This is a genomic window from Pseudomonas sp. B16(2017) (genome assembly GCF_002113205.1).
Taxonomy (GTDB): Bacteria; Pseudomonadota; Gammaproteobacteria; order Pseudomonadales; family Pseudomonadaceae; genus Aquipseudomonas; species Aquipseudomonas pharyngis.
The window spans coordinates 1-57,236 of record NZ_NEKA01000009.1 but is presented as its reverse complement, the minus strand read 5'-3'; the positions used below and the strand labels follow the sequence as shown (position 1 = coordinate 57,236).

At 61.4% G+C, this 57,236-nt stretch carries 51 protein-coding genes and 1 pseudogene (1 of these 52 running past the window's edge); 23 read left to right on the top strand and 29 right to left on the bottom strand.

Annotated elements, in window-relative coordinates:
- Positions 1-60: the start of a 30S ribosomal protein S2 gene (gene rpsB / locus CAG25_RS16955; protein WP_008052780.1), read on the bottom strand. 678 nt of this gene lie to the left of the window's left edge; only the first 60 of its 738 coding nucleotides appear in the window; the start codon lies at positions 58-60; its stop codon lies beyond the left edge, outside the window.
- 374 nt (positions 61-434) lie between these two features.
- On the opposite strand from rpsB, the gene map reads away from it, so the two are divergent.
- The 5 genes from map to CAG25_RS16930 all read left to right on the top strand — a co-directional run bounded on the left by map (position 435) and on the right by CAG25_RS16930 (position 6,953).
- Positions 435-1,217, top strand: coding sequence for a type I methionyl aminopeptidase (gene map, locus CAG25_RS16950; protein WP_039769663.1), 783 nt, complete (start codon positions 435-437; stop codon positions 1,215-1,217).
- Positions 1,218-1,257: 40 nt separating this feature from the next.
- A complete protein-coding gene (locus CAG25_RS16945) occupies positions 1,258-3,960 on the top strand; it encodes a [protein-PII] uridylyltransferase (protein ID WP_064593782.1) in 2,703 nt (900 codons plus the stop codon).
- 43 nt (positions 3,961-4,003) lie between these two features.
- A complete protein-coding gene (dapC, locus tag CAG25_RS16940; protein ID WP_085612289.1) occupies positions 4,004-5,203 on the top strand; it encodes a succinyldiaminopimelate transaminase in 1,200 nt (399 codons plus the stop codon).
- Between the two features lie 167 nt (positions 5,204-5,370).
- Positions 5,371-6,105 carry a peptidase M12 gene (locus tag CAG25_RS16935; protein ID WP_085612288.1) on the top strand — a complete coding sequence of 245 codons (735 nt, stop codon included), beginning with the start codon at positions 5,371-5,373 and terminating at the stop codon, positions 6,103-6,105.
- A 173-nt stretch (positions 6,106-6,278) separates the two neighbouring features.
- The gene (locus CAG25_RS16930; RefSeq protein ID WP_085612287.1) at positions 6,279-6,953 is read left to right on the top strand and encodes a hypothetical protein; all 675 of its coding nucleotides are present in this window, start codon (positions 6,279-6,281) and stop codon (positions 6,951-6,953) included.
- A gap of 23 nt (positions 6,954-6,976) precedes the next feature.
- Here CAG25_RS16930 and CAG25_RS16925 read toward each other — a convergent pair whose 3' ends face one another.
- Complete coding sequence (locus CAG25_RS16925; protein WP_085612286.1) at positions 6,977-8,608, bottom strand: Na+/H+ antiporter; 1,632 nt, start codon at positions 8,606-8,608, stop codon at positions 6,977-6,979.
- A gap of 181 nt (positions 8,609-8,789) precedes the next feature.
- Between CAG25_RS16925 and CAG25_RS16920 the strand changes: the two genes are divergently transcribed.
- The 4 genes from CAG25_RS16920 to CAG25_RS16905 all read left to right on the top strand — a co-directional run bounded on the left by CAG25_RS16920 (position 8,790) and on the right by CAG25_RS16905 (position 11,975).
- A complete protein-coding gene (locus tag CAG25_RS16920; protein ID WP_003222107.1) occupies positions 8,790-9,152 on the top strand; it encodes an ArsC family reductase in 363 nt (120 codons plus the stop codon).
- Between the two features lie 31 nt (positions 9,153-9,183).
- Positions 9,184-10,218, top strand: a complete 1,035-nt coding sequence (gene dapD, locus CAG25_RS16915; RefSeq protein ID WP_085612285.1) for a 2,3,4,5-tetrahydropyridine-2,6-dicarboxylate N-succinyltransferase — start codon at positions 9,184-9,186, stop codon at positions 10,216-10,218.
- 150 nt (positions 10,219-10,368) lie between these two features.
- The gene (locus tag CAG25_RS16910) at positions 10,369-11,574 is read left to right on the top strand and encodes an aminotransferase class V-fold PLP-dependent enzyme (protein ID WP_085612284.1); all 1,206 of its coding nucleotides are present in this window, start codon (positions 10,369-10,371) and stop codon (positions 11,572-11,574) included.
- Positions 11,571-11,975 carry a SufE family protein gene (locus CAG25_RS16905; RefSeq protein WP_085612283.1) on the top strand — a complete coding sequence of 135 codons (405 nt, stop codon included), beginning with the start codon at positions 11,571-11,573 and terminating at the stop codon, positions 11,973-11,975. Before CAG25_RS16910 ends, CAG25_RS16905 begins: the two co-directional genes overlap by 4 nt.
- Positions 11,976-12,000: 25 nt before the next feature.
- Here CAG25_RS16905 and tcdA read toward each other — a convergent pair whose 3' ends face one another.
- On the bottom strand, positions 12,001-12,819 hold the full coding sequence (gene tcdA / locus CAG25_RS16900; RefSeq protein WP_039769652.1) for a tRNA cyclic N6-threonylcarbamoyladenosine(37) synthase TcdA: 819 nt from the start codon (positions 12,817-12,819) through the stop codon (positions 12,001-12,003).
- Positions 12,820-13,033: 214 nt separating this feature from the next.
- Here tcdA and CAG25_RS16895 point away from each other — a divergent pair, with 214 nt between their 5' ends.
- From CAG25_RS16895 to CAG25_RS16880, 4 genes are all read left to right on the top strand, one after another.
- A complete protein-coding gene (locus CAG25_RS16895; protein WP_085612282.1) occupies positions 13,034-15,625 on the top strand; it encodes a glycosyltransferase in 2,592 nt (863 codons plus the stop codon).
- 98 nt (positions 15,626-15,723) lie between these two features.
- Positions 15,724-16,875: a succinyl-diaminopimelate desuccinylase gene (gene dapE / locus CAG25_RS16890; RefSeq protein WP_064593754.1), complete on the top strand. Its 1,152-nt coding sequence runs from the start codon at positions 15,724-15,726 to the stop codon at positions 16,873-16,875.
- The gene (locus CAG25_RS16885) at positions 16,875-17,684 is read left to right on the top strand and encodes a putative RNA methyltransferase (protein WP_064593749.1); all 810 of its coding nucleotides are present in this window, start codon (positions 16,875-16,877) and stop codon (positions 17,682-17,684) included. Before dapE ends, CAG25_RS16885 begins: the two co-directional genes overlap by 1 nt.
- Before the next feature lie 75 nt (positions 17,685-17,759).
- Entirely contained in the window at positions 17,760-18,137 is a 378-nt protein-coding gene (locus tag CAG25_RS16880; protein WP_039769649.1) for a hypothetical protein, read from the top strand.
- A 153-nt stretch (positions 18,138-18,290) separates the two neighbouring features.
- Here CAG25_RS16880 and CAG25_RS16875 read toward each other — a convergent pair whose 3' ends face one another.
- Positions 18,291-18,500 (bottom strand): cold shock domain-containing protein, encoded by a 210-nt coding sequence (locus tag CAG25_RS16875; protein ID WP_007954750.1) that lies wholly within the window; start codon positions 18,498-18,500, stop codon positions 18,291-18,293.
- A 237-nt stretch (positions 18,501-18,737) separates the two neighbouring features.
- Here CAG25_RS16875 and plsB point away from each other — a divergent pair, with 237 nt between their 5' ends.
- The 4 genes from plsB (at position 18,738) to CAG25_RS16855 (ending at position 23,175) form a co-directional block, all read left to right on the top strand.
- On the top strand, positions 18,738-21,236 hold the full coding sequence (plsB, locus tag CAG25_RS16870; RefSeq protein ID WP_085612281.1) for a glycerol-3-phosphate 1-O-acyltransferase PlsB: 2,499 nt from the start codon (positions 18,738-18,740) through the stop codon (positions 21,234-21,236).
- A 92-nt stretch (positions 21,237-21,328) separates the two neighbouring features.
- Positions 21,329-22,015: a hypothetical protein gene (locus CAG25_RS16865; RefSeq protein ID WP_085612280.1), complete on the top strand. Its 687-nt coding sequence runs from the start codon at positions 21,329-21,331 to the stop codon at positions 22,013-22,015.
- A gap of 45 nt (positions 22,016-22,060) precedes the next feature.
- A complete protein-coding gene (locus CAG25_RS16860) occupies positions 22,061-22,459 on the top strand; it encodes a YbaY family lipoprotein (RefSeq protein WP_085612279.1) in 399 nt (132 codons plus the stop codon).
- Positions 22,460-22,485: 26 nt separating this feature from the next.
- Entirely contained in the window at positions 22,486-23,175 is a 690-nt protein-coding gene (locus tag CAG25_RS16855) for a DUF4197 domain-containing protein (protein ID WP_011332665.1), read from the top strand.
- On the opposite strand, the gene CAG25_RS16850 is transcribed toward CAG25_RS16855, so the two are convergent.
- From CAG25_RS16850 to CAG25_RS16840, 3 genes are all read right to left on the bottom strand, one after another.
- Entirely contained in the window at positions 23,172-24,566 is a 1,395-nt protein-coding gene (locus CAG25_RS16850) for a Fic family protein (RefSeq protein WP_085612278.1), read from the bottom strand. The genes CAG25_RS16855 and CAG25_RS16850 overlap by 4 nt on opposite strands.
- Before the next feature lie 481 nt (positions 24,567-25,047).
- A complete protein-coding gene (locus tag CAG25_RS16845; RefSeq protein WP_085612277.1) occupies positions 25,048-28,116 on the bottom strand; it encodes an efflux RND transporter permease subunit in 3,069 nt (1,022 codons plus the stop codon).
- A 6-nt stretch (positions 28,117-28,122) separates the two neighbouring features.
- Complete coding sequence (locus CAG25_RS16840; RefSeq protein WP_085612276.1) at positions 28,123-29,223, bottom strand: efflux RND transporter periplasmic adaptor subunit; 1,101 nt, start codon at positions 29,221-29,223, stop codon at positions 28,123-28,125.
- A gap of 94 nt (positions 29,224-29,317) precedes the next feature.
- Between CAG25_RS16840 and CAG25_RS16835 the strand changes: the two genes are divergently transcribed.
- Positions 29,318-29,953 (top strand): TetR/AcrR family transcriptional regulator, encoded by a 636-nt coding sequence (locus CAG25_RS16835; RefSeq protein WP_085612275.1) that lies wholly within the window; start codon positions 29,318-29,320, stop codon positions 29,951-29,953.
- A 45-nt stretch (positions 29,954-29,998) separates the two neighbouring features.
- Here CAG25_RS16835 and CAG25_RS16830 read toward each other — a convergent pair whose 3' ends face one another.
- On the bottom strand, positions 29,999-30,781 hold the full coding sequence (locus tag CAG25_RS16830) for a class I SAM-dependent methyltransferase (protein ID WP_064593732.1): 783 nt from the start codon (positions 30,779-30,781) through the stop codon (positions 29,999-30,001).
- Positions 30,782-30,874: 93 nt separating this feature from the next.
- On the opposite strand from CAG25_RS16830, the gene CAG25_RS16825 reads away from it, so the two are divergent.
- Complete coding sequence (locus CAG25_RS16825) at positions 30,875-31,489, top strand: energy transducer TonB (protein ID WP_085612274.1); 615 nt, start codon at positions 30,875-30,877, stop codon at positions 31,487-31,489.
- 4 nt (positions 31,490-31,493) lie between these two features.
- Here CAG25_RS16825 and CAG25_RS16820 read toward each other — a convergent pair whose 3' ends face one another.
- The 7 genes from CAG25_RS16820 to ppc all read right to left on the bottom strand — a co-directional run bounded on the left by CAG25_RS16820 (position 31,494) and on the right by ppc (position 38,796).
- Positions 31,494-32,186 (bottom strand): extensin family protein, encoded by a 693-nt coding sequence (locus CAG25_RS16820; protein ID WP_085612273.1) that lies wholly within the window; start codon positions 32,184-32,186, stop codon positions 31,494-31,496.
- 2 nt (positions 32,187-32,188) lie between these two features.
- Positions 32,189-33,025 carry an oxaloacetate decarboxylase gene (locus tag CAG25_RS16815; protein ID WP_085612272.1) on the bottom strand — a complete coding sequence of 279 codons (837 nt, stop codon included), beginning with the start codon at positions 33,023-33,025 and terminating at the stop codon, positions 32,189-32,191.
- A gap of 32 nt (positions 33,026-33,057) precedes the next feature.
- On the bottom strand, positions 33,058-33,918 hold the full coding sequence (locus CAG25_RS16810; RefSeq protein WP_085612271.1) for a DUF72 domain-containing protein: 861 nt from the start codon (positions 33,916-33,918) through the stop codon (positions 33,058-33,060).
- Positions 33,918-34,226 carry a hypothetical protein gene (locus CAG25_RS16805; protein WP_007954720.1) on the bottom strand — a complete coding sequence of 103 codons (309 nt, stop codon included), beginning with the start codon at positions 34,224-34,226 and terminating at the stop codon, positions 33,918-33,920. The genes CAG25_RS16810 and CAG25_RS16805 overlap by 1 nt, the downstream gene beginning before the upstream one ends.
- Before the next feature lie 230 nt (positions 34,227-34,456).
- Positions 34,457-35,131, bottom strand: coding sequence for a tRNA (adenosine(37)-N6)-threonylcarbamoyltransferase complex dimerization subunit type 1 TsaB (tsaB, locus tag CAG25_RS16800; protein WP_085612270.1), 675 nt, complete (start codon positions 35,129-35,131; stop codon positions 34,457-34,459).
- Positions 35,132-35,226: 95 nt separating this feature from the next.
- Positions 35,227-35,877 carry an adenylate kinase gene (adk, locus tag CAG25_RS16795; protein ID WP_064593717.1) on the bottom strand — a complete coding sequence of 217 codons (651 nt, stop codon included), beginning with the start codon at positions 35,875-35,877 and terminating at the stop codon, positions 35,227-35,229.
- A gap of 288 nt (positions 35,878-36,165) precedes the next feature.
- Positions 36,166-38,796, bottom strand: a complete 2,631-nt coding sequence (ppc, locus tag CAG25_RS16790; RefSeq protein WP_085612398.1) for a phosphoenolpyruvate carboxylase — start codon at positions 38,794-38,796, stop codon at positions 36,166-36,168.
- A 214-nt stretch (positions 38,797-39,010) separates the two neighbouring features.
- Between ppc and CAG25_RS16785 the strand changes: the two genes are divergently transcribed.
- The 3 genes from CAG25_RS16785 (at position 39,011) to CAG25_RS16775 (ending at position 40,974) form a co-directional block, all read left to right on the top strand.
- Positions 39,011-39,355 carry a hypothetical protein gene (locus tag CAG25_RS16785; RefSeq protein ID WP_011332654.1) on the top strand — a complete coding sequence of 115 codons (345 nt, stop codon included), beginning with the start codon at positions 39,011-39,013 and terminating at the stop codon, positions 39,353-39,355.
- 364 nt (positions 39,356-39,719) lie between these two features.
- Entirely contained in the window at positions 39,720-40,124 is a 405-nt protein-coding gene (locus tag CAG25_RS16780) for a DUF4398 domain-containing protein (protein WP_011332653.1), read from the top strand.
- Positions 40,125-40,179: 55 nt separating this feature from the next.
- Positions 40,180-40,974, top strand: coding sequence for an OmpA family protein (locus CAG25_RS16775; RefSeq protein ID WP_039769619.1), 795 nt, complete (start codon positions 40,180-40,182; stop codon positions 40,972-40,974).
- 68 nt (positions 40,975-41,042) lie between these two features.
- Here CAG25_RS16775 and CAG25_RS16770 read toward each other — a convergent pair whose 3' ends face one another.
- The 14 genes from CAG25_RS16770 to CAG25_RS16705 form a co-directional block, all read right to left on the bottom strand.
- A complete protein-coding gene (locus tag CAG25_RS16770; RefSeq protein ID WP_011332651.1) occupies positions 41,043-41,372 on the bottom strand; it encodes a hypothetical protein in 330 nt (109 codons plus the stop codon).
- Positions 41,369-42,283, bottom strand: a complete 915-nt coding sequence (locus CAG25_RS16765; protein WP_085612269.1) for an alpha/beta hydrolase — start codon at positions 42,281-42,283, stop codon at positions 41,369-41,371. The genes CAG25_RS16770 and CAG25_RS16765 overlap by 4 nt, the downstream gene beginning before the upstream one ends.
- 149 nt (positions 42,284-42,432) lie before the next feature.
- On the bottom strand, positions 42,433-43,710 hold the full coding sequence (locus tag CAG25_RS16760; RefSeq protein ID WP_064593712.1) for a flavohemoglobin expression-modulating QEGLA motif protein: 1,278 nt from the start codon (positions 43,708-43,710) through the stop codon (positions 42,433-42,435).
- Between the two features lie 33 nt (positions 43,711-43,743).
- A complete protein-coding gene (locus tag CAG25_RS16755; protein ID WP_085612268.1) occupies positions 43,744-44,298 on the bottom strand; it encodes a hypothetical protein in 555 nt (184 codons plus the stop codon).
- A 141-nt stretch (positions 44,299-44,439) separates the two neighbouring features.
- Positions 44,440-45,144, bottom strand: a complete 705-nt coding sequence (locus CAG25_RS16750) for a TetR/AcrR family transcriptional regulator (RefSeq protein ID WP_011332647.1) — start codon at positions 45,142-45,144, stop codon at positions 44,440-44,442.
- 118 nt (positions 45,145-45,262) lie between these two features.
- Complete coding sequence (lysS, locus tag CAG25_RS16745; RefSeq protein WP_007954693.1) at positions 45,263-46,765, bottom strand: lysine--tRNA ligase; 1,503 nt, start codon at positions 46,763-46,765, stop codon at positions 45,263-45,265.
- 69 nt (positions 46,766-46,834) lie between these two features.
- Positions 46,835-47,930 (bottom strand): peptide chain release factor 2 gene (prfB, locus tag CAG25_RS16740; protein ID WP_102621447.1). Its coding sequence is split into 2 segments (ribosomal slippage): positions 46,835-47,857 and positions 47,859-47,930, totalling 1,095 coding nucleotides; the frame shifts between segments, so codons are not numbered across the junction.
- Positions 47,931-48,155: 225 nt separating this feature from the next.
- Positions 48,156-49,157 (bottom strand): PleD family two-component system response regulator, encoded by a 1,002-nt coding sequence (locus CAG25_RS16735; protein ID WP_011332645.1) that lies wholly within the window; start codon positions 49,155-49,157, stop codon positions 48,156-48,158.
- A gap of 48 nt (positions 49,158-49,205) precedes the next feature.
- A complete protein-coding gene (locus CAG25_RS16730) occupies positions 49,206-50,216 on the bottom strand; it encodes a chemotaxis response regulator protein-glutamate methylesterase (protein ID WP_085612267.1) in 1,011 nt (336 codons plus the stop codon).
- Positions 50,213-52,507, bottom strand: coding sequence for a hybrid sensor histidine kinase/response regulator (locus CAG25_RS16725; RefSeq protein WP_085612266.1), 2,295 nt, complete (start codon positions 52,505-52,507; stop codon positions 50,213-50,215). Before CAG25_RS16725 ends, CAG25_RS16730 begins: the two co-directional genes overlap by 4 nt.
- Positions 52,504-53,187, bottom strand: a complete 684-nt coding sequence (locus tag CAG25_RS16720; RefSeq protein WP_007954679.1) for a chemotaxis protein CheW — start codon at positions 53,185-53,187, stop codon at positions 52,504-52,506. Before CAG25_RS16720 ends, CAG25_RS16725 begins: the two co-directional genes overlap by 4 nt.
- Positions 53,184-54,461: a protein-glutamate O-methyltransferase CheR gene (locus tag CAG25_RS16715; RefSeq protein WP_085612265.1), complete on the bottom strand. Its 1,278-nt coding sequence runs from the start codon at positions 54,459-54,461 to the stop codon at positions 53,184-53,186. Before CAG25_RS16715 ends, CAG25_RS16720 begins: the two co-directional genes overlap by 4 nt.
- Positions 54,458-54,994: a chemotaxis protein CheW gene (locus CAG25_RS16710; protein WP_085612264.1), complete on the bottom strand. Its 537-nt coding sequence runs from the start codon at positions 54,992-54,994 to the stop codon at positions 54,458-54,460. Before CAG25_RS16710 ends, CAG25_RS16715 begins: the two co-directional genes overlap by 4 nt.
- Positions 54,994-56,616, bottom strand: a complete 1,623-nt coding sequence (locus CAG25_RS16705; RefSeq protein ID WP_085612263.1) for a methyl-accepting chemotaxis protein — start codon at positions 56,614-56,616, stop codon at positions 54,994-54,996. The genes CAG25_RS16710 and CAG25_RS16705 overlap by 1 nt, the downstream gene beginning before the upstream one ends.
- 525 nt (positions 56,617-57,141) lie before the next feature.
- Between CAG25_RS16705 and CAG25_RS16700 the strand changes: the two are divergent.
- Positions 57,142-57,236, top strand: a pseudogene (locus tag CAG25_RS16700) (type VI secretion system tube protein Hcp); the annotation flags it as partial.

Here is a 57,236-nt window from a genome sequence, read left to right as displayed (position 1 = left end):
GGTTTGGTGACCGAAGTGCACACCGGCCTTCAGCATATCGCGCATGTTGACTTGGGACATGATAGTTCCTTGATAAGTCGGGTTGGGCCTCCACGTATCCCAATGACCAACCATTGATCCGAGGATCAAAGGCACCCAGGCCATCGTGTCGACACGTGTGTGGGTTAATGCTCCCGGAGCTATCCCCGGAAAGCGGCGCATTTTATACCACAGGGGCGACGCAAACGGAACCCGGAATCTGCAATCGCGTCAGGGACATGCGCGCCAGCCCCTTGGAATCGGGACAATGCGCCGCATTGTATAGAGAGAAGCGATGCACGCAGGCGCGGATTTGCGCCTTTGGTCTGTTAGAATCGCGTTTTTCGGGGCCGCCAAATCAACAGCCGCGCCCCTGTTCGTATCAGCAAGCGCCGTCGAGCGCAGAGAGAGCCTGTATGACCGTCACCCTCAAAACCCCCGAGGACATCGCTGGCATGCGTGTCGCCGGCAAACTGGCCGCCGATGTGCTGGAAATGATTGCCGAGCACGTCAAGCCTGGCGTGACCACCGATGAGCTGAACCAGATCTGCCACGACTACATCGTCAACGTCCAGCAGGCCATCCCTGCCCCGCTCAACTACAAGGGCTACCCGAAGTCGATCTGCACCTCGATCAACCACGTGGTCTGCCACGGCATCCCGAACGACAAGCCGCTGAAAAACGGCGACACCCTGAACATCGACGTCACCGTGATCAAGGACGGCTACCACGGCGACACCAGCCGCATGTTCCACGTCGGCACCGTGCCGGTCTGGGCCGAGCGCCTGTCGCAGGTCACCCAGGAATGCATGTACAAGGCGATCGAAATCGTCAAACCCGGCTGCCGCCTCGGCGACATCGGCGAAATCATCCAGAAACACGCGGAAAAGAACGGTTTCTCGGTGGTTCGCGAATTCTGCGGCCATGGCATCGGCAAGGTGTTCCACGAAGAGCCGCAGATCCTGCACTACGGCCGTGCCGGCACCGGCATGGAACTGAAGGCCGGCATGACCTTCACCATCGAGCCGATGATCAACCAGGGCAAGGCCGACACCAAAGTACTGGGCGACGGCTGGACCGCTATCACCAAGGATCGCAAGCTGTCGGCACAGTGGGAACACACTTTGCTTGTCACCGACACCGGCTACGAGATCTTCACCCTGCGCAGCGACGACACCATCCCGCGCATCTCGGCCTGACCCAGACACCGTTCCCAGCCTATAGAAGGAAAGTCAATCGATGCCGCAGGTGGATCCCGAACTCTTCGACCGCGGCCAGTTCCAGGCTGAACTGGCCCTGAAAGCGAGTCCCATCGCGGCGTTCAAGAAGGCGATCCGCCAGGCCCGCGAGGTGCTCGATGCACGCTTCCGGGCCGGTCGCGACATCCGGCGATTGATCGAAGATCGGGCGTGGTTCGTCGATAACATCCTGCAAAAGGCCTGGGACCAGTTCGACTGGAGCGAAGACGCCGACATCGCGCTGGTCGCGGTCGGCGGCTACGGTCGCGGCGAACTGCACCCTTACTCCGACATCGACCTGCTGATCCTGCTGGACAGCGCCGACCACGAAATCTTCCGCGATTCCATCGAGCGTTTTCTCACCCTGCTGTGGGACATCGGCCTGGAAGTCGGTCAGAGCGTTCGTTCGGTCGACGAATGCGCCGAAGAGGCCCGCGCCGACCTGACAGTGGTCACCAACCTGATGGAAAGCCGCACCATCTGCGGCCCCGAGCGCCTGCGCCAGCGCATGCTCGACGTCACCAGCACCGCACACATGTGGCCGAGCAAGGAGTTCTTCCTGGCCAAGCGCGCCGAGCAGAAGGCTCGCCACCACAAGTACAACGACACCGAATACAACCTGGAACCCAACGTCAAAGGCTCGCCCGGCGGACTACGGGATATTCAGACCATTCTGTGGGTAGCCCGTCGTCAGTACGGCACCCTGAACCTGCGCGCCCTGGCCGGCGAAGGCTTTCTGGTCGAGAGTGAAAACGCCCTGCTGGCGTCCTCTCAGGAATTCCTCTGGAAAGTGCGTTACGCCCTGCACATGCTCGCCGGTCGCTCCGAAGACCGCCTGCTGTTCGATCACCAGCGCACCATCGCCGGGCTGCTGGGTTTTGAAGGCGACGACGCCAAACAGGCCGTCGAAAACTTCATGCAGCAGTATTTCCGGGTGGTGATGAGCATCGCCCAGCTCAGCGACCTGATCATCCAGCACTTCGAGGAAGTCATCCTCGCCCCGGAAGACGAAGCGCCGCCACAGCCGATCAACTCGCGCTTCCAACTGCACGACGGTTACATCGAGGCACGCAACGACAACGTATTCCGCCGCACGCCGTTCGCCATGCTCGAGATCTTCGTGCTGATGGCCCAGCAGCCGGAAATCAAAGGTGTACGCGCCGACACCATTCGTCTGCTGCGGGAAAACCGTCACCTGATCGACGACAACTTTCGCAACGACATCCGCAACACCAGCCTGTTCATCGAGCTGTTCAAGTGCAAGATCGGCATCCACCGCAACCTGCGGCGGATGAACCGTTACGGCATTCTCGGGCGCTATCTGCCGGAATTCGGCTTCATTGTCGGGCAGATGCAGCACGACCTGTTTCACATCTATACGGTCGATGCGCACACGCTGAACCTGATCAAGCACCTGCGCAAATTGCAGTACACCCAGGTGTCGGAGAAATTCCCGCTGGCCGCCAAGCTGATGGCGAAACTGCCCAAGCCTGAACTCATTTATATGGCCGGCCTGTACCACGACATCGGCAAGGGCCGGCATGGTGATCACTCGGAAATTGGTGCCGTGGACGCTGAAGCGTTCTGTCAGCGCCATCAATTGCCGGTGTGGGACAGCCGCCTGATCGTGTGGCTGGTGCAGAACCACCTGGTGATGTCGACCACCGCCCAGCGCAAGGACCTGTCCGACCCGCAGGTGATCCATGACTTCGCGCTGGCGGTCGGTGACGAGACACGTCTCGACTACCTGTACGTGCTGACCGTGGCCGACATCAACGCGACCAACCCGACGCTGTGGAACTCGTGGCGCGCCAGTCTGCTGCGCCAGCTCTACACCGAGACCAAGCGTGCACTGCGCCGCGGCCTGGAGAACCCGGTGGATCGCGAAGAACAGATCCGCCAGACCCAGAGCGCAGCACTGGACATCCTGGTGCGCGGCGGCACCGACCCGGATGACGTCGAGCAATTGTGGGCGCAGCTGGGCGACGACTACTTCCTGCGCCACACCGCCGGCGATGTGGCCTGGCACACCGACGCCATTCTCCAGCAACCGGCTGACGGCGGCCCGCTGGTGCTGATCAAGGAAACCACCCAGCGCGAATTCGAGGGCGGCACGCAGATCTTCATCTATGCGCCGGACCAGCACGACTTCTTCGCCGTGACCGTGGCTGCGATGGATCAGCTCAATCTGAACATTCACGACGCCCGGGTCATCACGTCCAGCAGCCAGTTCACCCTCGACACCTACATCGTGCTCGACACCGATGGCGACTCGATCGGCGACAATCCGGTCCGGGTCAAGCAGATTCGCGAGGGACTGACCGAAGCCCTGCGCAACCCGGCCGACTACCCGACGATCATCCAGCGTCGGGTGCCGCGCCAGCTCAAGCATTTTGCGTTCGCCCCGCAGGTGACGATCCACAACGACGCCCAGCGTCCGGTAACCGTACTGGAACTCACTGCGCCGGATCGTCCAGGCCTGCTGGCACGGGTCGGCGGGATTTTCCTCGAGTTCGACCTGTCGCTGCAGAACGCCAAAATCGCCACCTTGGGCGAGCGGGTGGAAGACGTGTTCTTCATCACCGACGCCCACAATCAACCGCTGTCCGACCCGCTGCTGTGCAGCCGTTTGCAGGATGCCATCGTCGAACAGTTGAGCGTCAATCAGGAACCCGATATCAAACTGTCGCGCATCAGCATTTGATTGCGCGCCCGGATTCAACCGCTTTGCACGAGATCCCGCACCGATGAACAACGCTCTGTCCCAGCTTCAGCCCTACCCGTTCGAAAAGCTCCGCGCCCTGCTCGGCAGCGTTACGCCAAACCCGGACAAGCGCCCGATCGCGCTGTCCATCGGCGAACCGAAGCATCGCTCGCCAAGCTTTGTCGCCGAGGCGCTGGCCAACAATCTGGATCAGATGGCGGTGTACCCGACCACCCTCGGCATCCCGGCGCTGCGCGAAGCCATCGCGGCCTGGTGCGAACGTCGTTTCAACGTGCCGAACGGCTGGATCGACCCGGCGCGCAATGTGCTGCCGGTCAACGGCACCCGTGAAGCGCTGTTCGCTTTCACCCAGACCGTGGTCAACCGTGGCGACGACGCACTGGTGGTCAGCCCGAACCCGTTCTATCAGATCTACGAAGGCGCGGCGTTCCTCGCCGGCGCCAAGCCGCACTACCTGCCGTGCCTGGACGAGAACGGCTTCAACCCGGATTTCGACGCAGTGTCGCCGGACATCTGGAAGCGCTGCCAGATCCTGTTCCTGTGCTCGCCGGGCAACCCGACCGGTGCGCTGATTCCGGTCGACGTGCTGAAAAAGCTGATCGCCCTGGCCGACGAATACGACTTCGTGATCGCCGCCGACGAGTGCTACAGCGAACTGTACTTCGACGAACAAACCCCGCCGCCGGGCCTGCTCAGTGCCTGCGCCGAACTGGGCCGCCAGGACTTCAAGCGCTGCGTGGTGTTCCACAGCCTGTCCAAGCGCTCGAACCTGCCGGGCCTGCGTTCCGGTTTCGTCGCTGGCGATGCCGACATCCTCAAGGGCTTCCTGCTGTACCGCACCTACCACGGCTGCGCGATGCCGGTTCAGACCCAACTGGCCAGCGTCGCTGCGTGGAATGACGAAGTGCACGTGCGCGCCAACCGTGCGCTGTACCGTGAGAAGTTCGATGCCGTGCTGGCGATCCTCAGCCCGGTGATGGACGTGCAGCGCCCTGATGGTAGCTTCTATCTGTGGCCGAATGTGCAAGGCGACGATGCCGCGTTCTGCCGTGATCTGTTTGCCGAAGAACACGTGACCGTGGTGCCGGGCTCGTACCTGTCGCGCGACGTCGATGGCGTCAATCCGGGCGCCGGGCGCGTGCGGATGGCACTGGTTGCGCCGCTGGCGGAGTGCGTCGAGGCTGCCGAGCGTATTCGCGACTTCGTCCTGCGCCACAAGTAATGTCTGAATGCCCGTGCCGGCCAATCCGGCACGGGTGGTCAAATATCACGTAACACTTCCCTTGTTTTTTGTATCTCATTCCTGTGCCGGCCAGGCGTTAGTCTTGAGTCGCGCCACTCGCTGCGCGTGAACCAACGCCAACTTTAACTTCATGGAAGAAGTGAACAATGAAAGAACTTCTGGATTGCCAACTGATTCAATGGCCTGACGATCAGGCCGCTTACACAGCCGCCATCAGCGAGAATCCGGCAAATGCCGGTACACACAGCGCACCCGGCTCTCGCCGCAAACGCTCCGTGGTCAATTACTCGAAACTCTGGGCAAATGGCCGCACGTTAAAAATCGCATTCATCGATACACCCGACCCAGACCTTAAGGTCGCGATTATCAAGGCAGCCTGTAAATGGCTGCCCTATATCAACCTCAAGTTTGAATTCGTCGACGATCTGAAAGGTGATATCCGCATCGCCACTCGGAACAATAACAACAGTTCGGTGCTCGGCACCGATGCGCTATTGATTCATCCCGACCATCCAACGATGAATCTGGGCGTCAAACCGGAACATGCCGATTTCGAAACCATCGTGGTTCACGAGTTCGGCCATGCGCTGGGGGCCCTGCACGAACATCAGCACCCTCAAGCCAATATTCCGTGGGACAAACCCAAGGTGTACGCGTTTTACCGAAATCGGGAAATGAATCCGCTGACCCGCGAACAGGTCGACCGCAATCTGTTCGCCTCCTTCGATACGCTGGACGCGCTTTATACGAATTACGACAGGCGATCGATCATGCACCATCCCGTATCGAACGATTTGACCATCGGCAACTGGGAAGTCCCGATCAACCGCAAGATCAGTAAAAAAGACAAACAATTGATGAAACTGCTTTATCCGAAATAAATGCCTGCTTCAAAACAACATTCGTCAGGTGCAACGCCTGACGAAACTGGATTGAACACACCCACTTACATCAAACAACTTTCATACTTTCACGATCAACAATAACTTCACCACCCGAACTCATCGAGTTGCTGGACACGTTAATTATTTCCTGCAAGTAAGGACACTTGAACATGATTCAAACAATCAACCAGTCTCGCCGAAAAAAACGCGCAGCCGGCAAACCGGCTCACTTCTGGACGCCTGGCCAGACATTGCGAATTGCCTTTCTGAATGGCGACCAGGCGTTCAAAGAGGCTGTCAAAACCGCAGCGAGCAACTGGCTGCCTCACATCAACCTGAAGTTCGATTTTGTCGAGGGCGACTCAGGGGATATTCGTATCAAAAGCGAGCCCGGTATTTACTGGTCTGTCATCGGTAACAACGCCCTATTGGTCGAAGCGCCAGACCCGACCATGAGGCTGTCACCGGACCTGCGAGCACCAGCGTTCTTCGCCGCCAATGTCATGCATGAGTTCGGGCACGCATTGGGAGCCGAACATGAGCACCTGCATCCGGAGTCAAACATTCCCTGGAACAAACCTGCGGTTTACGCCTCACACGGCGTGGCCGAAGACGCCGATGAAGACGATTACGCGCGCCAGTCTGTCGATGAACGCTACTTCAACCTGCTCGATGCCGGCTCGTTCGACTATTCGCCTTACGATCCGAAATCGATCATGCATTACCCCGTTCGCCAGGACTGGACCCACGGCGATTTCAAGATTGATCTGAATCGAGTGCTCAGTGAAAAGGACAAGGCCTTCATGGCGAAGGTCTATCCGTACCCTGCTGCACAAACGGCGTAATCGGTGGAACGGGCCAATCTGGATCATTTGACCTGCCCCAGATTGGCCTCACTCAAATCCAGTTCGCCCAGCACTTCACGTAAAACGTCATCACCAATCTGATGCTGACGACTGAGGCTGTACAACTCAAGGCGCTGCGCCCGCAATGCCTTGAGGCGCAAGCGGCGTTCCAGCAGATCCATCTGGAACGCCAGCGCCTGGGCTTCGGCCGAATCGTTGAACACCTCCAGCTGATGGCGGTACTCGGACATGATCCGCGCCTTGAGCTCCGCTGCCAGCGCGGCTTGCGCGGCATCCTGCGGGTTGACCTCTTCGGTCTCCAGCGCATGAATCGCTGCTTCCGCGGTCTTGCGCCAGGCGTCACGGACTTCCTGACGACGCTTGTCGTCCGGGCTTTTTTCGATACCACGCAACAGCAATGGCAGCGCAATACACGCCGTCACCAGCGACAACAGAATCACCCCGGCGGCGATGAAGATCAGCAGGTCGCGCTCGGGAAACACCTCGCTGCCCATCAGCATCGGCACCGACATCACACCCGCCAGGGTCACCGCACCGCGCACACCGCCAACGGTCAGCAACCAGCAGGAACGGGCGGTCGGCACTTGCGTCAGATCCCCCTTCCCACGCAGGCGACGCAACAGCACCGAAAGACGCCAGATGCTCTGCACCCAGATAAAACGCAACAGGACCAGCGCCAGGAAGATCGCCACCACATCGAGACAGCGATAGAACAGGGTCGGCCACAACGACGTCTCGTGGCTGACCACCGCTTTAATGATGTCCGGTAGCTGCAGGCCGAGCAGCAGAAAAATCAAACCGTTGAAGGCAAACTCCAGCAACGACCACACGCTGCGATTGAGCAACCGGGTGCTGGTCTGGCGCGGCAGCAGATCGAGCCAGCTCTGCATCATCCCCGCCGCCACTGCCGAAAGAATGCCCGACGCGCCGAGCCGTTCGGCCAGCACGTAAGCGGCGAATGGCAGCAGCAACATGAACACCACGTGGGTCGCCGGATCGTCCCAGCCCCGGGCGATCATCCAGGCGCGCAACCGGCCGACCAGCCAGCTCAGCGCCACACCCACTGCCAGCCCGCCGACCGCGACCAGTACGAAGGTCAGGCTGGCGTTGGCCAGGGAAAACGCACCGGTAACCGCCGCGACCAGGGCGAACTTGAACGTCACCAGGCCCGAAGCGTCATTCATCAGCGCCTCGCCCTGCAACATGTGCATCAATGGTGTGGGCAAGCGGTTCTGCGAAATGGCCGAGACGGCCACGGCATCCGTTGGCGACAGTACCGCCGCCAGCGCGAAGGCCACCGGCAAGGGAATCGTCGGCAGCAGCCAATGAATGAAGTAGCCCGCCCCGACCACGGTAAACAGCACCAACCCGACCGCCAGCGTCAGCACCGGCCCGCGCAGGCGCCACAATTCCCGCTTGGGCATGCGCCAGCCATCGGAAAACAGCAGCGGTGGCAGGAACAGAAACAGGAACAGCTCCGGATCAAGAGCCACGTGCAGGCCGAGGGTCGGCCAGGCCAGCAAGGCACCGGCGGCGATCTGCACCAGTGGCAGCGGCAGCGGAATCACCCGTCCCACCAGGCGCGAGACACTGACCAGCATCAGCAGGATCAGGACGGTATAAGCGGTTTGCATAGAGCGGAAATCCCGGACAATCGACAGCGTTGAACTGCCATATTAGCCGCTTAGGCTGTGCGTGGCCGTTGCACCTATGTCGCAGCCCCCTCAGCAAAAGCAACCTCGGCGCCGCGAAACCGTCTGGTCATGGCATAATCCGACACCATTTTTTTCCAGCACCTGTAAAGGGGGCAATTCCTTGACCGTTTCAAGCAAAACGTTGCACCTTTTCGGCATCAAAGCCTGCGACACCATGAAAAAGGCGCGCACCTGGCTCGATGAACACGCTGTCAGCTATGACTTCCACGATTACAAGACCGCCGGCATTGACCGCGAGCACCTGACCCAATGGTGCGACGAGCATGGCTGGCAAACGGTGTTGAACCGCGCAGGCACGACCTTTCGCAAACTCGACGACGAACGCAAAGCCGATCTCGACCAGTCGAAAGCCATCGAACTGATGCTCGCTCAACCCTCGATGATCAAGCGCCCGGTGCTCGATCTCGGTGACCGAACCCTGATTGGCTTCAAGCCAGACATCTACGCGGCCGCGCTCAAGTAAGCAGCCCGTCACTTTTTGTAGAGGTATTCACATGTCCAACTCCCTGTTCAGTATTGCCTTCGGCGTCGGCACCCAAAACCGTCAAGGCGCGTGGCTGGAAGTGTTCTACGCCCAGCCGCTGTTGAACCCTTCGGCCGAACTGGTTGCCGCAGTTGCACCGATCCTCGGCTACACCGGAGGCAACCAGGCCATCACCTTCACCACCGCACAGGCTGCGCAACTGGCTGAAGCCGTGAAAGGCATCGACGCGGTACAAGGCAAGCTGCTGACCCGCCTGGCCGAAAGCCACAAGCCGCTGGTCGCGACCCTGCTGGCCGAAGACGCGCAACTGACTTCGACTCCTGAGGCTTACCTCAAGCTGCACCTGCTGTCCCATCGCCTGGTCAAGCCGCACGGCGTGAGCCTGGCCGGGATCTTCCCGCTGCTGCCGAACGTGGCCTGGACCAGCCAGGGCGCGATCGACCTGAGCGAACTGGCCGAGCTGCAACTCGAAGCCCGTCTGCGCGGCGAGCTGCTGGAAGTGTTCTCGGTGGACAAGTTCCCGAAAATGACCGACTACGTGGTACCGGCCGGCGTGCGTATCGCTGACGCCGCACGCCTGCGTCTGGGCGCCTACGTGGGCGAAGGCACCACCGTGATGCACGAAGGTTTCATCAACTTCAACGCCGGCACCGAAGGCCCGGGCATGATCGAAGGCCGCGTTTCCGCTGGCGTCTTCGTTGGCAAGGGTTCGGACCTGGGCGGCGGCTGCTCGACCATGGGCACCCTGTCGGGCGGCGGCAACATCGTGATCAAGGTCGGCGAAGGCTGCCTGATCGGCGCCAACGCCGGTATCGGTATCCCGCTGGGCGACCGCAACACCGTCGAGTCGGGCCTGTACGTGACCGCTGGCACCAAGGTGGCGCTGCTGGACGAGCACAACAACCTGGTCAAAGTGGTCAAGGCTCGTGAACTGGCCGGTCAGACCGACCTGCTGTTCCGTCGCAATTCGGAAACCGGCGCTGTGGAATGCAAAACCCACAAATCGGCGATCGAACTGAACGAAGCGCTGCACGCTCACAACTAAGCGCCGCTGTGACCTCCTGTGGGAGCGGGCTTGCTCGCGAAGACGGTGTGTCAGTCACCCTTCATTTTGACTGACACGACGCATTCGCGGGCAAGCCCGCTCCCACAGGGTTCGGCGTTAACCCGCCCATCTTCACCAGGGCTTGAAACCGTGATGATTCCCTCCCCCTGGCGCGCCGATTTCCCGGCCATCGCCGCCCTGCAACGGCAAGACCAGACCTATCTGGACAACGCCGCCACCACGCAAAAACCCCAGGCCCTGCTCGACGCGCTGGCGCATTACTACGCCAATGGCGCGGCCAACGTGCATCGTGCTCAGCATCTGCCCGGCGCCCACGCCACGCAGGCGTTCGAGGACAGCCGCCTGAAGGTTGCCCAGTGGCTGAATGCCGGTGACAGCGGGCAGATCATCTTCACCCACGGCGCCACCAGTGCGCTGAATCTCCTGGCTTACGGCCTGGAACATCTTTTCCTTCCAGGCGATGAAATTGTCATCAGCGCCCTGGAGCATCACGCCAATCTGCTGCCGTGGCAGCAACTGGCACAACGTCGCGACCTCAAACTGGTGATCCTGCCGCTGGACGATGACGGCGTGATCGACCTCGCTGCTGCCGTTCACCTGATCGGTCCGCGCACTCGCTTGCTGGCGGTCAGCCAGTTGTCCAACGTACTGGGCGCCTGGCAACCGTTGCCGGCACTGCTGGCAATGGCCAAGGCGCACAACGCGTTGACCGTGGTCGATGGCGCTCAAGGCGTGGTTCACGGCCGGCATGACGCGCAGGCGCTGGGTTGCGACTTTTATGTGTTTTCCAGCCACAAGTTGTACGGGCCCGATGGCCTTGGCGTGCTGTTCGGGCGCAACGCCGCGCTCGAACAACTGCGCCCGTGGCAGTTCGGTGGCGAAATGGTGCTGGAAGCCAATTATCACGACGCGCGTTTCCGCCCGGCGCCACTGGGTTTCGAAGCGGGAACGCCGCCGATTGCCAACGTGATCGGCCTCGGCGCGACCCTCGATTATCTGGCCGGTCTGGATCAGGACGCCGTGTCCACCCACGAAGCGGCGCTGCACGACTATCTGTTGCGCGGCCTTGCTGCCCGCAATGGCATCCGTCTGCTGGGCAAGCCGCAACTGGCGCTGGCCAGTTTTGTCGTGGAAGGTGTGCACAACGCCGATCTTGCGCACTTGCTGACCGAACAGGGCATCGCCGTGCGTGCCGGACACCACTGCGCGATGCCACTGCTCAAGCGTTTCGAACTGGCCGGGGCGATTCGTGTGTCGCTGGCGCTGTACAACGATTCCGAAGATCTGGAGCGGTTCTTTGAAGCGCTGGATCAGGCGCTGGAGCTGTTGCGATGAGCCTGCCGGTCGAGGCCGCCGACGCGCTGCAAACGTTTCAGAACGCCGCCGGCTGGGAACAGCGGGCGCGGCTGTTAATGCAATTTGGTGACCGCCTGCCGCCGTTGAGCGATGCGGACAAGTGCGAGGCCAATCGGGTGCACGGCTGTGAAAGCCAGGTGTGGCTGGTTGGAGAGTTGCGCGACGGTCACTGGCAATTCGCAGCAGGCAGCGATGCGCGGATGATTCGCGGATTGGTGGCGTTGTTGCTGTTGCGGGTCAACGGCTTGTCGGCCGCCGAGTTGCAGCAAATCGATCTGCCGGAGTGGTTCAATCAATTGGGACTGTCGCGGCAGTTGTCGCCGTCGCGCAGCAATGGCTTGAATGCCGTGCTGCAGCGGATGAACGAGCTGGCGCAGTAAAAGGGCTGCTGGGCAGCCCTATGCTTCAGGCCTGAGGCTTGACCCGATCCGCCGGTCGCCGCACGCCCGCCACAATCTTGTCTACGGCCTTGGTCGCCGCGACCATGCCGAACGTCGCCGTCACCATCATCACCGCGCCAAACCCGCCGGCGCAGTCCAGTTTCACGCCGTCACCGACAAAACTCTTCTGCAGGCAAATGCTGCCGTCCGGCTTCGGATAGCGCAGCTGTTCGGTGGAGAACACGCACGGCACGCTGTAATGGCGGGTCACGGTTCGCGAGAAACCGTAGTCACGGCGCAACGTTGAACGCACTTTCGAAGCCAGCGGATCGTTGAAGGTGCGGTTGAGGTCGCAGACCTGAATCAACGTTGGATCGATCTGTCCGCCAGCTCCACCGGTGGTGATGATCTGAATCTTGCGGCGCTTGCACCAGGCGATCAGCGCAGCCTTGGCGTTGACCGCATCAATGCAGTCGATCACGCAGTCGATGTTCGGCGTGATGTATTCGGCCATGGTGTCGCGGGTGACGAAGTCCGCCACGGCGTGCACCTTGCAGTCCGGGTTGATCCCGCGCAGACGCTCGGCCATCACCTCGACCTTGGGTTTGCCGACGGTGCTGTCGAGCGCGTGCAACTGGCGGTTGGCGTTGCTGACGCAGACGTCGTCGAGGTCGAACAGCGAAATCTCGCCCACCCCGCAACGGGCCATGGCTTCCGCCGCCCAGGAACCGACGCCGCCAACGCCGACAATCGCCACATGGGCTGCACGCAGGCGCTCAAGGCCCTCGATGCCATACAAACGGGCGATGCCTGCAAACCGCGGATCTTCTGTACTCATGACCATTACCCTGAAAACCGGCGCGCATTATAGGACTACGCAGCGACAAGTTTTAAGCTTCAAGCTACAAGTGTAAGAACTTAAGTCAGGTTGGATTGCCCAACATCCGGCATTTCCCTGTCTCTTGTAGGACTCAGCGAACTGCCGGTGTAGGATGCGCGCCCTCCTGGCGTCAACCAGCCGACCCTTCGTTCCACAGCCTTTGGAACCCGACACAGCTATGTCATCGCGTAAATTTGGACTCAACCTGGTGGTGGTTCTGGCAATCGCCGCCCTGTTCACCGGTTTCTGGGCGCTGATCAACCGCCCCGTTTCCGCGCCGAACTGGCCGGAGCAGATCTCCGGTTTCTCCTATTCACCGTTCCAGCAGGGACAGTTCCCACAGAAGGATCAGTATCCGTCCGACGATGAAATGCGCCGCGACCTGGAGATCATGAGCAAGCTGACGGACAACATCCGCATCTACTCGGTCGACGGCTCCCTGCAGGACATCCCGAAACTGGCAGAAGAATTCGGCCTGCGCGTGACCCTGGGGATCTGGATCAGCCCCGACCAGGAGCGCAACGAGCGGGAGATCGCTAAAGCTATCGAGTTGGCCAACTCTTCGCGCAGTGTGGTTCGCGTGGTGGTCGGCAACGAAGCATTATTCCGGGAGGAAATCACGCCTGAGGCCCTGATCGTCCTGCTGGATCGTGTCCGTGCAGCGGTGAAGGTACCGGTCACCACCTCCGAACAATGGCATATCTGGGAGAAATACCCGCAACTGGCCAAACACGTCGACCTGATTGCCGCCCACGTTCTGCCCTACTGGGAATTCATTCCGGTGGACAAGGCCGGGCAGTTCGTTTTCGACCGCGCCCGCGACCTGAAAAAGATGTTCCCGAAAAAGCCGTTGCTGCTGTCCGAAGTGGGCTGGCCGAGCAACGGCCGCATGCGCGGTGGCGCCGATGCGTCGCCGGCGGATCAGGCGATCTACCTGCGCACGCTGGTCAACAAACTCAACCGCCAGGGCTTCAACTACTTCGTGATCGAAGCGTTTGACCAGCCGTGGAAGGCCAGCGACGAAGGTTCGGTCGGCGCTTACTGGGGCGTGTTCAACGCCGCACGCCAGCAGAAATTCAACTTCGAAGGTCCGGTGGTGGCGATCCCGCAATGGCGCGTGCTGGCCATCGGTTCGGTGGTGCTGGCGCTGTTGTCGCTGACGCTGCTGATGATCGACGGCTCGGCCCTGCGTCAGCGCGGCCGTACCTTCCTGACCTTTATCGCGTTCCTCTGCGGTTCGGTGCTGGTGTGGATCGGTTACGACTACAGCCAGCAATACAGCACGTGGTTCAGCCTGACGGTGGGCTTCCTGCTGGCGCTCGGTGCGCTCGGGGTGTTCATCGTGTTGCTGACCGAGGCCCACGAACTGGCCGAAGCGGTGTGGATTCACAAACGCCGGCGTGAATTCCTGCCGGTGGTCGGCGATTCTGATTACCGCCCGAAAGTTTCGATCCACGTGCCCTGCTACAACGAGCCGCCGGAGATGGTCAAACAGACCCTCAACGCCCTGGCCAACCTCGACTATCCGGACTTCGAAGTCCTGATCATCGACAACAACACCAAGGACCCGGCGGTCTGGGAACCGGTGCGCGACTACTGCGAAACGCTCGGCCCGCGCTTCAAGTTCTTCCACGTCTCGCCTCTGGCCGGTTTCAAGGGCGGCGCGCTGAACTACCTGATCCCGCACACCGCCAAGGACGCCGAAGTGATCGCGGTGATCGACTCCGACTACTGCGTGCACCCGAACTGGCTCAAGCACATGGTGCCGCACTTCGCCGACCCGAAAATCGCCGTGGTGCAGTCGCCGCAGGATTATCGCGACCAGAACGAAAGCACCTTCAAAAAGCTCTGCTACGCCGAATACAAAGGCTTCTTCCACATCGGCATGGTCACCCGCAACGACCGCGACGCGATCATCCAGCACGGCACCATGACCATGACCCGTCGTTCGGTTCTGGAAGAACTGGGCTGGGCCGACTGGTGCATCTGTGAAGACGCCGAACTCGGTCTGCGGGTATTCGAGAAAGGCCTGTCGGCGGCGTATTACCACGACAGTTACGGCAAGGGTCTGATGCCGGACACCTTCATCGACTTCAAGAAGCAGCGGTTCCGCTGGGCCTACGGTGCAATCCAGATCATCAAGCGCCACACCCGCAGCCTGCTGCGCGGCAAGGACACCGAGCTGACTCGCGGCCAGCGTTACCACTTCCTCGCAGGCTGGCTGCCTTGGGTGGCGGACGGCATGAACATCTTCTTCACCGTCGGCGCGCTGTTGTGGTCGGCGGCGATGATCATCGTGCCGCAACGGGTCGACCCACCGCTGCTGATCTTCGCGATCCCGCCGCTGGCGCTGTTCGTGTTCAAGGTCGGCAAGATCATCTTCCTCTACCGTCGCGCCGTGGGCGTGAACCTCAAGGATGCATTCTGCGCGGCACTGGCCGGTCTGGCGTTGTCGCACACCATCGCCAAAGCGGTGCTGTACGGCTTCTTCACCAGCAGCATTCCGTTCTTCCGCACCCCGAAAAACGCCGACAACCATGGCTTCTGGGTGGCGATTTCCGAAGCCCGGGAAGAGCTGTTCATCATGCTGCTGTTGTGGGGCGCGGCACTGGGGATCTTCCTGGTGCAGGGCATTCCGAGCAACGACATGCGCTTCTGGGTGGCCATGTTGCTGGTGCAGTCGCTGCCGTACGTGGCGGCGCTGATCATGGCGTTCCTGTCGTCGCTGCCAAAACCTGCGGCGGCGCCTGAACCGGCACCGGTGGTCTAAATCCTCACCGATGCACTAAACGGCGGCCAATGGTCGCCGTTTTGCTTTAAGATAACCGCCATTTTGCGCGCCTTGCCCCCCAGCTTTCGGAGTTTTCCATGACGGCCCACGCCGACCTTTCGCCGACCCTCCAACTCGCCATCGACCTGATCCGCCGTCCGTCCGTGACGCCGGTCGACGCCGATTGCCAGAAGCAGATGATGCAGCGCCTGGGCGATGCCGGTTTCCAGCTGGAACCGATGCGCATCGAAGATGTGGATAACTTCTGGGCGACTCACGGCAAAGGCGACGGCCCGGTGCTGTGCTTCGCTGGCCACACCGACGTGGTACCAACCGGCCCGGTGACGGCCTGGCAGATCGACCCGTTCAACGCGGTGATCGACGAGCACGGCATGCTCTGCGGCCGTGGCGCGGCGGACATGAAAGGCAGCCTGGCCTCGATGACCGTAGCGGCCGAGCGTTTCGTCGCCGACTACCCGGATCACAAGGGCAAGGTTGCATTCCTGATCACCAGCGACGAAGAAGGCCCGGCGCATCACGGCACCAAGGCTGTGGTCGAGCGCCTGGCAGCCCGTAACGAGCGTCTGGACTGGTGCATCGTCGGCGAACCGTCGAGCACCACGCTAGTGGGCGACGTGGTGAAGAACGGTCGTCGCGGCTCCCTCGGCGCCAAACTGACCGTGCGCGGTGTCCAGGGCCACGTCGCCTATCCGCATCTGGCGAAGAACCCGATCCACCTCGCTGCCCCGGCTCTGGCCGAGCTGGCAGCCGAGCATTGGGATCACGGCAACGACTTCTTCCCGCCGACCAGTTTCCAGATTTCCAACGTCAACTCCGGCACCGGCGCGACCAACGTGATTCCGGGCGATCTGGTGGCGGTGTTCAACTTCCGCTTCTCCACCGAGTCGACCGTTGAAGGGCTGCAGAAACGCGTCGCCGACATCCTCGACAAGCACGGCCTGGACTGGCACATCGACTGGGCGCTGTCCGGTCTGCCATTCCTCACCGAGCCGGGTGCGCTGCTCGACGCGGTGTCGTCGAGCATCAAGGACATCACTGGCCGCGAGACCAAGGCGTCCACCAGCGGCGGCACCTCCGACGGTCGTTTCATCGCGACCATGGGTACGCAGGTTGTTGAGCTGGGCCCGGTCAACGCAACCATCCACCAGGTCAACGAGCGCGTGCTGGCGGCCGATCTCGACGTGCTGACCGAGATCTACTACCAGACCCTGATCAAGTTGCTCGTCTGATGCTCGCGTGCCCGATCTGCAGTGAACCGCTAAACGCGGTGGACAACGGCGTGGTCTGCCCCGCCGGCCACCGCTTTGACCGTGCGCGCCAGGGTTACCTCAACCTGCTGCCGGTGCAGCACAAGAACAGCCGCGATCCCGGTGACAATCAGGCGATGGTCGAGGCCCGCCGCGACTTTCTGAACGCCGGGCATTACGCGCCAGTGGCCAAGCGCCTGGCGGAACTGGCGGCGAGTTATGCGCCGGCGCGCTGGGTCGATATCGGTTGTGGCGAGGGTTACTACACCGCGCAGATCGCCGAGGCTTTGCCCGACGCCGACGGTTACGCGCTGGACATCTCGAAGGAAGCGGTCAAACGCGCCTGCAAACGCAACCCGGCGCTGACCTGGTTGATCGCCAGCATGGCCCGGGTGCCACTGGCCTCCGGCAGTTGCCAGTTTCTGGCCAGCGTCTTCAGCCCACTGGACTGGGAAGAGGCCAAACGCCTGCTCAGTGTTGGCGGCGGCCTGATGAAAGTCGGCCCGACCAGCGGCCATCTGATGGAACTGCGCGAACGCCTGTACGACGAAGTGCGCGAATACACCGACGACAAGCACCTGGCCCTGGTGCCGGAAGGCATGGCGCTGGCGCACAGTGAAACCCTGGAATTCAAACTGACGCTGGACAAGCCCGAGGATCGCGCCAACCTGCTGGCGATGACGCCCCACGGCTGGCGCGCCAGTGCCGAGCGCCGCGCGGCGGTGATCGAACAGGCCGAGCCGTTCGTGACCACGGTCTCGATGCGCTACGATTATTTCGTTCTTCAATAACTTTTGGTCCCGGGCAACGACCCGGGGCCGGCTAAATCCGCGAATGGATTTTTCAGACCCGCAGTGAGGATATCCATGCGCCAACCGGACATCGAGATTTACCTGAAAGACGCCGACGTCGACCACAAGGCCATATCCGCCTGGCTGGGCGCCGCCCTCGGCCCGTGCAGCGACTGGGTACAGAAAGGTCAGACGTACAAGTGCAAGGCCGGCAACATCCCGGTGACCTGGCTGCCGAAAGCCGTGGGCAAGTGGAACAGCCTGTACCTGGAAAGCGACGCGACCCCTTGGGACGACGACATCGCCTGCGCCCGGGCAGCCTTTGCCGCGCTGAACGTCGAAGTGCGCTGCGCGCCGGGGACGTGGGTCGAGGAAGAAGGTGAAGAAACGGCGGATCGCTGGATCCGGATCAGCGCCGATGGTGAAGAAGAGATCACCTGGAAAACGGCTTAAAAACCAGCAACACAATGACAATGTGGGAGCGAGCCTGCTCGCGATTGCGTAGTGTCAGTCGATATCAAGGCTGACTGATACACCGCAATCGTCGGAACGCCGCCCGGAGCAGGCTCGCTCCCACAATGATTTTCGGTGTTCTGAAGATTTGCGTTACAGGCCTACAACGTCTTCAGCCTGCAACCCCTTCTGCCCTTCCACCACCGCGTATTCAACCTGCTGACCCTCGGTCAGCGAACGGTGGCCTTCGCCACGGATCGCGCGGTAGTGCACGAACACGTCCACCCCGTCTTCGCGCTGAATGAAGCCGTAGCCCTTGGCGTCGTTGAACCACTTCACGTTGCCGGTTTCACGTGTTGCCATCTGTTCATACTCCTTTTTTATTATTGAACAGGCTTTTCGCAGGAAAGCCTTTGAGGAACGTCAGCCTGCGTCCGACGTCCATAAAAGGGCCCCGGCGACAGATCGCCGAGTATATGACAGGCGGCAAAACTCTCAACAGGAGATTACTTCGCCGCTTTTTTGCCGATTTTCGCCCAATACGGCAAACTGTCGACCGCCCGAGCAAACGCTCGGTTTATCCACTCACGCAGAAGCCGTATGACCCGTTCCCCGTTCCGCCGTCTTGTGTTTGGCACCTTGCGCCGACTGTTGTATCTCTGGGTTCGCTCCGAGACGATCAACCAGTCGTCGTTCACCCTCAACCTCGACCGCAGTCGTCCGGTGTTCTACGTCCTGCAAAATCCATCGCTGACTGATCTGGCGGTGGTCGACACCGAGTGCACCAAGGCCGGCCTGCCGCGCCCGGTGCTGCCGGTGTCCGTGGGTTCGCTGATCGAACCGGCAGCGTTTTTCTACCTGACGCCGGACCCGGACTGGCTCGGTCGCCAGGACAAGCGCGGTGCACCGCCGACCCTGACCCGACTGGTCAGCGCCCTCAGCCAGAACGCTGCCGAAGACGCGCAGATCATTCCGGTCAGCGTGTTCTGGGGCCAGTCGCCGGACAGCGAAAACAGTCCGTGGAAACTGCTGTTCGCCGACAGCTGGGCCGTCACCGGGCGTCTGCGTCGCCTGCTGAGCATCATGATTCTGGGGCGCAAGACCCGCGTGCAATTCTCCGCACCGATCCACCTGCGCGAACTGATCGAACACAACAAGGGCCACGAGCGCACGGTGCGCATGGCCCAGCGGATCCTGCGGGTGCACTTCCGCAACCTCAAGGCTGCAGTGATCGGTCCGGACATTTCCCACCGCCGCAACCTGGTCAAAGGCCTGCTCAACCAGCCGCTGGTCAAGCAAGCGATCCTCGACGAAGCCGAGCGCGAAAACATCTCCCCGGAAAAAGCCAAGGCCCAGGCCCTGCGCTACGGCAACGAGATCGCCTCGGACTACACCTACACCGCGATCCGTTTTCTGGAAGTGGTGCTGAGCTGGTTCTGGAACAAGATCTACGACGGGATCAAGGTCAACCACATCGAAGGTGTGCAGAAGGTCGCCCAGGGTCACGAAGTGATCTACGTGCCGTGCCACCGCAGCCACATCGACTATCTGCTGCTGTCGTACTTGCTGTTCCGCAATGGCCTGACCCCGCCGCACATCGCCGCCGGGATCAACCTCAACATGCCGGTGATCGGCAGCCTGCTGCGCCGTGGCGGCGCGTTCTTCATGCGCCGCACGTTCAAGGGCAATCCACTGTACACCTCGGTGTTCAACGAATACCTGCACACCCTGTTCACCAAAGGTTTCCCGGTCGAGTACTTCGTCGAGGGCGGTCGCTCGCGTACCGGGCGCATGCTGCAACCGAAAACCGGGATGCTCGCAATCACCATGCGCAGCTTCCTGCGCTCGTCGCGGATGCCGATCGTGTTTGTCCCGGTGTACATCGGTTATGAGCGCGTGCTCGAAGGCCGCACCTACCTCGGCGAGCTGCGTGGCGCGAGCAAGAAGAAAGAATCGATCTTCGACATCTTCAAAGTCATCGGCGCGCTAAAGCAGCGCTTCGGCCAGGTGGCGGTGAACTTTGGCGAACCGATCAAACTCGCGGAGTTCCTCGACAGCGAACAGCCCGACTGGCGCCAGCAGGAACTCGGCCCGCAGTACAAGCCGGCGTGGCTCAACGAAACCACCAATCGCCTCGGCGAAAAAGTCGCGCAGCACCTGAACGAAGCGGCGGCGATCAACCCGGTCAACCTGGTGGCGCTGGCGCTGCTGTCGACCACCCGCCTGGCGCTGGATGATCGGGCCATGGCGCGGGTGCTGGATCTGTATCTGGCGCTGCTGCGCAAGGTCCCGTACTCGCCGCACACCACGTTGCCGGAAGGCGATGGCCGCGCGCTGATCGAGCACGTGAAGGACATGGATCTGCTGTCCGAGCAGAACGATGCGCTGGGCAAGATTCTTTATCTGGACGAGCAGAACGCCGTCCTGATGACCTATTACCGCAACAACGTGCTGCACATCTTCGCCCTGCCGGCGCTGCTGGCGAGCTTCTTCCAGAGCACCTCGCGCATGAGCCGCGAACAGATCCTGCGCTACACCCGCGCGCTGTATCCGTACCTGCAATCAGAGCTGTTCATTCGCTGGACGCTGGACGAACTGGATGCGGTGATCGATCAGTGGCTGGAAGCGTTCGTCGAACAAGGCCTGCTGCGTTTCGAGAAAGACGTGTACCTGCGCCCGGCACCGAGCTCGCGGCATTTCGTGCTGCTGACCCTGCTGTCGAAGAGCATCGCCCAAACCTTGCAACGCTTCTACATGACCGTTTCCCTGCTGCTCAACAGCGGCCAGAACAGCATCAGCGCCGAAGAGCTGGAAGACCTGTGCACGGTCATGGCCCAGCGCCTGTCGATCCTGCACGGCCTGAACGCACCGGAGTTCTTCGACAAGAGCCTGTTCCGCCACTTCATCCAGACCCTGCTCGACCTCGACGTACTGCGTCGCGACGAAGCCGGCAAGTTGAGCTACCACGAACTGCTCGGCGAACTGGCCGAAGGCGCGGCCAAACGGGTGTTGCCGGCGGAGATTCGCTTGTCGATCCGTCAGGTGGCACTGCACCGCAGTGAAGATGCGGCTGAAACTGCAACCTCTCCGACTTCCTGAAACTTGAAGACAACTAACCGATGGACCGGATTGTTTTCCGGTTAGTTGTTCTATGAATTAATGGGCTCTTTTCAATCGATAAGGAAATCGACATGAGCCTTTTAAAAGATTCACCGCGAAATGTCACTGTGACATTCAGCCTGCCACCTGAGTTTATTGCTCCCCTCGACGGCAAGAATGAAACCGTTATCGACATTCAAGTTGTCAACGCCCAACAGCCCGTCAACGTCAAGAACTGGAAACAGCCTGCCATCGTCGATGGCCAATGGAACTTTTCGTTCCCGCACCGTTATGACGGAGTCAGCGTAAAGTACCGCATCAGAATCCAGATGTTTCATGACGAGCGGCCGTTGTTACTGAAACAGGACTATTTCGTGATCGTTCATCGGGCGCCCTATCATCAGACGCTGCACCTGAGTCCAATCGGTTATTTGTATGTTGAAGTGCAGTCGCCCCAGGCGATTGCTAGCGAACAGGCCGTTACCATCAGCCTGCACGAGAAATCGAATCCCGAGTTGGAACTGGCACGAGTTTCCCATGACGAACAAACTGCAACTTCGTTTTACCTGAGGTATGACCCGGACCAGGCTGTCCCGGGTAAACATTACGCGTTGACCGGAATTGAAAACCGGTATCACCAACAAGTTTCCGTCTCTCCCGGGCCTGTCGAACTTGTTCCGTTGCCAACCCCAATCAGTTCCCGTCTGGTGCAAGCGTTTCAAGGGTGGCTGAAAGATCCATTACGTTTGTTCACTGACTCATTATCCAAAATCCGCTAGATTTCCCTGGGCGCCCTTACGGTGCCCATGTCTTTTGAGGTCCTGATGAAAAAAATTTCTCTTCTCGCCGCCGCCACGTTGTTGAGCGCCTGCCAGTCTACGACACCGGGCGGTAAAACGAGCCTCGACGGCGAAGTGTTCTACCTGCAACGCATCGCCCTGCCGCCCAGTGCGACCTTGAGTGTGAGCCTGCAGGACGTTTCGCTGGCCGACGCTCCGGCCGTGGTACTCGACGAACAGAAAGGCCCGGTCAAAAGCCAGGTGCCGCTGCCGTTCCACTTGAGCTACGATCCGGCCCAGGTCAAACCCGGCCACCGCTACTCGGTCAGCGCGCGCATTGAAGTCAACGGCGAGCTGATGTTCATCACCACCGAAAACCATGCCGTGCAGCTTGATGGCAAGGATCCACAGCCACTGAAGATCCGCGTCGACTCGGCCCGTTAACGCCCTTTTCAAACAAGGAAGCTCTCATGCTCCGTCCTACCCTTCGCTTCGCCGGCCTGTGCGCGGGCCTGATGATCTCCGCCAACGCACTGGCCCTGTCCCTCAGCGACCTGTCGCAAGGCGACGCCACCGGTGGCCTCAAGGATGCCCTGACCCAGGGCGCGCAACTGGCCGTCAAACAACTCGGCACCCCGGGCGGTTTCAGCAACAACCCGGACGTGAAGATCGAACTGCCGGGCAAACTCGGGAAAGTCGCCGGCAAGATGAAAGCCTTCGGCATGGGCGCTCAAGTTGAAGAACTGGAAACCGCCATGAACAAGGCCGCGGAAACCGCCGTCACCCAGGCCCAGCCGATCCTCGTCGACGCCGTGAAGAAAATGAGCGTGGAAGACGCCAAAGGCATCCTCAGCGGCGGCAACGACTCCGCTACTCAATACCTGGACAAATCCAGCCGCGAACAGATCCGCACCAAGTTCCTGCCGATCGTCAAACAGGCAACCGACAAGGTCGGCGTAGCCCAGAAATACAACGCCTTCGCCGGCCAGGCCGCAACCTTCGGCGTAGTGGATGCGAAGAGCGCCAACATCGAAAGCTACGTGACCGAACAAGCGCTGAATGGCCTGTTCGAAATGATCGGCAAACAGGAAGAAACCATTCGCAAGAACCCGGCCGCTGCGGCGACGAGTCTGGCGAAAAAAGTGTTCGGTACGCTCTAAACCGGCACCACACGGGAGTGAGTTTTCTCACTCCCGTTGTTCAATCCGTCGCCAGCAGACACACGTAAAAAGTACACCCACTCGCGTCCCATTTTCTTCTTCTCGAAAACCTGCAGCTCAACCAACCCGCTCAACGCCGACACCGCTGTGTTGTAGGCACAACCAAGATGCTCCTTGACGTTCCCCGCCGTGAACTCCCTCGCCACCCCGCTCCTGGCCACCTGATAAATGGCCCGCTGCCGCTCTGTCAGCCGATCAAAAAAGCCCGAACAGGTCAACCAGCGCTCGAAGCCTTCGCTGTACGCCACACTCTTGCGGTACACATCGGTAAAACCCTCCACCGCCCGCAAAATCACCGAACACTGAAACTCGATGAAGTACGTCAGGTCGAGCTCATCAGCCTCGCTGTGCAAATACGACCGCCCGTACTTTACCGGCGCGTTGCGCAGTAAAAGACTGATCGCGATATAGCGGAATGCCGAAAACTCATGCTTGAACATGAACCAGTAAAACAGCGCCCTGGCGACCCGCCCGTTGCCATCGCGAAAGGGATGTTCATAGCCCAGGGCAAAGTGAAGCGTGATCGCCTTGATCAGCGGATGCAGGTAGTTTTTTTGCCGAGGTGAACCCTGTGGTTGATTGATCCACTGCGAGAGCAAATCCAGTCGCCTCACCAATCCGACCGCAGGCGGTGGCGAGTGCACGGTATTTCCTTCGCCGTCCTGCACCACCACTTCATCGTTCGTCCTGAAAAGTCCGGGGTCGTACTGCGCGTCATCAATGCCTTCGACACCGACCCGATGCATCGACGCAATCAACTTCACGCTCAAAGGCTCGTAACGTTTTTCCCAGGCGAAATTCATCATCCGGTAATTACCCATGACCATCCGCTCATCCGGCGTCCGCGGCTGGCGCCGTTGCTTGAGCATGTCCTTGGCAACACGAGTGGTGGTCGCGGCGCCCTCCAGCTGACTGCTGCTGATCGCCTCATCCTCGATCAGATCGTTGAGCAGATAACTGAAATACGCCCGCTCGCCTATCTGGCTGGTCATGTATTCCAGCGACGCCGTCGTGGTTTGCCGATCAACCACTGAAAGGGCCTTCTGCGCGGTTGGCGTCGGCACAAACTTCCCCCACTGCGCCGGTTCCCCCAAACGCAGAAGATGAATGTACTGAGCGACACGCGCCTTCTTGACCAGCGCCCAACACAAACGCGAATCCAGCCCGCTGGCCCAGCGATACCGCAAATCCTCAAAAGGCAGATACCGCCCCTGATCATCCAGCGGCTTGAGCAACGCAAGATAGTCCGCCAGACGCTGCTTGTGAGGCGCGCGCATCAACAACTCAAAGACCGGATCGGCCCGACCTTTCAATACCGGCGGTTTCTTCATCAACGCTGCTCAACCAAGCTGAAAAACAGCCTCGAGTACAGCACCGCCAACACAGCGACTCAATATCGGAGGCGTCTGAAAAAAACGTAGGAGACGGCGCAAGGTCCTACAAAGCTGCTTGCTCTCAAAAGAAATAGGTCGGCCCACAGACCGCCATCGCTAGCAGGCTCACTCCCACAGTTGAAACGGGTTTCCTCAAAAATATGACGTAGCCAACCCACTCAACACGATGAGCGTTAGCTCGAGTACAGCTCTTGACGTGCCGGCCCCATCGGAACGAAGGAACCCCGAGCCCCAGCGAGGGGCCGAACGCCGGGGCCCAGACCTTTGGTTCCTTTGGGCTGGGCCGGCACTCCGGCGTTTGCCAAAGGGACCCGCCGTAAGGGCGAAACCATAAGAAGCCGTTACCGCAGCAACGGATATGTACCCAAAACACCCAGAGCATGGCCGGCCCAAAGGCCGCCAAGCTCACCAAACCAAATCAAGACTCCTTGCGAACCCGGAACCAAGCCGCATACAACGCCGGCAAAAACAAAAGCGTCAAAGCAGTAGCAACAATCAACCCCCCCATAATCGCCACCGCCATCGGCCCAAAAAACACACTGCGAGAAAGCGGAATCATCGCTAACACCGCCGCCAAAGCCGTCAACACAATCGGCCGGAACCGCCGCACGGTCGCCTCGATAATCGCCTGCCACGGCTTGAGCCCGGCGGCGATGTCCTGCTCGATCTGATCCACCAGAATCACCGAGTTACGCATGATCATCCCCGACAGCGCGATCGTCCCGAGCATCGCCACAAAGCCGAACGGCTGACGGAACACCAGCAGAAACAGCGTCACTCCGATCAACCCCAGCGGCGCCGTCAGAAACACCATCGCCGTGCGTGAGAAGCTACGCAATTGCACCATCAGCAACGTCAGCACCACGACAATGAACATCGGCACCCCGGCGTTCACCGACTTCTGCCCACGCTCCGAATCCTCGACCGTACCGCCGACATCCAGCAGATAGCCGTCCGGCAATTCGGCGCGGATCGGATCAAGCGTCGGCATGATCTGCTTCACCAGCGTTGCCGGTTGTTCCTTGCCATAGATGTCCGCCCGCACGGTCACGTTCGGCAGACGATTGCGGTGCCAGATGATGCCTTCCTCGAAGCCATATTCCAGCGTGGCAATCTGCGACAGCGCGACGCTGCGACCGTTGTCGGTCGGCACCGCCAGACTCGGCAGCAACGACAGTTCGGTGCGCTCGTGCACGGTGCCGCGCAGGAGGATTTCGATCAATTCGTTGTCCTCGCGGTACTGGCTGACGCTGGAGCCGGTCAGCGAACTCTGGAGGAATTTCGCCAGATTCGCCGTGCTCACACCCAGTGCCCGGGCGCGATCCTGATCAATGTTCAGGTACACGACCTTGCTCGGCTCTTCCCAGTCCAGATGCACATTCACCACATGCGGGTTCTCGCGCACTTTGGCCGCCACCTTGCGCGCCAAAGCACGGACTTCCTCGATGTGCTCGCCGGTGACACGGAATTGCACCGGATAACCGACCGGCGGGCCGTTTTCCAGGCGCGTGACCCGCGAGCGCAAGGCCGGGAACTGCTCGTTCAACGTGTCGATCAGCCAGGTGCGCAGCGCTTCGCGCTCCTCGATGGTTTTCGCCAGAACGACGAACTGGGCGAAGCTCGCCGCCGGCAGTTGTTGATCCAGCGGTAGATAGAAACGTGGCGAACCGGTGCCGACGTAAGCGACATAGTTGTCGATGCCGGTGTGATCCTTGAGCATCGCTTCCAGCCGTTTGACTTCGGCCGTGGTATTGGCCAGCGAGGCGCCCTCGGCAAGCTTCAGATCGACCATCAGCTCCAGTCGCCCGGAAGCCGGAAAGAATTGCTGCGGCACGAACCGGAACAACGCCAGCGACGCAACAAATAGCAGCACGGTGAGCACGATCACGGTTTTGCGCCGACGTACGCACCACTCCACCAGACGCCGTACCCGTTGGTAGAACGGCGTGCCGTAGGGATCAGTGTGGCCGTCAGCCGTGCCGTGTTTGGCCGCGTGAATTTTCGCCAGATCCGGCAGGAGCTTTTCCCCCAGATACGGCACGAACACCACCGCCGCTACCCAGGATGCGAGCAAGGCGATGGTCACCACCTGGAAGATCGAGCGGGTGTATTCGCCGGTGCCGGATTGCGCCGTGGCAATTGGCAGGAAACCGGCGGCGGTGATCAGCGTACCGGTGAGCATCGGGAACGCGGTGCTGGTCCAGGCGTAACTGGCGGCTTTGATCCGGTCAAAGCCCTGCTCCATTTTGATCGCCATCATCTCCACGGCGATGATCGCGTCGTCCACCAGCAAACCCAGCGCCAGTACCAGCGCACCGAGGGAAATCTTGTGCAGGCCGATGCCGAGGTAATACATGCAGGCGAACGTCATCGCCAGCACCAGCGGAATGGTCAGCGCCACCACCATGCCGGTGCGCACGCCGAGGGAGAAGAAGCTCACCAGCAACACGATGGCCAGCGCTTCGACCAGCACCTGGACGAACTCGCCGACGCCGGTTTTCACGGCTGCGGGCTGGTCGGAGACCTTGCGCAATTGCATGCCGGCCGGCAGGTTTTTCTGGATGCGGGCGAATTCGATTTCCAAGGCCTTGCCCAGCACCAGAATGTCGCCGCCGTCCTTCATCGCTACCGCAAGACCGATGGCGTCTTCGCCCATGAAGCGCATGCGCGGTGCCGGAGGATCGTTGAAACCGCGCCGCACGTCAGCGACATCGGAGATGCGGAACGTACGATCCCCGACCCGGATCGGGAAGTTCTTGATCTCGTCGACTGTCTGAAAATTCCCCGACACCCGCAGCTGCAAACGCTCGCTGCCGGTTTCGAAAAACCCTGCGGTGGACACCGCATTCTGTTCTTCCAGCGCCTGCTGCACGGCTGCCAGCGGCAAACCGAGGGTGGCGAGTTTGACGTTGGACAATTCGACCCAGACCTTCTCGTCCTGCAAACCGAGCAGATCGACCTTGCCCACGTCCTTGACCCGTTGCAGCTGGATCTGGATGCGGTCGGCGTAATCCTTGAGCACCGCGTAGTCGAAACCGTCGCCGGTCAGCGCATAGATATTGCCGAAGGTGGTGCCGAACTCATCGTTGAAAAACGGCCCCTGAATGCCCGGCGGCAGGGTCTGGCGAATGTCGCTGACTTTCTTGCGCACCTGATACCAGAGATCCGGAATCTCCACCGAATGCATCGAGTCGCGGGCAATGAACGTGACCTGGGATTCACCGGGGCGCGAGAACGAAACAATCCGCTCGTACTCGCCGGTTTCCATCAGTTTCTTTTCGATGCGTTCGGTAACCTGGCGCGAGACTTCCTGAGCCGTTGCGCCGGGCCAGCGGGTCTGGATGACCATCGCCTTGAAGGTGAACGGCGGGTCTTCGCTCTGGCCGAGCTTGGTGTAGGACAAGGCACCGACAATCGCCAGCAAAAGCATCAGGAACAGTACGATCTGGCGATTGCGCAGCGCCCAGGCGGAAAGATTGAAACCCATCGGGGATTACTCCTTGTCCGCCAGATTGACCACGCGGTTGGAGCGATCCACCGGACGCACCTGCTGCCCTTCCAGCAATACGTGAACGCCAGCGGCGACCACCCAGTCGCTGGCGTTCAGGCCTTCGAGCACCGGCACGGTTTTCTCACCGAACGGGCCGACGCGCACCGGGGTCTTTTTCAGGGTGTTGTTGGCGCTGACGACCCAGACGTAGGTCGCGCCGTTTTCGGCAGTCAGTGCCGAGAGCGGCACCGACAGCGGGATGACATCGGCGGTCCGCACGAAGACCCGGGCGCTCTGGCCCAGTTCTGCCGGGACCTTGCCGGCGGTGAATGAAATGCGTGCGGCGAAGGTGCGGGATTTCGGATCGGCGGCCGGCGACAGCTCGCGGATCTGCCCGGCGAAGCGCTGGTTCTGTTGCGTCCATAGCTCCACAGAGACCGGCTGGCCGACCTTGAAGCGGCCGAAGCTCTGCTCCGGCAGGCTGATCAGCACTTCCCGTTCGCCGTCAGTGGCGAGAGTGAAAACGGTCTGCCCGGCGGCGACCACCTGCCCGACCTCCACCGAACGCTTGGCCACCACGCCATCCTGGGGCGCGCGCAGCACGGCGTAACTGGCCTGATTGGTCGAGACGTTGAATTCGGCTTTGATCTGTTTCAGGCGGGCCTCGCCGGAGCGATAGAGATTTTCGGCATTGTCGTAGGCCGAGCGGCTGACCATCTGCCGTTCCATCAGGGTCTTGTAGCGGTCACGCTCGGCACGCACCAGGTTCAGGTTGGCTTCGGCCGCCGCGACCTGGGCCCGGGTGGCTTCCAGTTGCAGGCGCACATCCTGCGGATCGAGCTCGGCGAGTGGCTGATCGGCCTTCACGCGCTGGCCTTCCTCGACCAGTCGTCGGCTGACTTTGCCGCCGATGCGGAACGCCAGATCGGGTTCGTAGCGGGCGCGAACCTCGCCCGGATAACTTTCCATCGCCTGCGCCGAAGGCTCTGGCTGCACCACCATGGCCGGTCGCACGTTGACTTGCGTCACCTCTTCCTTGCCACACGCCGACAATAAAAAAGCCAGACTGACTGGCACCGCAAAGGACAACGCATGGCGGAACATGGTGAAGGACCTTTCGCTAAGGAGGCTTGGAATAATTATACTGGCCGGTATGTTATTAATAGCAAACTCACCAGTCCAGTATTAAAAGCGAAGAATGTCGAACAATCTTTCCACTCCAAACGGCCCGGGCCGACCGAAGGATCCGGCCAAACGCCAGGCGATTCTCGAGGCGGCGAAAATCCTGTTCCTGAGTCATGGCTATGCCAACACCAGCATGGACGCGGTGGCCGCCGAGGCCGGGGTGTCGAAGCTGACGGTCTACAGCCATTTCAACGACAAGGAGACGCTGTTCTCTGCCGCCGTGGTGGCCAAATGCGAGGAGCAATTGCCACCGCTGTTTTTCGAATTGCCGGACGGCATCGCGGTGGAAAATGTGTTGCTGAACATTGCGCGAGGCTTTCACCACCTGATCAACAGCGATGAATCGGTGAACCTGCATCGTCTGATCATGGCCTTGGGCAGTCAGGATCCCAACCTGTCACTGATCTTCTTCGAGGCCGGCCCTCAGCGCATGGTGCAGGGAATGGAACGTTTGCTGCGGCGGATTCACGAAACCGGCGTGCTGAGCATCGACAACCCGCACAACGCCGCCGAGCACTTCTTTTGCCTGATCAAGGGCGCCGGGAATTTCCGCCTGTTGTACGGCTGCGGTGAGCCGCTGACCGGCGAGGCGGCGGAAAGTCATGTGCAGGAAGTGGTCGGGCTGTTCATGCGGGCTTTTCGACCCTGAAAACAAAAATCCCACGCCATGCGTGGGATTTTCTTATGCGACGGCTCAGGCCTTGAGCGCTTTCTTCGGGTAGATGTCATAGCGGCTGGATTTGCCATCCAGCGCATGGCTCGGCTTCGGCCCTTCGATGCACGGCGCCTTGCGCGGGCGCTTGACCACCACCCGGTGCGTGGCCAGCGCCAACGCCGCTTCCAGCAAGGCCGGTGCATCCGGGTCATCGCCTACCAACGGGCGGAACAGGCGCATTTCCTTCTTCACCAGCGCGGTTTTCTCACGGTGCGGGAACATCGGGTCGAGGTAGATCACCTGCGGCGGCTCGCCCTCCCAATTGCGCATCACGTCGATGGAGTTGCCCTTGAGCAGCTTCATCCGCGCCACGATCGGCGCCACCTCGAAGTCTTCCGCAGCGCGGGCCAGACCATCCTCCAGCAACGCGCCGATCAATGGCTGACGCTCGATCAGGCTCATCTCGCAACCGAGGCTGGCCAGCACGAACGCATCCTTGCCCAGCCCTGCCGTGGCATCCAGCACCCGAGGACGCACGCCCTGGGCGATGCCGACCGCCTTGGCGATCATCTGCCCACTGCCGCCGCCGTACAACCGGCGATGGGCCGCACCGCCCTCGACGAAGTCGACCCGCACCGGTCCCGGCGCATCCGGCCCCAGTTGTTGCAGCTGCAAACCCTGCTCGCCGACCTGCAGGGCAAACTCGCCATCAGCCACCTGCAACGGCAGGTTCAGGCGTTGCGCCCACTGCTCGGCCTGCGCTTCGAACGTCGGGCCGAGGGCCTCGACATGGATGCGGCAGGCCGCGGGTTGCTCAATCATGGAAAACACGCTCAAAAAAGTTAAGGATCGGCAAAAACCGCCGATAACCCAATCAACGCGCATTTTGCCAGAGCTGAGCGTCAACCGAAAAAAATGTCAGGCATTCTTCCCACATCGATTGGCTACATTTCGCCCACAGGCGACTTCAGCCGTCATAACACTCAAGCATTGGGCGGCGTCAGCCACCTGTGGCAGGATTTCTTTGCCCAGGCACTGGCCGAACAATCGAGTGATGTGGTGCCGGCCTGCGGCACGTTCCCACCGGTTGACCTGGAAAGCCCTGAAGAACCGACTGTCGGCAGCGAACTGCACGCGCACATCGTCAGCCAGCGTGAATGCGATGTGGTTGAAACCGAGGTGCGTCCGCCGGAGCCGCTGTTCCTGCCGATTGCCGAGATCGACATGACGCTGGCCGAGCCGTACCCTCCGTTCCCGCCAGAAGAAATCAAGACTCAGCAAAAGCAGCAGGATTTCGACAGCAGCTGGGTTCGTCCGGTCGTGATCAACAACGGCCAGCCGATTCCGGAGCCAGGCCCTGCCCCGCAGAAAAAACCGCTGTACCTGCCGATTGCCGAGTTCGACCTGGATCTGCTGCAGCCGTACCCGCCATTCCCGCCGGAAGCCATCGTCGAGCAGCAGAAAGCCCTGGACTTCGATAACGGCTGGGTACGCCCAATCGTTCAGCAGAACCTGCGCATCGCCGCCTGATTCCTCAGCGACACACGCTCCAGCGCCCGACATCGACATGAAAGTGATTGCGATGGGCGGCGTTGTAATCCGGACTCAACACCACACTGAACACCTCGCAGGCGCCATCGCGCACCTGACGTAGAAACTGCGCGTCTTGGTTTTGCTTCGGCCAGTCCTTGAGCACGCTGATCGCACGACCATCCGCCAGGCGGAAGCCGGCGATGTCCAGGGCATCGGCGCTGGCGTGGCGGCTGAGCGCGCCGCTCTCGCGGTTGTAGACGTTGCGGCAGGCAAAGCTGCCAAGATGATCGACCCGCGCCACGGATTGACCGTAGACCTGCTGCGCCGCCGGTTGCAACGTATGGCGCTCGAACATCGCAAACGCCACGGCCAACGGGCAACTGGCGAGAAAGCTGCTGCTGAGCCCCACCCCGCCGCCCTGCACGCGCAAAGCGCTGATCAACGGACATTTGGCATCCGGACTGTCGGCCTGTGGCGAAACCCGCAGGCCAGAGCTGCCCAATGCCTGCTGGCACAACAGCGGATCGCTGCGCAGGCGCATCAACTTGTAACCCGTGAGCCAGTTGGGCGTCGCCTGCACGTCCAGCGGCGCCCACGGGTTCCACTGCGGCGGCACATCGAGCCAACCGCGCCAGACGCCGATCAGCCCGCCACCGATGATCAGCAGGCCTGCCAACACCAGCCAGCGCCCCATGCTCATCCCTTGAAGAATTGATTGGCCTTGGCGTACGGCATCGAACGGGAGGTGAAGGTGAACGTGCCGGACTGCTGGATTTCTTCAGCCGCGCGGAAAAACTCACCCAATGCCGCCAGTGCCAGCGCCGAGCCGGTGCTGATCCGCTTCACGCCCATTTCTTCCAGCTCCTGCACGGTCAGTTTCAAGCCGCCGGACATCAACACATTGACCGGTTTCGGCGCCACTGCGCGCACTACCGCGAGGACTTCTTCGGCGGTGCGCAGGCCCGGCGCGTACAACACGTCGGCGCCGGCTTCGGCAAAGGCCTGCAAGCGGCGGATGGTGTCGTTGAGATCGGGATTGCCGTGCAGGTAGTTTTCCGCACGGGCCGTCAAGGTGAAGGGAAACGGCAAGGTGCGCACGGCAGCGACGGCGGCTTCGATCCTTGCCACCGCGTGTTCGAAACAGTAGATCGGCGAGTCTTCCCGGCCGGTGGCATCTTCGATCGAACCACCCACGGCGCCCGCCTCGGCTGCGCGGATCAGACTCTGCGCCGATTCGGCCGGGGCGTCGGCGAAGCCGTTTTCCAGATCCACTGCCACCGGCAAATCCGTGGCCGCGACAATCGCCCGGACATTGGCCAGCGTATCGTCAAGACTCAGGCCACCATCGGGCTTGCCTTGGGAAAACGCATAACCGGCGCTGGTGGTCGCCAGCGCCTGATAGCCGAGACTGGCGAGCATATTCGCGGAACCGGCATCCCACGGATTGGGAATCACGAAAATCCCGGGGCGTTCGTGCAGGGCTTTGAAGGTTTCGGCTTTACGGGCTTGTTGTTGACGGGCTTGGGCGTCCATCGGCAGGCTCCTGGGCAGGAAAGAAATCCGCCTCAGAGCAGGCCAAGTTGCTCAGCGGCGGGTTCTCTGTATAGCTCAGGCAAAGGTCGCAGGCCAGGCAAACGTTGCATCAGTTGTGCGTGAAAACGTTGCGCCAGCTTCGCCGCAAGAATGTTGTCGGCGGTGTGCAGGAAGATGTACGGCGTGCGGCCCTCTTCGATCCACTCGGCGATTTTCGCCACCCACGGCACCAGGAACGGGTCGTTGGCCTCAAGCTCCGGATGGCCGATGAAGCGCACCTGCGGGAATTGAGTGAACGCTGCCGGCCGTGTCGGCACGCGGGGCTTTTTTGATTGGGCGTGGATCACTGACGATTCGGTGGACAGGCAACTGAACAGCGCGCGCGGATCGAGACAGATGCGCTCCACGCCACGATCCAGCAACAGCCGGTTGAGCAAACGCTCACTCTCACCCTTGGCGAAAAACTGTTCGTGGCGCACTTCCACCGCCAGCGGACAATCCAGCGCATCGATGAATGCGGCAAGCTCAGGCAAGCGGTATGGCGTGAAGCTTTTCGACAGTTGCAGCCACATTGGCGAGACGCGCTCACCGAGCGGTTTGAGCAACTGGAGGAAGGTTTCGGCGGCAGTCAGTTGATCGCGCAAATCGCCGCTGTGGCTGATGTCACCGGGAAACTTGGCAGTGAAGCGAAAGTGCTCCGGCATCACCTCGGCCCAGCGCTGCACGGTGGCCGGCGACGGGCTGGCGTAGAAGGTCGTGTTGCCTTCCACGGCGTTGAACACTTGTGAATAGAGCCCGAGGAAATCGGAGGTCCTGGCGTCTACCGGATACAGATACTCGCGCCAGGCGTTTTCGCTCCAGGACGGGCAACCGAGGTAGTAAGGCAGATCCATCAGATGTACAGATCGAGGCCCAGCACGTCTGCATCCCAATCGACAAAACCGGCGGTGCTCAGGTAGCTGGCCAGGGCCATGGCCACGCTTTTCTTCATCGCGCGGTGATAAATCATGTCTTGTTGGCGGGCGGGCAGATTGCTCAGGCGTTGGGCGGTGGCTTTGGCGGCACGGGCAGCCAGTTGCTCTTCGGTCGGGAATTCCAGCTCGCCGTCGATATCGTCGACGGACTCATCCAGCGCCGGATTGCCTTTGCGAGGCTTGCGCTTGATGGGGTAGGAATGAGTGGAAACGCCGTCTATACGCATAAAGTCATGCTCGGTATCGATGATGGCAATTTAGCGGCACCTGACCGACTTAGCAAATCGCCGAGTGATAACTAGAACACATAAAAGACAAAAGGTTTAAAGCGCGGGGTTAGAAACGGACGATTGGCGTTTGCCGATGAGCGCATCGCGAGCAGGCTCGCTCCCACATGATTTGCGACACTCATGTGGGAGCGAGCCTGCTCGCGATTGGGAAAACTTGATTTCGAGGATCAACGAGCCTTGGGGGTGGCCACTTTGTCGCGCAGGTAAACCGGCTGGGCGTCGTCTGCCGGAATCGCTTCACCGCGCTCCCAGGCAAATCGCGCCAGGGTCAGCAGGTCTTCGGCATGGGGCAGCATGCCAGCGTCGAACCCGCTCAGGTTTACAGCGATGCGTTCGCCATAACCCCAACCAGTGCCAGCACCGAACCAGTCACCCGAAGCATCGTCCGGCAATGCGGCGACTTCCGGCGGCAACACCGCCTCGGCGCCCACCAGACGCATCTCCCCGGCCGTCTCGCGGTAGCAGCCCCAATACACCTCATCCATCCGCGCATCGATGGCGGCCGCAACCTGGCTTACGCCGTGCTCGCGATAAGCCCGTTGCGCCAGCACGGCCAGGTTCGACACCGGCAACACCGGGCGATCCAGCGCAAAGGCCAGGCCTTGCACCACGCCAATGGCAATCCGCACACCGGTGAATGCGCCCGGGCCACGTCCGAAGGCGATGGCGTCCACCGCTTGCAGGGTGGTGCCGGCGTCGGCCAGCAGTTGCTGGATCATCGGCAGCAGTTTCTGCGCGTGCAGGCGCGGGATCACCTCGTAATGGCTCGTGACCTTGCCGTCATGCAGCAAGGCAACGGAGCAAGCTTCAGTCGCGGTGTCCAGGGCCAGCAAGGTGCTCATCGATGTGTCCGTAAATCAGGTGGGGGAAAAAGTGCGCCAGTATAAACAACTACGGCCCGCAAGCGGGCCGTGGATGATGCAGCGGATCAGGTTTTTCAGCTCAGGGCTTCAAGCACCTTGGCAGTGATCGCTTCAACCGAACCGACGCCAGGGATATGGCTGTACTTCGGCTTGCCACCGTTCTTGGCGGACAGGTTCTGGTAGAACTCCACCAGCGGCTTGGTCTGCGAATGGTAGACCGACAGGCGATGACGCACGGTTTCTTCGGTGTCGTCCTTGCGCTGCACCAGCTCTTCGCCGGTGATGTCGTCTTTGCCGGCCAGTTTCGGCGGGTTGTAGACGATGTGGTAAACGCGGCCGCTGGCCTCGTGAACGCGACGACCGGCGATACGCTGAACGATTTCTTCGTCTTCAACGGCGATTTCGACCACGGCGTCCAGCTCGACACCGGCAGTCACCAGCGCTTCAGCCTGAGGAATGGTGCGCGGGAAGCCATCGAACAGGAAACCCTTGGCACAATCGGCTTGAGCGATACGGTCCTTGACCAGCGCGATGATCAGGTCATCCGACACCAGGCCGCCGGCATCCATGATGCTCTTGGCCTTGATGCCCAGCTCGGTGCCGGCCTTGACCGCAGCACGCAGCATGTCGCCGGTGGAGATTTGCGGAATGCCGAATTTCTCGGTGATGAACTTAGCCTGAGTACCTTTACCGGCCCCGGGAGCTCCCAGCAGAATGACGCGCATCGATGTGCTCCTCAATTTTTTATATAAAAAACAACGGATTCGCCTCGTGGGGCCAATCTCATAAAACGGGTCGTGGCCGACCAAACGGCCAAAGGCTGATCAAGATACACAGCAGGCTGCGCCCACACAAGACGCCAAAAGTCGGAGAAACCGGCGCCCGCCGCGACCTTGCGACGCGGTTCCCCAAGTCGCAACCCCATCATTAACTGTCGCCTGACCGCATTTTTCCTACAGTCAATAAACGGCACCCGAGGTTCGCCCCGGGTGCCCCGCCCCACGCAGAAAACCTTAGCCGGTATTTCGCAAACCGGCGGCAATCCCCGCCACAGACACCAGCAACGCCTGTTCCACCGGGCTGCCCTGCTCGACATTCTGCTGCCGCGAACGCGCCAGCAACTCGGCCTGCAATAGATGCAGCGGGTCGAGGTAGGTGTTGCGCAGACGGATGAATTCCAGGGTGTCTGGGCTATGTGCCAGTAGCTGCGACTGACCGGTCAGGCCGAGGACAACGGAACAGGCCTGCGACAATAGGTCGCGTAAGTGCGCACCCAACGGCAGCAACTCCGGCTCCACCAGACGCTCGTCGTAAGACAGCGCGATATCGGCGTCGGCCTTGGCCAGCACCATTTCCAGCATGTCGATGCGGGTGCGGAAGAACGGCCACTGCTCGCGCATCTGCCCCAGCAACTCGCCTTCGCCGCGCTCCAGCGCATTGTTCAGCGCGGTTTCCCAGCCGAGCCAGGCCGGCAGCATCAGGCGCGTCTGGGTCCAGCCGAAAATCCACGGAATCGCCCGCAGGCTTTCGATGCCACCAGCACGGCGCTTGGCCGGACGGCTGCCCAGCGGCAAGCGGCCCAACTCCTGCTCCGGTGTGGACTGGCGGAAATACTCGACGAATTGCGGGTTCTCCCGCACCACCGCACGGTAAGCAGCGACGCCGTCGGCGGCCAGTTCGTCCATCAGATGCCGCCATTCAGGGGTTGGTGGCGGCGGAGGCAACAGGGTCGCTTCGAGCACCGCCGCCAGATACAGATTGAGGTTTTGCTCGGCGATGTCCGGCAGGCCGAATTTGAATCGAATCATTTCCCCCTGCTCGGTGGTGCGGAAACGTCCGGCCACCGACCCCGGCGGCTGCGACAGAATCGCCGCGTGCGCCGGACCGCCACCCCGGCCCACGGTGCCACCGCGACCGTGGAACAGCAGCAGTTCGACTTGCTGCTCGCGGCAGATTTCCACCAGCCGCTCCTGCGCCCGGTACTGCGCCCAGGCCGCGGCGGTAGTGCCGGCGTCCTTGGCCGAGTCGGAATAGCCGATCATCACTTCCTGCGGGCCTTGCAGCCGCGCGCGGTAACCCGGCAGCAGCAACAGGCGTTCGATCACTGGGCCGGCGTTGTCGAGGTCGGCGAGGGTTTCGAACAGCGGCACCACGCGCATCGGCCGCAGTACGCCGGATTCCTTGAGCAACAACTGCACCGCGAGCACATCGGAAGCGGCACCGGCCATCGAGATCACGTAAGAGCCCAGCGAAGCGCCCGGCGCGGCGGCGATTTCCTTGCAGGTGGCGAGCACTTCGGCGGTGTCGGCCGAGGGTTTGAAATGCGCCGGCAGCAACGGCCGACGGTTTTGCAGTTCGCGGGTCAGGAAGCCGATGCGCTGTTCTTCGTCCCACTCCTCGTATTTGCCGAGGCCGAGGTAATCGGTGATTTCGCTCATGGCCGCGCTGTGACGGGACGAATCCTGACGTACATCGAGGCGCACCAGAAACAGGCCGAAGGTCACGGCCCGGCGCAGGCAATCGAGCAACGGCCCGTCGGCGATCACGCCCATCCCGCATTCGTGCAGCGAGTTGAAACACAGCTCCAGCGGATCGAGCAGGTCGCGGTTGTTGTGCAGCACATCGGCAGGCGCCGGCGTGGTCGCCGTCAAAGATGCATGAGCCCAGTTGCGCGTGGCGCGCAGCCGTTCACGCAATTGTTTGAGCACTGCCCGATACGGCTCGGCACTGTCGCCGGCCCGGGCCTTGAGCGCTTCGCTGGCCTGCTGCATCGACAGTTCGGCGGCCAGGTGATCGACGTCACGCAGGTACAGATCCGCCGCCATCCAGCGTGCCAGCAACAGCACTTCGCGGGTCACGGCAGCGGTCACGTTCGGGTTGCCGTCACGGTCGCCGCCCATCCACGAAGCGAAGCGGATCGGCGCAGCTTCCAGCGGCAAGCGCAAACCGGTAGCGGCGAACAGCGCCTGATCGGCCTTGCGCATATGGTGGGGAATCGCCTGCCACAGCGAATGTTCGATCACCGCAAACCCCCACTTGGCTTCGTCCACCGGGGTCGGTCGGGTGCGGCGGATTTCTTCGGTGTGCCAGGCTTCGGCGATCAGGCGTTGCAGGGTGTTGTGGATCTGCTCGCGTTCGGTCGTGGTCAAGTCACGATGATCTTGGGCTGCCAGTTGCGCGGCAATCGCGTCGTACTTCTGGATCAGCGTGCGCCGGGCCACTTCGGTCGGGTGCGCGGTGAGCACCAGTTCGATTTCCAGCCGCGCCAGTTGCCGGGCCAGGGATTCGGCGCTGTGCCCTTCGTTGCGCAGGCGGGCGAGCAGTTCCGGCAGCACGCGGGACTCGAACGGCGCGGCCTGGGTCTCTTCCCGGCGATGAATGAGCTGGTACTGCTCGGCGATGTTCGCCAGGTTGAGAAACTGGTTGAACGCGCGCGCCACCGGCAGCAGTTCGTCTTCGCTCAATTGATTGAGGCTGGCGCTGAGTTCGGCGTCCATCGAGCCGCGCCGGTCGGCCTTGGCGCCCTTGCGAATCTGCTCGATCTTGTCGAGAAACGCCTCGCCGTACTGGTCACGAATGGTGTTGCCCAACAGCTCACCGAGCAGGTGAACGTCTTCGCGCAAGCGTGCATCAATATCGGTCATCAGCATCTCTCCAGCAGTAATCGGTGACGGATCGCAAGTGAGTGGATGAACAGAGAGTGCCGCTCTGGAACGCTTCTTACAAGCAGACGACGAAGGGACTTTAAACCTTGAGGGTTGCAGCTAGTCTCAACAGTAAGCCGCACAACGGCTTGCCGCCGGCAGACGCCGGATACTCACCAAGACCTGCCATGAGCAGGTGCGACATGAGGTTTTTATGAAAATCCGTGAACTCGCCCAGCATTGGGAAGAAACCGCCAAGGGTCGCCTGACCGATACCGGCTACACGATTCATCTGGACGTGGAAGCCGCCGCACGGCTGGCGGCGATTGCCGAGATGTACCCCAAACGCCATGCCGAAGAACTGCTCGGCGAGCTGATCGGCGCCGCCCTCGAGGAGTTCGAAGCGAGCCTGCCGTATGTGAAAGGCTCGACCGTGGTCGCCACCGACGAAGAAGGCGATCCGCTGTATGAAGACGTCGGCCCGACCCCGCGTTTTCTCGCGTTGTCGCGGCGTCATCTGCATGACTTGTCGGCTGCTGCCGGGAAGCAGAAACACTGATTCCTGACCCTTCAGAACGGTGGGAATGGTTTGCCCTCGATGGCGTCAGTTCAGCAGCACATGTGCTGAATTCGATGGCCTCATCGCTGGCGAGCCAGCTCCCACAGTGACTGTGTCCCCCTCCGCTTTTGCGCCGTTTCTCGCCCGCGCGTACCTCTGCCCACCGCCAAAGTTCCCGGTTTAGAGCCCTGTCCGTTCGGTCAAAGTTTTTTTTGGCGATGGGCCATCTTTTCTGAACTTTTGAAAAATGCCTTCGGTCGGAACAGGTAACCACGCCTGGAACGAGCGTTTCAAAACGCGCTGACACATGACGGTTGTCACTCCTCGACCAGGATGGATTTCGAAGCTTCCAAGGAGTTAACCAATGGAGTTGAAGACCATGAAGACCCAAACCTCGTTCTCCCACCTGCGCGGTCTGAAACTGGCTGCTCTGGCCATCGGCACCAGCTTCGTGCTGGCCGGTTGTGCCGGCAACCCACCGACCGAGCAATACGCCGTCACTCAATCGGCAGTCAACAGCGCGGTCAGCGCTGGCGGTACCGAGTTCGCCGCTGTGGAGATGAAGCAAGCTCAGGACAAGCTGAAGCAAGCCGAAATCGCCATGCACGACAAGAAGTATGACGAAGCCCGTCGCTTGTCCGAGCAGGCCGAGTGGGATGCCCGCGTTGCCGAACGCAAGGCTCAGGCAGCCAAGGCCGAACTGGCTGTGAAGGACTCCCAGAAAGGTGTTCAGGAACTGCGTCAGGAAAGTCAGCGCCCAGTGCAGTAAGCGCGCATCCCGACCGCAAGGCTGAAACTCTTATCGATATAAAGGACGAACGATTATGCGTAAACAACTGATGATCCCCGCTCTCCTGGCTGCAAGCGTTGCCCTGGCTGCCTGCTCCACGCCGCCCAACCCGAACCTGGAACAGGCACGCACCAACTACGCCGGCCTGCAGGCCAACCCGCAGGCAAGCAAGGTCGCAGCGCTGGAAACCAAGGATGCCAGCGACTATCTGGACAAGGCCGACAAGGCTTATCTGGATAAAGAAGACGCCGCCAAGGTCGATCAACTGGCTTATCTGACCAACCAGCGCGTAGAAGTGGCCAAGCAGACCATCGCTCTGCGCACCGCTGAAAACAACCTGAAGAACGCCGCCGCCCAACGTGCCCAGGCCCGTCTGGATGCCCGCGATCAGCAGATCAAACAGCTGCAGGACAGTCTCAACGCCAAGCAGACCGACCGCGGCACGCTGGTGACTTTCGGTGACGTGCTGTTCGCCACCAACAAGGCCGACCTGAAATCCAGCGGTCTGGTGAACATCAACAAACTGGCGCAGTTCCTCCAGGAAAACCCTGATCGCAAAGTGATCGTCGAGGGCTACACCGACAGCACCGGTACCGCGAGCTACAACCAGTCGCTGTCCGAGCGTCGCGCGACTTCGGTGCAGGTTGCGCTGATCAAGATGGGTGTAGACCCTTCGCGTATCGTCGTACAGGGTTATGGCAAGGAATACCCAGTGGCGGATAACACCTCGGTCTCGGGCCGTGCGATGAACCGTCGCGTGGAAGTGACCATTTCCAACGACAACCAGCCAGTGATGCCGCGTTCGGCCGTGAGCTCGACCGCGCACTGATTCGCTGAGCGGTAAATGAAAAGCCCCGCCTGATTTGATCAGGCGGGGCTTTTTTGTCCGTCGCAGATTTACTCTTCGAGCTTCTGCGGCGTCTCTTGGCCCATGCAGCGCACAGCCTTTTTCTGACTGTTGACCAGCACCCCGGTCAGGCCTTTCTGTTCGGTGTCGAACAGCACCAGCACGCCATCGATGCATTGCGCCACTTGCGGCGCCGGGGTCAGGGAGACCTTGTAGTCTTCGCCGGGAACGGTCTTGAGCATGGTGAAGTCGTTGAGCAGCAACGCATCCTCGGGTTTGGCGAAGTGCAGGTAGCCGTAGTACCACAGGGCGCCGACGGTGCCGAGGATGCTGCAGATGCCGGTGATGATCAGCGGGATGGCGTTACGTTCTTCACTCATTGCGGACTCTCTGGTGGTTCGTCTTCAGAATTCGGGGGTGTTGGATAATTCGGGATCTCGCCGAGGCGGCGCAGGCCGTTGAAGTGTTCGGGATCGTCGAGGTAGCGCAGCATCACCTGACGCCAGACCGGGTCGCCGAAGGTCTGCACATGCCCGCCCCGAGTCAGCTGCAGCACACGCGGTGGCGGCGCAGCTTGATACAGACGGATGCCGTTGGAAAGGGGCACCAGCGGATCGTCGAGGCTGTGGAAGATCAGTTTCGGCACGCCGTTGAGCTGCGGCATGGCGTTGATCGCACTGTCGCTGTCCGGCACCAGCCATGACAGCGGCACCTGAAACGGCCAGGTCAGCCATGAGGTGCTGAGGGCGTATTGGCCGACGCTGCGGTAACTGGCGGGCACGCCGTCGAGTACCAGGGCCTTGAGCTGTTTTTGCCTTTCCGGATGTTGCACCAGCCAGTGCACGGCCATTGCCCCGCCGAGACTCTGGCCCAGCAGCACCAGCGGTTTGCCTTTGACCTCCGGCGCCTTGTCCAGCCAGGCGAAGGCGGCATCAATGTCCTGATAGATCGCCGGCAGGCTCGGTTCGCCCTCGGACAAACCGTAACCGCGATAGTCCACCAGTAGCACTTGATAGCCGTTCTTCGGCAACCACCAGCTCCCGCCCAGGTGCATCGGCAAATTGCCGCCGTTGCCGTGCAGGTGCAGCACCGTGCCCTTGACCTCAACCCCGGGTTTGGCCGGCAGCCACCAGGCATTCAGCTTGAGGCCGTCGGCGGTGGTCAGGGTGACGGTGCGGTATTCGAGCTTGGCCTTTTCTGGCGTGAAAAGCTGACCCGGTTCGGGGTAGAACAGCAAGGAACTGCAACCGCCGAGGGTCAGGAGCAGGCAAAGGATGCCGAGGATTCTCATCCGGTGAAACCTCGCAAAATTTCGGGTTGGAACACAGATCAAACCTGTGGGAGCGAGCCTGCTCGCGATGGCGGCGTGTCAGGCAACTTCACTTTTGAACGTTGACCGCCATCGCTAGCAGGCTAGCTCCCACAAGGGATATTGGTTGGTTACAGGATGTTGGAGTAATCCGCTTCGATCCGGTCCAGGCTCAAGTGATTGAGGAAGTTGGAGAAGCACATCCACGCCGACAACGCATTCATGTCGCGGAACTGGTCCGGCAGGTACTTCGGCGGCACCACCAATCCTTCGTCCACCAGCTGACGCAGGGTTCGCATGTCTTCCAACGTGGTCTTGCCACAGAACAACAGCGGGATCTGCTCGAGCTTGCCCTTGCGCACGGCCAACTGAATGTAGTTGTAAACCATGATGAAGCCCTTGAGGTAGGACAAGTCTTTGGTGAATGGCAGGCCGGTCGGCGTCGAGCCACGGAAAACCCGACTGGCGTTGCCGTAGCTTTCCGCCATCTCGAAGCCCTGCTCGCGGAAGAACTCGAAAATCTGCAGGAAGTCCGCGCCCTCCTCGACCATGTGAATGGCACGGGTGCGGTTGGTCAGTTTGCGCAGACGGCTCGGGTAGGAGGCGAAGGTGATGATTTCCATCAGGATCGCCAAGCCTTCCTGAGTCACGGTCGACGAGGGCGGGCCTTTGGAGAGGAAGGTGCAGATCGGCTGATTCAAACCGTTGAGCGTGGTGCCGACGTGCACCAGGCCTTCGTGAACCTCCAGCGCCCGCACGTCGCGGTCGTTGAACATCGCATCGGTGCGGATCTTGATGTAGTCGGCACCCGCCGCCGCGTCGGCGACGATGCCGTCGGACTCGAACACGCGGATGGTTTCCTCGGCCTCGCCGAACACCTTGTTCAGGCGAGTTTGCAGCAGGTGCACGGCGTCTTTGGCGGTGAGGATCTTCGGTTCGTCCTTCAGATCGCCACGGCCGTCGATGTTGTTCAAATAGTCCGACATCATCAGGCCGAGGTCGGCGAGGGTCGGGTCGCCGGCGTGAAACGCATCGGACGCGGCGCCGTACAGCTCCTGGGAAATCAGGCCGAAATCCTCTGTGCCGCGCGCTTCGAGCATGCGCACCACCATCCGGTATTCCTTGCACATGCGGCGCATGATCTGGCCGACCGGGTTGAACTGGCCGAGCTGGCGGGTGATGTCCCGCTCGATGTTCTGGAATTCCAGCTTGACCTTGCTCGAATCGAAGGACAGCGGCCGGTTGAGGTAGTAGTCGCGATCCACCGCCGGCAATTCCTTGCCCTTGGCCTTGAGGAACCCCTTGCGGATGTTCTCGTCCCACTTGACCGCGTCGAGCACGCGGATCGGCGTCTGCGCCAGCACTATGCGATCGGACAGAATGCGTATCGTCTGCTGGTAATCGTCCACCCGAAACTCCTGTAGAAAACGTGACGAACTGAATTATTTGGCTTTGGCTTGATGCTGATAGCGCGCCGCTTCGACGAAGACGTCGGAATTGGCCGGATCGTCGAGGTAAGCAAAGACCTTTTCAAGCGGGCTGTCGACCTGCACGCCCTCGCCGTCATCGGTCTGGAAGCCCTGGCCGTCGAGGGTCTTCTGGGCGATGGCCTGGTTGATCTGTTCGAGGTCGAGGTTGTAGATCACCAGCTCGCGCTTGTCGGTGATCTCGAAACCGGCAATGGTGAAGTGCCCGCCGTATTGCGCCGGCACCTTCGCCGACAGGTACCAGCGGTTGCCATGGCGCGACACCGTGAACGGATAGGCTTCACGCTCCCGGGGTTTGGCTTTGAAATACGCAACCGCCTGATAGCGGTCGTTGCCCAGGCACGTCAGCTCCAGATTCATCGGCTCGCCCCAGGCATTGGTGCTCGACCATTGGCCGAGCAGGCCCTTGGGCGCCGGTTCACTGGCGGGCAGCGGCTCCTTGAAGGTCACCAGACATCCGCTGAGCAGCAGGAACGACAAGGCGATCAGCACGCCACGCCAGGCTTTCATTCGACACTCCCTAGAACCTGAAACACCTTCCCCTGTGGGAGCGGGCGTGCTCGCGAATACGGTTTCACATTCAACACTTCAGTTGACTGACCCACCGTATTCGCGAGCAAGCCCGCTCCCACAAGGGACCTCGATTGGCTATCAGACCGACGCGAGTACCAGGTGCATATAGCGCGTCAGAATGCCGAGCATGTCCTCTTCGGCCAAAGGCTCGGCGTCGTTGAGCAGGCCCTGATATTCCATCCGTCCGATAATCGCCGTCAACACCTTGGCATCCTGCTGCGGCTCGCGTGAGCCCAATACCTGGAACAACTGGCAGGTGCCCTGCAACAGAATCTGCTGATGGGAACGCACCAGTTCCGCCAGCCGCGGGTTGAGCAGTGCTTCCTGACGGAACGCCTGCTCGGCCATCAAATGCTCGCGACGGTTGACCAGTTGCCGATGCACGTAATCAGCCATCAACCGGGCGATATCGTCGGCCAGTTGCGAACGCGACTCCGGGCTGCCGTCGCCGCTGACCACCATTTCGCGCAGCAGGCCTTCGTTGTTGATCCACAGCTTGGCCATGTAGGCCGCGCTGCGCTCGACGTACTGGGCGAAGGTATCGGTGAGCAGGTCATCGATGTCCTTGAAGTAATACGTGGTGGCCGACAGCGGCACACCGGCCTCGGCCGCCACCGCCCGGTGACGCACGGCCCGCACGCCGTCGCGCACGACAATGCGCATCGCCGCATCGAGAATGTCCTGTCGACGCTGTTCACTGCCCTGCCGGCTGGCCTTGCGGCCCTGGTACTGAACACTTTCAGCGACCGCAGTGGCGATTCCCGCTGCACCCTCTTGAGCCATTGCACCGATCACGACAGGCATACCTCTGTTGTTTTCTTCAAAATTAACCATTTGATACGTTTGTACCAGACAGGCAATAAAAAGCCGCCCATTTCAGGCGGCTTTTTTATTGAAACACTTACGCTTGCGGCCGCATGTGCGGGAACAGGATTACGTCGCGGATCGACGGGGAGTTGGTCAGCAGCATCACCAGACGGTCGATGCCGATACCTTCACCTGCCGTCGGCGGCATGCCGTACTCTAGCGCGCGAACGAAGTCGGCGTCGTAGTGCATGGCTTCGTCGTCGCCGGCGTCCTTGTCGGCCACCTGCGCCATGAAGCGCTCGGCCTGGTCTTCCGCGTCGTTCAGCTCGGAGTAGGCGTTGGCGATTTCACGGCCGCCGATGAACAGCTCGAAGCGGTCTGTGACGTTCGGGTTGTCATCGTTGCGACGGGCCAGCGGCGACACTTCGAACGGGTACTGGGTGATGAAGTGCGGTTGTTCCAGCTTGTGCTCGACCAGCTCTTCGAAAATCATCACCTGCAGCTTGCCCAGACCTTCGAAGCCCAGCACCTTGGCGCCGGCCTTCTTGGCGATGGCGCGAGCCTTGTCGATGTCGTTCAGGTCATCGGCGGTCAGCTCTGGGTTGTACTTGAGGATCGAGTCGAACACCGACAGGCGCACGAACGGCTCGCCGAAGTGGAACACCTTGTCGCCGTACGGCACGTCGGTGCTGCCCAGAACCAGCTGCGCCAGCTCGCGGAACAGTTCTTCGGTCAGGTCCATGTTGTCTTCGTAGTCGGCGTAAGCCTGGTAGAACTCCAACATGGTGAATTCTGGGTTGTGACGAGTCGAAACGCCTTCGTTACGGAAGTTGCGGTTGATCTCGAACACTTTCTCGAAGCCGCCAACCACCAGACGCTTGAGGTACAGCTCCGGCGCGATACGCAGGAACATTTCCATGTCCAGCGCGTTGTGGTGGGTTTCGAACGGCTTGGCCGCGGCGCCGCCAGGAATGGTCTGCAGCATCGGCGTTTCGACTTCGAGGAAGTCGCGCTTCATCAGGAAGCTGCGGATATGCGCGATCACTTGCGAACGGACGCGGAAGGTCTGACGCACGTCTTCGTTGACGATCAGGTCAACGTAGCGCTGACGGTAGCGCTGTTCGGTGTCGGTCAGGCCGTGGTGCTTGTCCGGCAGCGGGCGCAGGGATTTGGTCAGCAGGCGCACGCTGGTCATCTCGACGTACAGGTCGCCCTTGCCGGAGCGGGCCAGGGTGCCTTCGGCGGCGATGATGTCGCCCATGTCCCAGGTTTTCACCGCGGCCAGGGTTTCTTCGGACAGGGTCTTGCGGTTGACGTAGACCTGGATGCGACCGGTCATGTCCTGGATCACCATGAACGAGCCACGGTTGAGCATGATGCGACCTGCAACCTTGACCGGGATCGCAGCCTCTGCCAGCTCTTCCTTGGTCTTGTCCGCGTACTGTTTCTGCAGTGCTTCGCAGTAGTTTTCGCGGCGGAAGTCGTTCGGGAAGGCATTGCCCTTGGCGCGCTCGGCAGCAAGCTTTTCCTTGCGCAGGGCGATCAGGGAGTTTTCTTCCTGTTGCAGGGCTTGCGGATCGAGTTGTTGGTCGCTCATGTCTTTAAATATTCCATCACAGGTTCGTTGCCCCCGCCGATGGCGGGGGACTTGAGGTCGGGTGAAAGCTTACAGGCCCGATTTCAGGCTGGCTTCCAGGTATTCGTCGATGTCGCCGTCGAGTACCTTGTCGCAGTCGCTGCGTTCGATGTTGGTGCGCAGATCCTTGATCCGCGACGCATCGAGCACGTACGAACGGATCTGGTGCCCCCAGCCGATATCCGACTTGGTGTCTTCCAGCGCCTGGGACGCCGCGTTGCGCTTCTGCATTTCCTGCTCGTACAACTTGGCCCGCAGCATTTTCATGGCGGTGTCCTTGTTGGCGTGCTGGGAACGTTCGTTCTGGCAGCTCACCACGGTGTTGGTCGGTACGTGGGTGATACGTACGGCCGAGTCGGTGGTGTTTACGTGCTGACCACCGGCACCGGAGGAACGATAGGTGTCGATCCGCAGGTCTGCCGGGTTGATTTCGATTTCCACCTTGTCGTCGATCTCTGGCGAGACGAAAACCGCGGAGAACGAGGTGTGACGACGGTTGCCGGAGTCGAACGGGCTCTTGCGCACCAGACGGTGCACGCCGATCTCGGTACGCAGCCAGCCAAAGGCGTATTCGCCCTTGATGTGCACGGTCGCACCTTTGATCCCGGCGACTTCACCGGCCGACAGCTCCATGATGGTCGCGTCGAAACCGCGCTTGTCGGCCCAGCGCAGGTACATGCGTAGCAGGATGTTGGCCCAGTCCTGGGCTTCGGTGCCGCCGGAACCGGCCTGGATGTCCAGGTAGGCGTTGTTCGGGTCCATCTCGTGGCTGAACATACGGCGGAATTCGAGCTTGGACAGGGACTCTTCGAGACCTTGAAGGACTTCGACGACGTCGTTGACCGCGCCCTCGTCGTTCTCTTCAACAGCCATGTCCAGCAGCTCGCGGCAATCGGCCAGGCCACCGTTCAGTTCGTCGAGGGTGTCGACGATCTGCGCCAGCGCAGCGCGCTCGCGGCCCAGTTCCTGGGCGTATTCAGGTTTGTTCCAGACGGCAGGATCTTCAAGCTCGCGATTGACTTCGATCAGACGCTCATGCTTTTGATCGTAGTCAAAGATACCCCCGAATAGTTTCGGAGCGCTCGGACAGGTCCTTGATGGTGTTCAGGATCGGGTTGATTTCCATGACGGGCAGCACTCGTTGGCGAACTTTTGAAAGCCGGCGAGTATAACGTAATCAAGCTGTCACGGCAGCCCGTCTGGCGGCTGTTAAGGCGATTCACTTGACATGGCCTGACACAGATCCCTGTGGGAGCGGGCTTGCCCGCGAAGGCGGAGTATCAGTCGACATCATTGCTGAATGACCCACCGCATTCGCGAGCAAGCCCGCTCCCACAAGGGTATCGCGTACCTATTCGATGCCGACCTGATTGCGCCCGTTGTTCTTGGCCAGGTACAGGCCGCGATCCGCCGCCGAGATCAGCAACCGGCAGTCGCTGCCCGACTCCGGCACCATGGTTGCCAGGCCGATGCTGATGGTGAGGCTCGAGCCCTCGGCCGGGGCATTGTGCGGAATCTTCAGCGCCGCGACCGTCTGGCGCAGCTTTTCCGCCACCAGTCGCGCCCCGCCCGGCGAGGTGTTGGGCAGCACCAGCGCAAATTCTTCGCCGCCATAACGCGCCGGCAGATCGGACGGCCGGGCACTGGCCTCGCGGATGGCCGTGGCGACCTTGCGCAAGGCTTCGTCGCCTTCGACGTGGCCGAAGGTGTCGTTGTAGGACTTGAAGTAATCGACGTCGATCATCAGCAACGACAACTGGCTCTGGTCGCGCAACGAGCGGCGCCATTCCAGCTCCAGGTATTCGTCGAAGTGCCGGCGGTTGGACAGCCCGGTCAGGCCGTCGGAGTTCATCAGCCGCTGCAGGACGAGGTTGGTGTCGAGCAATTGCTGCTGGCTGACCCGCAACGCGCGGTAGGCCGCGTCCCGTTGCAGCAACGTCATGTAGGACCGCGAGTGATAGCGGATCCGCGCCACCAGTTCGATGTTGTCCGGCAGTTTCACCAGGTAATCGTTGGCCCCGGCGGAGAACGCCGCGCTTTTGATCAGCGGGTCTTCCTTGGTCGACAGGACGATGATCGGAATGTCTTTGGTCGCCGGGTGATTGCGGTATTCGCGCACCAGGCTCAGACCGTCGAGGCCCGGCATCACCAGATCCTGCAGGATCACGGTCGGCTTGATCCGCACCGCATGGGCCACGGCAAGATGCGGGTCGGAGCAGAAGTGGAAGTCGATGTTCTCTTCATTCGACAGCCCACGGCGCACGGCTTCGCCGATCATCGCCTGATCGTCCACCAACAACACCATGGCGGCGTTCTCGTCGGTTTTGATGTCATCGATCTGTAAGTCATTCATGGGCGGTCACCTGAGTGCTGCGGGGGCCAGGATTGCCGATGGACGTATTCATTTGGGGAATATCTCCAGCAATCGTGGCGCTATCTTTTCCAGTGGACGGATTTCTACGGCCGCGTCAATGGCCGCTGCGGCCTTGGGCATGCCGTACACCGCACTGCTTTGCTGATCCTGCGCGATGGTCAGGTAACCCTGTTGGCGCATGAGCTTAAGCCCTTGCGCCCCGTCGCGTCCCATCCCTGTCAATAAAACCCCTACTGCGTCACCGTTCCAGTAATTGGCGACGCTTTCGAAAAACACGTCGATCGAGGGGCGGTAGATCTCGTTGACCGGCTCGGCGGTGTAGGCCAGCGTGCCGTTCTTGAGCAAACGAATATGGTGATTGGTGCCGGCCAGCAGCACCGCGCCGGCCTGCGGCGGTTCGCCTTCGCGAGCCAGACGCACGTCCAGGCCGCTGGCGCTGGCCAGCCATTCGGCCATGCCGGCGGCGAACACCTGGTCGACATGCTGCACCAGCACGATGGCCGCCGAAAAGTGGCGCGGCAGGCCCTTGAGCAAGACTTCCAGCGCCGCCGGGCCACCGGCCGAAGAGCCGATCGCCACCAGTCGCTGGCGCGAGGCGGTACTGCGCGGTGTCGCAGGTGCCGGGCGCGAGCGGGCGGTTTTCTCGCCGATCAGCCAGCCGATATTGAGGATTTTGCGCAGCAGCGGCGCCGCCGCTTCCTGAGGATTGCCACCGCCGATGGCCGGGGTGTCGACCACGTCCAGCGCGCCATGGCCCATGGCTTCGAACACCCGGTGCACATTCTGCTGGCGGTCCACGGTGACGATGACGATCGCGCACGGGCTCTCGGCCATGATCCGCCGGGTGGCCTCGACGCCATCCATCACCGGCATGATCAGGTCCATCAGGATCAGGTCCGGGGTGTTCTCCGCGCACAGGCGCACCGCTTCGGCGCCGTTGTTGGCGACCCACAGCACCTGATGCGCCGGCTCGAAGGCCAGCGCGCGACGCAGGGCCTCCACCGCCAGGGGCATGTCGTTGACGATTGCGATCTTCATGCCCGCGCTCCTCCGATGAGCTCAACCACTGCGTCGAGCAGGGCGTCGTCATGAAAACTGGCCTTGGCCAGATAATAGTCGGCCCCGGCGTCCAGTCCACGGCGGCGGTCTTCCTCGCGATCCTTGTAGGACACCACCATCACCGGCAGCGATTGCAGACGGTTGTCGCGGCGCAGCAGCGAAACCAGCTCGATGCCGTCCATGCGCGGCATGTCGATGTCGGTGATCAGCAGATCGAAATCCTCCGAACGCAAGGCGTTCCAGCCGTCCATGCCGTCCACCGCAACGGCGACGTCGTAGCCGCGATTGAGCAGCAGCTTGCGTTGCAGTTCGCGCACGGTCAGCGAGTCGTCGACCACCAGAATCCGCTTGCGCGCGGCTTCCGCCGCCTGATTGCCGTGGCGCGCGATGCGTTCCAGACGCCCGGTGTTGAGCAGTTTGTCCACCGACCGCAGCATGTCTTCGACATCGACGATCAGCACCACCGAGCCGTCGTCGAGCAAGGCCCCGGCGGAAATGTCCTGCACCTTGCCCAGCCGCTCGTCCAGCGGCAGCACCACCAGCGTGCGCTCGCCAATGAAGCGCTCGACCGCCACGCCGTAGATCGCATCGCGCTCGCGGATGACCACGACCTTCAGGGTGTCGCCGCTGTTCTGACTGGCCGGACGTTGCAATAACTGACTGGCCGCGACGAGCCCGACATGTCGGCCCTCGTGCCAGAAATGCTGGCGCCCTTCGACCTGCACGATGTCCTCCGGCGCCAGGTCGCACATGCGCTCGATGTGCGCCAGCGGGAAGGCGTAGGCCTCGTCGCCGACTTCCACCACCAGGCTGCGCACCACCGACAGGGTCAGCGGCACCTCCAGATGGAAACGGCTGCCCTCGCCCGCCGTCTGCTCCAGCACCACCGCGCCGCGCAACTGGCGGACCATGTGCTGCACGGCATCGAGGCCGACGCCACGACCGGAGACCTCGGTGACCTTGTCGCGCAGGCTGAAACCCGGCAGAAACAGGAAGGTCAGCAGTTCTTCTTCGCTCAACTGGGCGGCGGTTTCGGCCGGCGACAACTGACGTTCGACGATGCTGCGCCGGACCTTTTCCAGATCCACGCCGTTGCCGTCATCGCTCAGTTCCAGTACCAGCAAACCGGCCTGATGCGAGGCGCGCAGACGGATCAGGCCTTCCTCCGACTTGCCCTTGAGCAGGCGTTCCTGTGGGGTTTCGATGCCGTGATCGACCGCGTTGCGCAGCAGGTGCGTTAGCGGGGCTTCGAGTTTCTCCAGCACATCGCGGTCGACCTGGGTCTTCTCGCCCTCGATCTCCAGCCGTACCTGCTTGCCGAGGCTGCGGCCGAGGTCGCGCACCATCCGCACTTGCCCGGACAGCACATCGGCGAACGGCCGCATGCGGCAGGCCAGTGCGGTGTCGTAAAGCACTTGCGCGCGCTGGCTGGCCTGCCAGGCAAACTCGTCGAGTTCGGCGTTTTTTTCTGCCAGCAGTTGCTGGGATTCGGCGAGCAAACGCCGCGCATCCTCCAGCGCTTCCTGAGCTTCAAGGCTCAGGGCATGTTCCTTGAGGTGCACATTGAGACTCTCCAGTGCCCGCAGACCGTTGCTCTGCATGCGCTTGAGGCGCTGCATCGTGGCCAGGTGCGGCTTGAGGCGCTGGGTTTCCACCAAGGATTTGCTCGACAGATCGAGCAGGCTGTTCAGACGTTCGGCGGTGACCCGCAGCACCCGCTCGCCACCTTCGGTGGCGCGTTTGCTCTTGCGCGGCGCGGGTTCCGGTTCGGCAACCTCGACCGGGATTTCAACCGGCGCAGGCTCCGCCACCGACGGTGGCTGAAGCTGCAACTCGGCCATCAGCGGCGCACTCGCAGCGGCGGGCACTAGTGGCGGCGCCGCCGGATCGAGCAATCCGCCCATCAACGCCACATAAGCCTCGATGTCCGCCGGTTGGGGGGCGTTGGCCGGGGTGGCAATGCGCATCAGCAAGTCGGTGCCCTGCAACAGCGCGTCGATATGTTCCGGGCGCAGGAACAACCGTCCTTCCTGCGCACTGACCAGACAATCTTCCATCACGTGGGCGACGCTGACGCCGCTGTCGATGCCGACGATCCGCGCCGCGCCTTTCAAGGAGTGCGCCGCACGCATGCACGACTCGAGCTGATCGGCCTGGGTCGGGTTGCGCTCCAGCGCCAGCAGCCCGGCGCTGAGCACCTGGGTCTGGGCTTCGGCTTCGAGGCTGAACAGCTCAAGCAAGGAGGCGTCGCGCATTTGCTCGGGGGTCATGTGAGGCTCCGGGACACGGCGGACAGCAACTGTTCTTCATCCAGCCAACGCAGGCTGCGACCTTTGAAAGGCAACACGCCTCGGGTGTATTTGGCGCTGGCTTGCGCACCGGAGCGTGAGGCGGCATCGAGGATTCGCTCGTCGATGGCGTGAATCCCGTCGACTTCGTCCACCGGCACCACCACCGGCCCGCCCTGGGCCGAGATGATCAGCATGCGCGGCATGATCCGCGCGCCGGTCGCCGGGGCCGCGTTGCTGTCGAGGTCGAGCAGTTCAACCAGCGACAGGCACGCCACCAGCGCACCGCGCACGTTCGCCACGCCGAGCAAGGCCCGGGAGCGCTGGTGCGGCAGCGAGTGAATCGCCTGCAACGGCGCGACCTCCACCAGACTGCGGGTGGCCAGGCCGAGCCATTCTTCGCCGAGGCGGAACATCAGCAGCGACCGGGTCTTCAGCTCGGTTTCGACCTGGGTCGCCACCGGGTCGCGCTCGTCCTGCTGCAACGCATAGCGGTCGAGCAGGCGTGTGGCGGCGGCGGAATACACCGAGCAATTGCGGCAATGGATGTGCTCATCCAGCAGCGGACAGGACTTGTCGCCGTGGATGCCGATGCGGTTCCAGCAATCGTCGATAGCCCGGGCGTCTTCGTGGGTGACGTTCAAGGTGTCGGACGGGATCATCGTTTACGCTCACTGTCGGCGGTGCGGTCGCTGCGGGCGGCGCGCTCCTGCAATCGTCTGGCGCCGGCCGTGTCGCCCTGGGCTTGCAGCAAGGCGGCCAGGTGCATCAGGGCTTCGGGGTGTTGCGGCTCAAGGTACAACGCTTTGCGGTAAAAGCCCTGGGCTTCGAAGGCGCTGCCGGCGACATCGCTGAGCAGGCCGAGCCAGTAGAACACCTGGGCCACCGGCTCATGGCTGCGCAAATACTGCTCGCACGCGGTGCGGGCCTCGGCGCTTTTGCCTTCGTTGGCCAGGGCGGCGATGTTGGCCAGCAAGGTCGCCGCTTCGGGGTTGGTGCTTTTAGCCGTCGCCGGCAAAGGCGTCACGCCAGCAAACGGACGGTTGCGCACCGGCGGCGGTGGCGTGCTGCGCAGCGGTTGGCGCACAGGCAACGGCAGCGCAATCGCGGTCGGCATCGGCAACGGTTCGGGTTGTGGATCGCTGTGACGGCTGAAGGCGAAGGACTGTGGAATCCCGATCGAACGCATGCCCAACCGCCCAAGCAGGCTGCCCTCGGCCGGGCCGATAAACAGCACGCCATCGACATGGGTCAGGCGCTTGAGCACGGCGAATACCTGCTGCTGGGTCGGCTGATCGAAATAGATCAGCAGATTGCGGCAGAACACGAAATCGAACGGCGGCTCGTTGACCAGCAATGACGGATCGAGCACGTTGCCGACCTGCAGGCGCACCTGTTCGCGGACGATTTCATTTACCCGAAAGCCCTCGTTCTCGGCGAAAAAATGCCGCTCGCGAAAGTCCAGTTCCTGGCCGCGAAACGAGTTTTTGCCGTACAGCGCCCGCCGCGCCTTGTCCACTGACAAGGGGCTGACGTCCATGCCATCGACCTTGAACTGATGGGGCTTGAGGCCGGCATCGAGCAACGCCATGGCAATCGAATAGGGTTCTTCGCCCGTGGAACACGGCAGGCTGAGGATGCGCAGCGCGCGCATATTGTTCAATTCGCCCAGGCGTTTGCGCGCCAGTTTGCCCAGCGTGGCGAAGGATTCCGGGTAACGGAAAAACCAGGTCTCGGGGACGATCACCGCTTCGATCAGCGCCTGCTGTTCATCCCGCGAGCCTTGCAGGGTCTGCCAGTACTCATCGGCATTCACCGTTTGCGACAGGGTGATGCGCTGGCGCACGGCCCGTTCGATGATCGCCGGCCCGACCGAAGCGACGTCGAGGCCGATGCGTTCCTTGAGGAAATCGAAGAAGCGCTGGTCGCTGCTCATGGCTGCTCCTCAAGCCGCGCCGGATCCAGCGGCGGTGTCGGGAACAGCAACGTGCGCACCGACTCGTCCAGCAAGTCGTTGACCCGCACCCACTGCACCAGCCCCTGCGCATCCTCACGCACCGGGCCCAGGTACGGCGCCTGACGATTGTCGAGGCCGTACGGCTGGAAATCAGCCGGGTTGCAGCGCAGGGTATCGGTGGCCTGTTCGAGGATCAGGCCCAGCCATTGCGAGGGTTGCGAGTCATCCACGCGGTAATGCACCAGCACCAGTCGCGTGCTGGTACGCGCTTGCGCAGGATGGCCGAAGGTCAGGGCACTGAGGTCGATCACCGGCACCACTGTGCCACGGTAGGCGAACACCCCCGCCACCCAGTTCGGCGCCCGGGCAATCGGCTTCAACGGCAGGCGCGGCAGCACTTCGGCCACTTCCATGGCACGCAAGGCGTAGCGTTCGCTGCCGATGCGAAACAGCAGGAACAACGCCTGCTTCGCCACCGGCGCAGCGCTGCGTTTGGCGGTGATTTCGCTCATCAGACTTTGAATCGCGAAACGCCGCTGCGCAGGCCCACGGCCACCTGGCTCAGTTCGTCGATGGCGAAACTGGCCTGACGCAACGATTCGACGGTCTGGCTGCTGGCATCACCCAGCTGCACCAGCGCGTGGTTGATCTGCTCGGCGCCGGTGGCCTGGGCCTGCATGCCTTCGTTGACCATCAACACCCGCGGCGCCAGCGCCTGCACCTGATGGATGATCTGCGACAGCTGCTCGCCGACCTGCTGCACTTCGGCCATGCCGCGCCGCACTTCCTCGGAGAACTTGTCCATGCCCATCACCCCGGCGGACACCGCCGACTGGATCTCGCGGACCATCTGTTCGATGTCATAGGTGGCGACAGCAGTCTGATCCGCCAGACGCCGCACTTCAGTGGCGACCACGGCGAAACCGCGACCGTATTCACCGGCCTTCTCCGCTTCGATCGCGGCGTTCAGGGACAGCAGGTTGGTCTGGTCGGCGACCTTGACGATGGTCACCACCACCTGATTGATGTTGCCGGCCTTCTCGTTGAGGATCGCCAGTTTGGCGTTCACCAGATCCGCCGCGCCCATCACCGAGTGCATGGTGTCTTCCATCCGCGCCAGGCCTTGCTGCCCGGAACCGGCCAGCACCGAGGCCTGATCGGCGGCAGTGGAGACTTCAGTCATGGTGCGTACAAGGTCGCGAGAGGTTGCCGCGATTTCGCGGGATGTCGCGCCAATTTCAGTGGTGGTCGCAGCGGTTTCGGTGGCGGTCGCCTGTTGCTGCTTGGAAGTGGCGGCGATCTCGGTCACCGATGTGGTGACCTGTACCGACGAGCGCTGGGCCTGGGACACCAGCGAGGTGAGCTCGGTCATCATGTCGTTGAAGCCGGTTTCCACGGCACCGAACTCGTCCTTGCGGTCGAGGTTCAAGCGGCTGCTCAGATCGCCGGTGCGCATGATGTCGAGGATCTGCACGATGCGGTTCATCGGCGCCATGATCGCGCGCATCAGCAGCAGACCGCAGAAACCGGCGGCCAGCACGGCCACCAGCAGTGAGACGAACATGCTGACCTTGGCCGCCGTCACGGCCTCATCAATGTTGGCCATGGCCTTGTCGGCGACTTTCTTGTTCTCGCCAATGATGTCGTTGAGCTTCATCCGGCCCGAGTACCAGGTCGGAGTCAATTGTTCGTGGAACAGCTTGACGGCGTCGGCTTCCAGATTGCGCTTGTGCAAATCGAGCACCGCATCCTGAATTTTCAGGTAGGCATCGTGATATTTCTCGAACGCCGCGAATTCGAGCTTGTCCTCGTCCGTCACCACCGTGCCACGATAATTGGCCATCTGTTCCTGAAGCCGAGATTCGAAAGCCTTGTAATCGGCCGCATCTTCACTGCTGATGCCCTGCCCTTCCTTGAGCCCCAGCAGTTCCTGTGTTTGCAGATAACTGTCGACCCACGCGCCACGAATCATCGAGCTGTAATAGACGCCGGGAATCGCGTCGTCACGGACGCTGTTTTCACTGGCTTCGATTTTCAGCAGCCGCGAATACGAGACGACCACCATCAGCAGCATGATGGCGATAATCACCGCAAAGCTCGCCAAAATGCGTTGGCGCAACGTCCAGTTCTTCACAGTCAGTCCTCGGGGCGGGTCGAAATGCGGGGGAGTATAGCTGAGGGCGGTGTTTCATTTATAAGACGGTTTGCCGCGCTCTAGCCTTCCGGCATTAAACGGGGTGGGCTCTGGACAGGGACTTTCAAGGAATCGGAGGGTGGCGTGCCAGTGACGCAATGGCAAAAAGGGGCGATGGATTGGTCATTTCAGTTTTAGATGATCCGAAGAGGCGGTAGCCATGTGCCATGGTGCGCAACTTCTTGCGCACTTGATTCGCGAAATCGCCGCCTTATTTCGCTACAGCCCCCGGTTACCGTCGCCTGTAGCCGAGTGCGCAACTTCTTGCGCAGTACTGCGCAAGAAGTTGCGCACTTTTGCTTTCATCGCTGTTCAAAAAACGCTCAAACACGCGAGCCAGAGCGGTCAAGTCCCCGGCTCCCGGGGACGCACCAAAAGCTGGCACGCTCCTTGATAACAGTCAGGTACCCACCGGGCGATTTCGCCTCCCGGGCACCCTAACTTTATCCGCAAGGAGCACCTCCCATGGCAACACCAGCGTACATGTCGGTTACCGGCGAAAAACAAGGCCTGATCACTGCCGGCGCCTTCACCGCCGACTCCGTTGGCAACACCTACCA

What these genes read in the sequence shown, in the direction of transcription:
- CAG25_RS16855 (WP_011332665.1), top strand. Translation starts at nt 22,486, where the DNA reads ATGCTCCGTCCTACCCTTCGCTTCGCCGGCCTGTGCGCGGGCCTGATG.
- CAG25_RS16895 (WP_085612282.1), top strand. Translation starts at nt 13,034, where the DNA reads ATGTCATCGCGTAAATTTGGACTCAACCTGGTGGTGGTTCTGGCAATC.
- dapD (WP_085612285.1), top strand. Translation starts at nt 9,184, where the DNA reads ATGTCCAACTCCCTGTTCAGTATTGCCTTCGGCGTCGGCACCCAAAAC.
- CAG25_RS16730 (WP_085612267.1), bottom strand. Translation starts at nt 50,216, where the DNA reads ATGAAGATCGCAATCGTCAACGACATGCCCCTGGCGGTGGAGGCCCTG.
- CAG25_RS16715 (WP_085612265.1), bottom strand. Translation starts at nt 54,461, where the DNA reads ATGAGCAGCGACCAGCGCTTCTTCGATTTCCTCAAGGAACGCATCGGC.
- adk (WP_064593717.1), bottom strand. Translation starts at nt 35,877, where the DNA reads ATGCGCGTCATTCTGCTGGGAGCTCCCGGGGCCGGTAAAGGTACTCAG.
- CAG25_RS16935 (WP_085612288.1), top strand. Translation starts at nt 5,371, where the DNA reads ATGAAAGAACTTCTGGATTGCCAACTGATTCAATGGCCTGACGATCAG.
- CAG25_RS16775 (WP_039769619.1), top strand. Translation starts at nt 40,180, where the DNA reads ATGCGTAAACAACTGATGATCCCCGCTCTCCTGGCTGCAAGCGTTGCC.
- CAG25_RS16780 (WP_011332653.1), top strand. Translation starts at nt 39,720, where the DNA reads ATGGAGTTGAAGACCATGAAGACCCAAACCTCGTTCTCCCACCTGCGC.
- CAG25_RS16945 (WP_064593782.1), top strand. Translation starts at nt 1,258, where the DNA reads ATGCCGCAGGTGGATCCCGAACTCTTCGACCGCGGCCAGTTCCAGGCT.
- CAG25_RS16865 (WP_085612280.1), top strand. Translation starts at nt 21,329, where the DNA reads ATGAGCCTTTTAAAAGATTCACCGCGAAATGTCACTGTGACATTCAGC.
- tcdA (WP_039769652.1), bottom strand. Translation starts at nt 12,819, where the DNA reads ATGGTCATGAGTACAGAAGATCCGCGGTTTGCAGGCATCGCCCGTTTG.
- CAG25_RS16830 (WP_064593732.1), bottom strand. Translation starts at nt 30,781, where the DNA reads ATGATTGAGCAACCCGCGGCCTGCCGCATCCATGTCGAGGCCCTCGGC.
- lysS (WP_007954693.1), bottom strand. Translation starts at nt 46,765, where the DNA reads ATGAGCGACCAACAACTCGATCCGCAAGCCCTGCAACAGGAAGAAAAC.
- CAG25_RS16840 (WP_085612276.1), bottom strand. Translation starts at nt 29,223, where the DNA reads ATGTTCCGCCATGCGTTGTCCTTTGCGGTGCCAGTCAGTCTGGCTTTT.
- CAG25_RS16770 (WP_011332651.1), bottom strand. Translation starts at nt 41,372, where the DNA reads ATGAGTGAAGAACGTAACGCCATCCCGCTGATCATCACCGGCATCTGC.
- CAG25_RS16750 (WP_011332647.1), bottom strand. Translation starts at nt 45,144, where the DNA reads ATGGCTCAAGAGGGTGCAGCGGGAATCGCCACTGCGGTCGCTGAAAGT.
- CAG25_RS16905 (WP_085612283.1), top strand. Translation starts at nt 11,571, where the DNA reads ATGAGCCTGCCGGTCGAGGCCGCCGACGCGCTGCAAACGTTTCAGAAC.
- CAG25_RS16925 (WP_085612286.1), bottom strand. Translation starts at nt 8,608, where the DNA reads ATGCAAACCGCTTATACCGTCCTGATCCTGCTGATGCTGGTCAGTGTC.
- CAG25_RS16820 (WP_085612273.1), bottom strand. Translation starts at nt 32,186, where the DNA reads ATGGGGCGCTGGCTGGTGTTGGCAGGCCTGCTGATCATCGGTGGCGGG.
- CAG25_RS16720 (WP_007954679.1), bottom strand. Translation starts at nt 53,187, where the DNA reads ATGATCCCGTCCGACACCTTGAACGTCACCCACGAAGACGCCCGGGCT.
- CAG25_RS16765 (WP_085612269.1), bottom strand. Translation starts at nt 42,283, where the DNA reads ATGAGAATCCTCGGCATCCTTTGCCTGCTCCTGACCCTCGGCGGTTGC.
- dapC (WP_085612289.1), top strand. Translation starts at nt 4,004, where the DNA reads ATGAACAACGCTCTGTCCCAGCTTCAGCCCTACCCGTTCGAAAAGCTC.
- CAG25_RS16725 (WP_085612266.1), bottom strand. Translation starts at nt 52,507, where the DNA reads ATGACCCCCGAGCAAATGCGCGACGCCTCCTTGCTTGAGCTGTTCAGC.
- CAG25_RS16815 (WP_085612272.1), bottom strand. Translation starts at nt 33,025, where the DNA reads ATGGACGCCCAAGCCCGTCAACAACAAGCCCGTAAAGCCGAAACCTTC.
- CAG25_RS16930 (WP_085612287.1), top strand. Translation starts at nt 6,279, where the DNA reads ATGATTCAAACAATCAACCAGTCTCGCCGAAAAAAACGCGCAGCCGGC.
- CAG25_RS16845 (WP_085612277.1), bottom strand. Translation starts at nt 28,116, where the DNA reads ATGGGTTTCAATCTTTCCGCCTGGGCGCTGCGCAATCGCCAGATCGTA.
- CAG25_RS16885 (WP_064593749.1), top strand. Translation starts at nt 16,875, where the DNA reads ATGCTCGCGTGCCCGATCTGCAGTGAACCGCTAAACGCGGTGGACAAC.
- CAG25_RS16805 (WP_007954720.1), bottom strand. Translation starts at nt 34,226, where the DNA reads ATGCGTATAGACGGCGTTTCCACTCATTCCTACCCCATCAAGCGCAAG.
- CAG25_RS16825 (WP_085612274.1), top strand. Translation starts at nt 30,875, where the DNA reads ATGTCAGGCATTCTTCCCACATCGATTGGCTACATTTCGCCCACAGGC.
- CAG25_RS16850 (WP_085612278.1), bottom strand. Translation starts at nt 24,566, where the DNA reads ATGAAGAAACCGCCGGTATTGAAAGGTCGGGCCGATCCGGTCTTTGAG.
- dapE (WP_064593754.1), top strand. Translation starts at nt 15,724, where the DNA reads ATGACGGCCCACGCCGACCTTTCGCCGACCCTCCAACTCGCCATCGAC.
- tsaB (WP_085612270.1), bottom strand. Translation starts at nt 35,131, where the DNA reads ATGAGCACCTTGCTGGCCCTGGACACCGCGACTGAAGCTTGCTCCGTT.
- CAG25_RS16880 (WP_039769649.1), top strand. Translation starts at nt 17,760, where the DNA reads ATGCGCCAACCGGACATCGAGATTTACCTGAAAGACGCCGACGTCGAC.
- CAG25_RS16755 (WP_085612268.1), bottom strand. Translation starts at nt 44,298, where the DNA reads ATGAAAGCCTGGCGTGGCGTGCTGATCGCCTTGTCGTTCCTGCTGCTC.
- map (WP_039769663.1), top strand. Translation starts at nt 435, where the DNA reads ATGACCGTCACCCTCAAAACCCCCGAGGACATCGCTGGCATGCGTGTC.
- CAG25_RS16875 (WP_007954750.1), bottom strand. Translation starts at nt 18,500, where the DNA reads ATGGCAACACGTGAAACCGGCAACGTGAAGTGGTTCAACGACGCCAAG.
- CAG25_RS16735 (WP_011332645.1), bottom strand. Translation starts at nt 49,157, where the DNA reads ATGAATGACTTACAGATCGATGACATCAAAACCGACGAGAACGCCGCC.
- CAG25_RS16835 (WP_085612275.1), top strand. Translation starts at nt 29,318, where the DNA reads ATGTCGAACAATCTTTCCACTCCAAACGGCCCGGGCCGACCGAAGGAT.
- plsB (WP_085612281.1), top strand. Translation starts at nt 18,738, where the DNA reads ATGACCCGTTCCCCGTTCCGCCGTCTTGTGTTTGGCACCTTGCGCCGA.
- CAG25_RS16785 (WP_011332654.1), top strand. Translation starts at nt 39,011, where the DNA reads ATGAAAATCCGTGAACTCGCCCAGCATTGGGAAGAAACCGCCAAGGGT.
- CAG25_RS16860 (WP_085612279.1), top strand. Translation starts at nt 22,061, where the DNA reads ATGAAAAAAATTTCTCTTCTCGCCGCCGCCACGTTGTTGAGCGCCTGC.
- ppc (WP_085612398.1), bottom strand. Translation starts at nt 38,796, where the DNA reads ATGACCGATATTGATGCACGCTTGCGCGAAGACGTTCACCTGCTCGGT.
- CAG25_RS16710 (WP_085612264.1), bottom strand. Translation starts at nt 54,994, where the DNA reads ATGAGCGAAATCACCGCCAAACGCAGCGCTGCGCCGGTGGCGAAGCAG.
- CAG25_RS16810 (WP_085612271.1), bottom strand. Translation starts at nt 33,918, where the DNA reads ATGGATCTGCCTTACTACCTCGGTTGCCCGTCCTGGAGCGAAAACGCC.